Annotated in this window: 55 protein-coding genes; 33 read left to right on the plus strand and 22 right to left on the minus strand. The window is 31.4% G+C overall.

Annotation, left to right across the window (positions count from 1 at the left end; translation table 11 throughout):
* Together Q0050_RS13395 and Q0050_RS13400 are read left to right on the plus strand one after the other, a co-directional pair.
* Nucleotides 1–2,799, plus strand: a 2,799-nt coding sequence (locus Q0050_RS13395) for a T9SS type A sorting domain-containing protein (RefSeq protein WP_298396810.1), incomplete at its 5' end; no start/stop codon positions are given.
* 175 nt (nucleotides 2,800–2,974) lie between these two features.
* Complete coding sequence (locus Q0050_RS13400) at nucleotides 2,975–3,433, plus strand: hypothetical protein (protein WP_298396813.1); 459 nt, start codon at nucleotides 2,975–2,977, stop codon at nucleotides 3,431–3,433.
* 87 nt (nucleotides 3,434–3,520) lie between these two features.
* Here Q0050_RS13400 and Q0050_RS13405 read toward each other — a convergent pair whose 3' ends face one another.
* From Q0050_RS13405 to Q0050_RS13420, 4 genes are all read right to left on the minus strand, one after another.
* A complete protein-coding gene (locus Q0050_RS13405; protein WP_298396815.1) occupies nucleotides 3,521–4,699 on the minus strand; it encodes an AIR synthase related protein in 1,179 nt (392 codons plus the stop codon).
* Nucleotides 4,700–4,801: 102 nt separating this feature from the next.
* Entirely contained in the window at nucleotides 4,802–5,593 is a 792-nt protein-coding gene (locus Q0050_RS13410) for an OmpA family protein (RefSeq protein WP_298396817.1), read from the minus strand.
* Between the two features lie 4 nt (nucleotides 5,594–5,597).
* Nucleotides 5,598–6,452 (minus strand): OmpA family protein, encoded by an 855-nt coding sequence (locus tag Q0050_RS13415; RefSeq protein ID WP_298396819.1) that lies wholly within the window; start codon nucleotides 6,450–6,452, stop codon nucleotides 5,598–5,600.
* A 126-nt stretch (nucleotides 6,453–6,578) separates the two neighbouring features.
* The gene (locus Q0050_RS13420) at nucleotides 6,579–8,768 is read right to left on the minus strand and encodes a glutamine synthetase III (RefSeq protein ID WP_298396823.1); all 2,190 of its coding nucleotides are present in this window, start codon (nucleotides 8,766–8,768) and stop codon (nucleotides 6,579–6,581) included.
* Between the two features lie 239 nt (nucleotides 8,769–9,007).
* On the opposite strand from Q0050_RS13420, the gene Q0050_RS13425 reads away from it, so the two are divergent.
* Nucleotides 9,008–9,976, plus strand: a complete 969-nt coding sequence (locus Q0050_RS13425; RefSeq protein WP_298396826.1) for a TerC family protein — start codon at nucleotides 9,008–9,010, stop codon at nucleotides 9,974–9,976.
* A gap of 67 nt (nucleotides 9,977–10,043) precedes the next feature.
* Here the strand turns inward: Q0050_RS13425 and Q0050_RS13430 are convergent, their stop codons facing one another.
* The gene (locus tag Q0050_RS13430; protein WP_298396829.1) at nucleotides 10,044–10,553 is read right to left on the minus strand and encodes a hypothetical protein; all 510 of its coding nucleotides are present in this window, start codon (nucleotides 10,551–10,553) and stop codon (nucleotides 10,044–10,046) included.
* Nucleotides 10,554–10,642: 89 nt separating this feature from the next.
* Between Q0050_RS13430 and Q0050_RS13435 the strand changes: the two genes are divergently transcribed.
* Genes Q0050_RS13435 through Q0050_RS13445 form a run of 3 tightly spaced genes read left to right on the plus strand, consistent with a single transcriptional unit; the run spans nucleotide 10,643 to nucleotide 11,719 of the window.
* Nucleotides 10,643–11,206, plus strand: a complete 564-nt coding sequence (locus tag Q0050_RS13435) for a DUF1543 domain-containing protein (RefSeq protein WP_298396832.1) — start codon at nucleotides 10,643–10,645, stop codon at nucleotides 11,204–11,206.
* Between the two features lie 2 nt (nucleotides 11,207–11,208).
* Nucleotides 11,209–11,352, plus strand: coding sequence for a hypothetical protein (locus tag Q0050_RS13440; RefSeq protein ID WP_298396835.1), 144 nt, complete (start codon nucleotides 11,209–11,211; stop codon nucleotides 11,350–11,352).
* Complete coding sequence (locus Q0050_RS13445) at nucleotides 11,345–11,719, plus strand: YchJ family metal-binding protein (RefSeq protein WP_298396838.1); 375 nt, start codon at nucleotides 11,345–11,347, stop codon at nucleotides 11,717–11,719. The genes Q0050_RS13440 and Q0050_RS13445 overlap by 8 nt, the downstream gene beginning before the upstream one ends.
* Before the next feature lie 14 nt (nucleotides 11,720–11,733).
* On the opposite strand, the gene Q0050_RS13450 is transcribed toward Q0050_RS13445, so the two are convergent.
* The 3 genes from Q0050_RS13450 to Q0050_RS13460 all read right to left on the minus strand — a co-directional run bounded on the left by Q0050_RS13450 (nucleotide 11,734) and on the right by Q0050_RS13460 (nucleotide 16,447).
* Entirely contained in the window at nucleotides 11,734–12,216 is a 483-nt protein-coding gene (locus Q0050_RS13450) for a GyrI-like domain-containing protein (RefSeq protein ID WP_298396840.1), read from the minus strand.
* Between the two features lies 1 nt (nucleotide 12,217).
* Nucleotides 12,218–12,901, minus strand: coding sequence for a transposase (locus Q0050_RS13455; RefSeq protein ID WP_298396842.1), 684 nt, complete (start codon nucleotides 12,899–12,901; stop codon nucleotides 12,218–12,220).
* 117 nt (nucleotides 12,902–13,018) lie between these two features.
* The gene (locus tag Q0050_RS13460) at nucleotides 13,019–16,447 is read right to left on the minus strand and encodes a methylmalonyl-CoA mutase family protein (RefSeq protein ID WP_298396844.1); all 3,429 of its coding nucleotides are present in this window, start codon (nucleotides 16,445–16,447) and stop codon (nucleotides 13,019–13,021) included.
* Nucleotides 16,448–16,680: 233 nt separating this feature from the next.
* Here Q0050_RS13460 and Q0050_RS13465 point away from each other — a divergent pair, with 233 nt between their 5' ends.
* On the plus strand, nucleotides 16,681–17,391 hold the full coding sequence (locus tag Q0050_RS13465; RefSeq protein WP_298396846.1) for a DUF4197 domain-containing protein: 711 nt from the start codon (nucleotides 16,681–16,683) through the stop codon (nucleotides 17,389–17,391).
* Nucleotides 17,392–17,599: 208 nt separating this feature from the next.
* Here Q0050_RS13465 and Q0050_RS13470 read toward each other — a convergent pair whose 3' ends face one another.
* From Q0050_RS13470 to pyrF, 3 genes are read right to left on the minus strand one after another with little or no spacing between them, the layout of a single operon-like run.
* Entirely contained in the window at nucleotides 17,600–18,382 is a 783-nt protein-coding gene (locus tag Q0050_RS13470; protein ID WP_298396848.1) for an alpha/beta hydrolase, read from the minus strand.
* Complete coding sequence (locus Q0050_RS13475) at nucleotides 18,379–18,882, minus strand: hypothetical protein (protein WP_298396850.1); 504 nt, start codon at nucleotides 18,880–18,882, stop codon at nucleotides 18,379–18,381. Before Q0050_RS13475 ends, Q0050_RS13470 begins: the two co-directional genes overlap by 4 nt.
* The gene (pyrF, locus tag Q0050_RS13480; protein ID WP_298396853.1) at nucleotides 18,882–19,703 is read right to left on the minus strand and encodes an orotidine-5'-phosphate decarboxylase; all 822 of its coding nucleotides are present in this window, start codon (nucleotides 19,701–19,703) and stop codon (nucleotides 18,882–18,884) included. The genes Q0050_RS13475 and pyrF overlap by 1 nt, the downstream gene beginning before the upstream one ends.
* A 207-nt stretch (nucleotides 19,704–19,910) precedes the next feature.
* Here pyrF and Q0050_RS13485 point away from each other — a divergent pair, with 207 nt between their 5' ends.
* The 15 genes from Q0050_RS13485 to Q0050_RS13555 all read left to right on the plus strand — a co-directional run bounded on the left by Q0050_RS13485 (nucleotide 19,911) and on the right by Q0050_RS13555 (nucleotide 29,806).
* Nucleotides 19,911–20,555, plus strand: a complete 645-nt coding sequence (locus Q0050_RS13485; protein WP_298396856.1) for a porin family protein — start codon at nucleotides 19,911–19,913, stop codon at nucleotides 20,553–20,555.
* A gap of 77 nt (nucleotides 20,556–20,632) precedes the next feature.
* The gene (locus tag Q0050_RS13490; protein WP_298396859.1) at nucleotides 20,633–21,070 is read left to right on the plus strand and encodes a hypothetical protein; all 438 of its coding nucleotides are present in this window, start codon (nucleotides 20,633–20,635) and stop codon (nucleotides 21,068–21,070) included.
* Nucleotides 21,071–21,179: 109 nt separating this feature from the next.
* Nucleotides 21,180–21,731 carry an AraC family transcriptional regulator gene (locus Q0050_RS13495; protein WP_298396862.1) on the plus strand — a complete coding sequence of 184 codons (552 nt, stop codon included), beginning with the start codon at nucleotides 21,180–21,182 and terminating at the stop codon, nucleotides 21,729–21,731.
* Nucleotides 21,732–21,752: 21 nt separating this feature from the next.
* Nucleotides 21,753–22,199, plus strand: coding sequence for a response regulator (locus Q0050_RS13500; RefSeq protein ID WP_298396864.1), 447 nt, complete (start codon nucleotides 21,753–21,755; stop codon nucleotides 22,197–22,199).
* Between the two features lie 71 nt (nucleotides 22,200–22,270).
* A complete protein-coding gene (locus Q0050_RS13505; RefSeq protein WP_298396867.1) occupies nucleotides 22,271–23,986 on the plus strand; it encodes a CHASE3 domain-containing protein in 1,716 nt (571 codons plus the stop codon).
* Between the two features lie 24 nt (nucleotides 23,987–24,010).
* Nucleotides 24,011–25,069 (plus strand): endonuclease/exonuclease/phosphatase family protein, encoded by a 1,059-nt coding sequence (locus Q0050_RS13510; RefSeq protein WP_298396871.1) that lies wholly within the window; start codon nucleotides 24,011–24,013, stop codon nucleotides 25,067–25,069.
* 29 nt (nucleotides 25,070–25,098) lie between these two features.
* Entirely contained in the window at nucleotides 25,099–26,082 is a 984-nt protein-coding gene (locus tag Q0050_RS13515) for a YihY/virulence factor BrkB family protein (protein WP_298396874.1), read from the plus strand.
* A gap of 277 nt (nucleotides 26,083–26,359) precedes the next feature.
* Entirely contained in the window at nucleotides 26,360–26,638 is a 279-nt protein-coding gene (locus Q0050_RS13520) for a hypothetical protein (protein WP_298396877.1), read from the plus strand.
* Nucleotides 26,639–26,709: 71 nt separating this feature from the next.
* Nucleotides 26,710–27,366, plus strand: coding sequence for a porin family protein (locus Q0050_RS13525; RefSeq protein ID WP_298396880.1), 657 nt, complete (start codon nucleotides 26,710–26,712; stop codon nucleotides 27,364–27,366).
* Nucleotides 27,367–27,394: 28 nt separating this feature from the next.
* Entirely contained in the window at nucleotides 27,395–27,547 is a 153-nt protein-coding gene (locus Q0050_RS13530; protein ID WP_298396883.1) for a lmo0937 family membrane protein, read from the plus strand.
* 19 nt (nucleotides 27,548–27,566) lie between these two features.
* Nucleotides 27,567–27,863: a YtxH domain-containing protein gene (locus Q0050_RS13535; RefSeq protein WP_298396885.1), complete on the plus strand. Its 297-nt coding sequence runs from the start codon at nucleotides 27,567–27,569 to the stop codon at nucleotides 27,861–27,863.
* A 9-nt stretch (nucleotides 27,864–27,872) separates the two neighbouring features.
* Nucleotides 27,873–28,289, plus strand: coding sequence for a hypothetical protein (locus Q0050_RS13540; protein ID WP_298396888.1), 417 nt, complete (start codon nucleotides 27,873–27,875; stop codon nucleotides 28,287–28,289).
* Entirely contained in the window at nucleotides 28,258–28,581 is a 324-nt protein-coding gene (locus Q0050_RS13545; protein ID WP_298396891.1) for a hypothetical protein, read from the plus strand. The genes Q0050_RS13540 and Q0050_RS13545 overlap by 32 nt, the downstream gene beginning before the upstream one ends.
* A 12-nt stretch (nucleotides 28,582–28,593) precedes the next feature.
* A complete protein-coding gene (locus Q0050_RS13550; RefSeq protein ID WP_298396894.1) occupies nucleotides 28,594–29,130 on the plus strand; it encodes a hypothetical protein in 537 nt (178 codons plus the stop codon).
* A gap of 13 nt (nucleotides 29,131–29,143) precedes the next feature.
* The gene (locus tag Q0050_RS13555) at nucleotides 29,144–29,806 is read left to right on the plus strand and encodes a DUF6565 domain-containing protein (protein WP_298396897.1); all 663 of its coding nucleotides are present in this window, start codon (nucleotides 29,144–29,146) and stop codon (nucleotides 29,804–29,806) included.
* An 87-nt stretch (nucleotides 29,807–29,893) separates the two neighbouring features.
* Here Q0050_RS13555 and prfA read toward each other — a convergent pair whose 3' ends face one another.
* Complete coding sequence (prfA, locus tag Q0050_RS13560; protein ID WP_298396900.1) at nucleotides 29,894–30,967, minus strand: peptide chain release factor 1; 1,074 nt, start codon at nucleotides 30,965–30,967, stop codon at nucleotides 29,894–29,896.
* 100 nt (nucleotides 30,968–31,067) lie between these two features.
* Between prfA and Q0050_RS13565 the strand changes: the two genes are divergently transcribed.
* The 6 genes from Q0050_RS13565 (at nucleotide 31,068) to Q0050_RS13590 (ending at nucleotide 36,200) form a co-directional block, all read left to right on the plus strand.
* Nucleotides 31,068–31,571 (plus strand): DUF6265 family protein, encoded by a 504-nt coding sequence (locus Q0050_RS13565; protein ID WP_298396903.1) that lies wholly within the window; start codon nucleotides 31,068–31,070, stop codon nucleotides 31,569–31,571.
* A 196-nt stretch (nucleotides 31,572–31,767) separates the two neighbouring features.
* A complete protein-coding gene (locus Q0050_RS13570) occupies nucleotides 31,768–33,969 on the plus strand; it encodes a TonB-dependent siderophore receptor (RefSeq protein WP_298396906.1) in 2,202 nt (733 codons plus the stop codon).
* Nucleotides 33,970–33,973: 4 nt separating this feature from the next.
* Nucleotides 33,974–34,522: a PepSY-associated TM helix domain-containing protein gene (locus tag Q0050_RS13575; RefSeq protein ID WP_298396909.1), complete on the plus strand. Its 549-nt coding sequence runs from the start codon at nucleotides 33,974–33,976 to the stop codon at nucleotides 34,520–34,522.
* A gap of 105 nt (nucleotides 34,523–34,627) precedes the next feature.
* The gene (locus Q0050_RS13580) at nucleotides 34,628–35,077 is read left to right on the plus strand and encodes a hypothetical protein (RefSeq protein ID WP_298396912.1); all 450 of its coding nucleotides are present in this window, start codon (nucleotides 34,628–34,630) and stop codon (nucleotides 35,075–35,077) included.
* Between the two features lie 49 nt (nucleotides 35,078–35,126).
* Nucleotides 35,127–35,417 carry a hypothetical protein gene (locus Q0050_RS13585; protein ID WP_298396915.1) on the plus strand — a complete coding sequence of 97 codons (291 nt, stop codon included), beginning with the start codon at nucleotides 35,127–35,129 and terminating at the stop codon, nucleotides 35,415–35,417.
* 9 nt (nucleotides 35,418–35,426) lie between these two features.
* Entirely contained in the window at nucleotides 35,427–36,200 is a 774-nt protein-coding gene (locus Q0050_RS13590; RefSeq protein WP_298396918.1) for a hypothetical protein, read from the plus strand.
* 5 nt (nucleotides 36,201–36,205) lie between these two features.
* Here the strand turns inward: Q0050_RS13590 and Q0050_RS13595 are convergent, their stop codons facing one another.
* Nucleotides 36,206–36,463, minus strand: coding sequence for a DUF983 domain-containing protein (locus Q0050_RS13595; RefSeq protein WP_298396920.1), 258 nt, complete (start codon nucleotides 36,461–36,463; stop codon nucleotides 36,206–36,208).
* Between the two features lie 197 nt (nucleotides 36,464–36,660).
* Here Q0050_RS13595 and Q0050_RS13600 point away from each other — a divergent pair, with 197 nt between their 5' ends.
* Nucleotides 36,661–37,527 (plus strand): AraC family transcriptional regulator, encoded by an 867-nt coding sequence (locus Q0050_RS13600; RefSeq protein ID WP_298396922.1) that lies wholly within the window; start codon nucleotides 36,661–36,663, stop codon nucleotides 37,525–37,527.
* A 35-nt stretch (nucleotides 37,528–37,562) separates the two neighbouring features.
* Here Q0050_RS13600 and Q0050_RS13605 read toward each other — a convergent pair whose 3' ends face one another.
* The 5 genes from Q0050_RS13605 to Q0050_RS13625 form a co-directional block, all read right to left on the minus strand.
* Nucleotides 37,563–39,794, minus strand: a complete 2,232-nt coding sequence (locus Q0050_RS13605) for a hypothetical protein (RefSeq protein ID WP_298396925.1) — start codon at nucleotides 39,792–39,794, stop codon at nucleotides 37,563–37,565.
* Nucleotides 39,754–40,782 carry a hypothetical protein gene (locus Q0050_RS13610; protein ID WP_298396928.1) on the minus strand — a complete coding sequence of 343 codons (1,029 nt, stop codon included), beginning with the start codon at nucleotides 40,780–40,782 and terminating at the stop codon, nucleotides 39,754–39,756. The genes Q0050_RS13605 and Q0050_RS13610 overlap by 41 nt, the downstream gene beginning before the upstream one ends.
* A gap of 124 nt (nucleotides 40,783–40,906) precedes the next feature.
* Nucleotides 40,907–42,370: an aminoacyl-histidine dipeptidase gene (locus Q0050_RS13615; RefSeq protein WP_298396931.1), complete on the minus strand. Its 1,464-nt coding sequence runs from the start codon at nucleotides 42,368–42,370 to the stop codon at nucleotides 40,907–40,909.
* 148 nt (nucleotides 42,371–42,518) lie between these two features.
* Complete coding sequence (locus Q0050_RS13620; protein WP_298396934.1) at nucleotides 42,519–42,812, minus strand: type II toxin-antitoxin system RelE/ParE family toxin; 294 nt, start codon at nucleotides 42,810–42,812, stop codon at nucleotides 42,519–42,521.
* A complete protein-coding gene (locus Q0050_RS13625) occupies nucleotides 42,812–43,021 on the minus strand; it encodes a hypothetical protein (RefSeq protein WP_298396936.1) in 210 nt (69 codons plus the stop codon). Before Q0050_RS13625 ends, Q0050_RS13620 begins: the two co-directional genes overlap by 1 nt.
* A gap of 84 nt (nucleotides 43,022–43,105) precedes the next feature.
* On the opposite strand from Q0050_RS13625, the gene Q0050_RS13630 reads away from it, so the two are divergent.
* On the plus strand, nucleotides 43,106–44,167 hold the full coding sequence (locus Q0050_RS13630) for a DUF3810 domain-containing protein (protein ID WP_298396938.1): 1,062 nt from the start codon (nucleotides 43,106–43,108) through the stop codon (nucleotides 44,165–44,167).
* A 1-nt stretch (nucleotide 44,168) separates the two neighbouring features.
* On the opposite strand, the gene Q0050_RS13635 is transcribed toward Q0050_RS13630, so the two are convergent.
* Together Q0050_RS13635 and Q0050_RS13640 are read right to left on the minus strand one after the other, a co-directional pair.
* Nucleotides 44,169–44,579, minus strand: coding sequence for a hypothetical protein (locus tag Q0050_RS13635; RefSeq protein WP_298396940.1), 411 nt, complete (start codon nucleotides 44,577–44,579; stop codon nucleotides 44,169–44,171).
* A gap of 9 nt (nucleotides 44,580–44,588) precedes the next feature.
* Entirely contained in the window at nucleotides 44,589–45,893 is a 1,305-nt protein-coding gene (locus Q0050_RS13640) for an NAD(P)/FAD-dependent oxidoreductase (RefSeq protein ID WP_298396941.1), read from the minus strand.
* Between the two features lie 363 nt (nucleotides 45,894–46,256).
* On the opposite strand from Q0050_RS13640, the gene Q0050_RS13645 reads away from it, so the two are divergent.
* Nucleotides 46,257–46,751 carry a sigma-70 family RNA polymerase sigma factor gene (locus tag Q0050_RS13645; protein WP_290831486.1) on the plus strand — a complete coding sequence of 165 codons (495 nt, stop codon included), beginning with the start codon at nucleotides 46,257–46,259 and terminating at the stop codon, nucleotides 46,749–46,751.
* A 4-nt stretch (nucleotides 46,752–46,755) separates the two neighbouring features.
* Nucleotides 46,756–47,379: a hypothetical protein gene (locus Q0050_RS13650; protein ID WP_298396949.1), complete on the plus strand. Its 624-nt coding sequence runs from the start codon at nucleotides 46,756–46,758 to the stop codon at nucleotides 47,377–47,379.
* A gap of 33 nt (nucleotides 47,380–47,412) precedes the next feature.
* Here the strand turns inward: Q0050_RS13650 and Q0050_RS13655 are convergent, their stop codons facing one another.
* Both Q0050_RS13655 and Q0050_RS13660 read right to left on the minus strand, forming a co-directional pair.
* On the minus strand, nucleotides 47,413–48,222 hold the full coding sequence (locus Q0050_RS13655; RefSeq protein WP_298396952.1) for a 1-acyl-sn-glycerol-3-phosphate acyltransferase: 810 nt from the start codon (nucleotides 48,220–48,222) through the stop codon (nucleotides 47,413–47,415).
* Between the two features lie 45 nt (nucleotides 48,223–48,267).
* On the minus strand, nucleotides 48,268–48,906 hold the full coding sequence (locus tag Q0050_RS13660; protein WP_298396955.1) for a CoA pyrophosphatase: 639 nt from the start codon (nucleotides 48,904–48,906) through the stop codon (nucleotides 48,268–48,270).
* 68 nt (nucleotides 48,907–48,974) lie between these two features.
* Here Q0050_RS13660 and Q0050_RS13665 point away from each other — a divergent pair, with 68 nt between their 5' ends.
* Nucleotides 48,975–49,418 (plus strand): DUF4268 domain-containing protein, encoded by a 444-nt coding sequence (locus Q0050_RS13665; RefSeq protein ID WP_298396958.1) that lies wholly within the window; start codon nucleotides 48,975–48,977, stop codon nucleotides 49,416–49,418.
* The last annotated feature ends 395 nt before the right edge of the window (nucleotides 49,419–49,813 follow it).

A 49,813-nucleotide genomic window follows, 5' to 3' on the forward strand; every position in this document is an offset into this window, starting at 1 on the left:
AACTTAAAAGGTGGTGGTATCACAAATACAAATGGTACAATCACAATAAATAATAATTCTGCAATCACTTCTAACATTTCACTTGGTGCTGCTGCTCCAACTGATGGTGGTGGTGGTATTTATATCGCTGCAGGAACTGTTAATGTAACTGGTGGTTCTATTGCTTCTAACAAAGCGATCACTGCTGGTGGTTCTGGTGGTGGTGTATTCAACTTTGCTGGGACTTTCTCTGCAAACGGTACATCAATTACACAAAACATTTCAAATAGAGCTGGTGGTGGTATCGAATCTGCTGCAGGTTCAACTACTAATTTAACTAACGTTATTTTAAATGCAAACAATACTGGAGTAATTGCTTCAGGTGCAACTGCTGCTACTCCAGGAAATGGTGGTGGATTCCACATAACTGGTGCAGGTAATGCAACTATCATTGGTGGTACTGCAAATGACAATTTAGCAGCTCAAGAAGGTGGTGCTTTATGGAATGGTTCTGGAACAATGAATGTGTCTAATATCACTGTAAATAACAATTTAGCTTTAGGAAACTTAGCAGATGATGGTGGTGCTGGATTATTCAACAACGCTGGAACATTAAATATCAGCAATGCTATTGTTACAAATAACAGAGCTACTGGAACTTTAGGTTCTGGTGGAGGTATCTTTGGTTTGAACGGAAGTATTTCTGTAACTAATTCATCTTTAGATTCTAACTCAGCAAACAGAGCTGGTGGTGCTATCGAAGTTGTAAATGGTACATTGACTATTTCAAACACCAACATGACTAATAATGATGTTGATGGTGGTGCTGGAACTCCTGCTCCAGGAAATGGTGGTGCATTACATATTACTGGTGTAACAACAACTACAATTACTGGTGGTGTTGTGACTGGAAATGAAGCAAGACGTGAAGGCGGTGGTTTATGGAACCAAACTGGAAGTACAATGACTGTAACTAATGTAAAAATTGATGCTAACATTGCGAGAGGTAATGGTGTTGCTTTTGGTGGTGGTGGTATCTTCGTGAACGGTGGAAACACTATAGTTAATTCATCTTCAATTACAAATAACGTATCTACTGGTGCTGCTGGAAATGGTGGTGGAGTTCACGTTAAAACAGGTTCTGCTACAATAAATACAACAACAATCTCTGGAAACACTTCTGCATCTAATGGTGGTGGTATATTCAGTAATGCTGGTTTGACTTTAAATGCTGTAACTATTGCTAACAACTCAGCTGTTGTGGGTGGTGGAATTGCAAATACAAGTTCTTCTTTACCTGCTTTGAAAAATACAATTGTAGCTTCTAATACAGCTTCAACAGATTCAGATGTTTCTTCTACTACTGGTGCATTTGTATCAAATGGATTTAACTTAATTGGAAGAGCTTCAGCAGCGGCATTCGTTGCTTCTACTGGAGATATCGTTGGAACTAACGCTACACCAGTAAATCCATTATTAGCAAGCTTAGCTAACAATGGCGGAACTACATTGACACATGCATTACTAGCATCAAGTCCTGCAATCAACAAAGGTAATGCTAATGATATGTTTGCTGATCAACTTGGAAATCCAGTTTTCGCTGGACGAAGAGATATAGGTGCATTTGAAAGTCAAAATAGAGGAATTCTATTAGGTTCTTTACCTGCTGCAACTTGTGGTACTACACTTTCTGGATGGTATTCTACAATTACAGCTAATTTTGCTTCTGGTGCAACAAACTATAGATATAGAATTACTAAAGTTGACGCAACTGATGCTCCAATTGGATCACCTGTTGTTATAGAAAGATCTGTAAACAACATTTCTTTAGCTAATGTTCCAGGAACAACTTACAATTCAACTTACAGAATTGAAGTATCTGTTTTCTTTGATAACATGTGGCAACCTTACGGACCATCATGTAATGTGAGCACTCCAAACCCAGTTAGCACAATTGGTAATCAGTGTGGAACTACTTTAACATCATTTAGTCAATTTGTAACGGCTAATCCTGTACCTGTAGTAACTGCTTACAGATTTAGAGTTACAAGACTAAACAACCAATTACAAGCAGTTGGATTGCCACAAGAATACACTAGCTCTAGCAATAAATTTAATATGAACCAATTAGTTGGTATATTATATGCTACAACTTATAGTGTAGAAGTTGCTTTAAGAAATACTGACGGTACTTTCTTGCCTTACAACGTAGCTTGTAACATAGTTACTCCTAATCATCCAACAACTCAAATTTCAGCTAATCAGTGTGGTAACTATTCAGTTCCAAGCAACACAACGCTTATTTTTGCTGATGGTGTAAATGGAGCAACTCAATACAGATTTAGATTATTCAATGCTAATTTTGATACGACATATACTACAAGTAGTAACCGATTTACATTGAATAATTTCCCTACTTTGACGCCAGGTATGTATTCTGTTCAAGTAGCTGTTAAGTTACCAAACGAACCAGAATTTGGTCCTTATGGTGCAACATGTTCACTTAGAACTCCAGGTTTCAGCGGTACTGTTGGTAAAGATGCAAATTTCGCTAGAACTACTGATGCATTTACTGGATTTGAAGTTTCTTCCTACCCTAACCCATTCAACGGATCATTCCAATTGAATGTGAAAGCTAATGCTGATGAAACTATAGCAATCGTAGTATATGACATGGTTGGAAAACTTGTTGAAAACAGAACATTAACATTAACAGATATTGAAAATGTTACTATAGGAGAATCTTATCAAGCTGGTATATACAATGTAATTGTATCTCAAGGCAATAATAGCAAAGCAATTCGCGTTATTAAAAGATAATTTCTTTAAATAGAATACAATGTTACTTAAGAGGCAATCGTAATGATTGCCTCTTTTGTTTATTAACCATTGCGCTTTATGAAAAAAGAGGAACTCTTATTAAAAGAAATTTTGTTATTTTCACAAGTAATTATTCAAATGTTACAGCCTTATAGGATATTCTAAAGATGCTTTTATGAAAATTGTACTTAAAATTGTGTCCCTTTTTCCAATCTTATTTCTATCAGGTTGTAAAAAACACGATACTATTTCATTTGATGGAAAAACATTAATTGGTTTCGAAGCAATAAAAGTTGCTATTGACCCAAAACGACCTCAATATAAATGGTTTTATAAAACCAAAATAACATTCAAAAAAGATAGCGTTTTTATCCAAAAATCCCCAATTTCTGTTTACAAAAAAGATACTTTATATTCAGCCAGTGATGGAGGATTTTATAGTTACAAAGGAATATGGAACGATACAAATGGTAAAATCGAAGTTAATGTAATCGAAACCAATTGCAATTATTGTCCAGAATCAATGCAAGAAATCAGGAAAGGCGTTTACCAAAAAGTAATTCGCAAGAAAGAATATAAAGGCAAAAGAACGAATAAAGGTTTGAATTTAAATGGAATTGAATTTAAATCATAAACTATTATTCGAACAAAATCAGCAAACAATTAAGACTATTTTTTACAAATAAAACCAACCTTACCTTTCAAAATATATCCTAAAAAACTAATACTCAAACTTACCATACTCACTTATTATAGTAAGTTTTTTTGTTTCGCTTGCTTCTACTCTACCTACAATTTGAGCTTCCACACCAAAAGAATTTGAAATAGCAATAATATCATTGGCAATTTCTTGAGGTACATAAACTTCCATTCTATGACCACAATTGAACACTTGGTACATTTCTTTCCAATCGGTTTTAGATTGCACTTGAATTAATTGAAATAAGGGTGGCACAGGAAATAAATTATCTTTAATAACGTGCACATTATCTACAAAATGTAATACTTTAGTTTGTGCTCCACCAGAACAATGTACCATTCCATGAATGTCGTTAGGAGAATATTTATCTAAAATAGCTTTGATTATTGGCGCATAAGTACGCGTTGGCGACAGCACTAATTTTCCGGCATCAATTGGAGCATTTTCAACAGCATCGGTCAATTTTACGTTACCAGAATACACTAAATCTTTTGGTACTGCACTATCAAAACTCTCTGGAAATTTTTCTGCTAAATAATTCGCAAAAACATCGTGTCGTGCTGATGTTAATCCGTTGCTTCCCATTCCGCCATTGTAACTTTTTTCGTAATTGGCTTGACCAAAACTTGCCATTCCTACAATGACATCACCAGGCTTTATATTGGCATTATCGATAACTTTGCTACGTTTCATTCGAGCTGTTACGGTTGAATCAACAATTATGGTTCTAACTAAATCTCCAACATCAGCTGTTTCACCACCAGTAGAATGAATGGTTACACCAAACGATTTTAATTCCTCTATCAATTCTTCAGTTCCGTTGATAATTGCTGAAATTACCTCGGCTGGAATCAAATTTTTATTTCTTCCGATGGTAGATGAAAGCAAAATATTATCGGTTGCACCAACGCACAATAAATCATCAATATTCATTATTAAAGCGTCTTGAGCAATGCCTTTCCAAACCGAAATATCGCCAGTTTCCTTCCAGTACATATAAGCCAAAGACGATTTTGTTCCAGCACCATCGGCGTGCATTATCAAACAATAGTCATCGTCATTAGTTAAATAATCGGGAACAATTTTGCAAAATGCCTTTGGAAATAATCCTTTATCAATATTCTTGATGGCATTATGCACATCTTCTTTAGAGGCAGAAACTCCGCGCAAAGCGTAGCGTTGGCTATTATCAGAACTCATTTGTTGTAGTTAGTTGCCCATCGACAAGCTCAGGGTAAATGTTGTTGCGCAAATATAATTCAAAGATTGTAGAAAGCCGATTTCAGAAGAGCATTTTTATTTTTAATTTTCAACAATTAAAATTTCAACTCTACGATTTTCGTCTTCCTCAAGAGCATTTTTTTCTGGAATAGGATGAATAGGTCTCGAAACACCGTAACCTTTGAAAGTCATTCGCTTTCTATCAATTTTATTTCGAATCAAGTAATTATAAACCGTCTTTGCTCTTGCCGCAGAAATAGGATCATCTTTATCATTTAATTTACAACATATATGTCCTTGAATTTCAATAATCAACTTCGGATTATCTTCCATAATACATAACAATTCATATAAAACAGACTCTGATTTTGGTACAATCTTAGCAGAATTATTGAAAAAATAAATATTATCTAGCTTTATTAAATCTCCTTTTTTAGCAAGTTTTACTTTATCCTTTAAAGGCTCTTTTGAAAGTACTTTATTTTTTTCGCCCAAAATAACTTCCTTTTTTTCTTGAAAAATGATAGTTACTCTCCTATTCTCACTTTGGTTTTTAGATTGTTCAAAATCTTCACCAAATCCACGAATCTCAATATCTTTCCTGACTTCAATGCCGCTTTCTTTTAAAAAATTATAAACTTCATTTACTCTTTTTAAAGCAAGTGTATCATTATAAGAATTCGTTCCTTTCCAATCGCAAAAACCATACAACTTAATTACTTGGTAATTTTTACCTTCTGCAATCCAAGTATTGATTTTTTTTACTGCTTCGTCATTAAGATTGAACTTATCGAAATCAAAATATACGTTAAGTTTCTCTTGTGCTTGTGCAAAAAAGGGAAAGAATATTATAAGAAATAGATACTTTTTCATAATATTATTTGTCTAAAACCATTATCTCAACTCTTCTGTTTCTGGCTGCTTCAAATTCGCTTTTCTCCGGAATGGCGAACTTGGGTTTGGAAACACCAAATCCTTTGACCTTAACCCTAGCATCTGCAATTCCTTCTGATATCAAAATTCTTCTTACTTGCTTAGCTCTATCCAACGAAAGATTTCTTGCATCTTTTTGTACACAACAAATGTGTCCTTGAATTTCAATTTTTAGCTTCGGAAATTTATTCATAACCAAAATCAATTCATCGATAGCTCTTTTAGAAGAAGGAATTATTGCAAACGTATTAACGTGAAAATTAATATCTTCTAGTCGAATCAAAGTTCCTTTTGTAGAAAGATTTATCTTATCTAAAAGCGTTGCACCTTCGGGAAAATTCATCGCTTCTTCCTCAATTGGCACAGTTTCCTCTTCGACCACAACTTTGGGCTTAATTCCTAATATTTCGTTTTCACGAGCTAAATCTTTTTCGAGTATGTAGTGAATTATTGCTTTTCGATTTTCAGCTTTAATTGTAGAAGTGGCGCCTTTTTCACCTAAGCTAATAGTTTTAAAATCTTCTCGAATTTTCAATTTTCCATTAACTTTTGCATAAATAGAATTTACACGTTTTAAAGAAAGCGTGTCATTAAATCCAGACGAACCAACCTCATCAGTGGAACCAGTGATTGAAAGAATTTTTGAGGTTTTATTTTCTAGTATCCATTTATCAAGTTTAGCTTGTTCTGTTTTATTTAGGTCAAATTTATTATTATCAAAATAAACAACAAACTGTTCTTGAGCACTTACCCATTGAAATGAAACTAGCAGTACTGCAAATCGTAAAATTTTAGTCATATTCATATAACGAATTTAAACAAAATTAATTGTAGAATGCAAAAGTTGTTCCACAAAAAAACCTGCTAATTTCTTAACAGGTTTTATCTATTCTCTTTATTCTATTTTCTATTCTCTTAAAAAAAACTATCTCGTAAATAATAACTCTCTGTATTTAGTTAATGTCCAAATTTCGTCATCAACTAAAAGTTCTAATTTATCACAGTGTTCTCTAATTACATCAAAATAAGGTTTCACTTTATCGCAATAAGATTCTGCCATTTTTTGAGCATCAGTTAGTGCATTTGCTTTTTTACGAGCTTCTGTCATAGCATCAACATTAGAATTAATTCCTTCAATATGCGCTGATATTTCTTTGATAATTGTGATTTGCTCTTTTGCAATATTTTCAAACTCTTTTCCAAAAATATCTTTTAATCCACGAACGTTTTCAATTAAAGTATTTTGGTAACGAATAGCTGTTGGAATCACGTGATTACGGGCAATATCGCCTAAAACACGACCTTCAATTTGGATTTTTTTAGTGTATTCTTCTAATTCAATTTCGTAACGTGCTTCTACCTCAACGTGGTTCATCACATTTAAATCTTTGAATAAATCTAACGCTTTTTGAGACACTTTAGCTTTCAAAGCAGCAGGAGTAGTTTTGTGATTACTCAAGCCACGTTTTTTAGCTTCTTTTTCCCAAGCATCACTATATCCATCGCCTTCAAAAAGAATATTTTTAGTTTCTTTGATGTATTCTCTCAATACATTAAAGATTGCTTCGTCTTTCTTTAAATCTTTTTTCTCAATTAAAGAATCTACTTCTTTTTTGAATTCTTTCAATTGTTTTGCAACGATTGAATTTAAAGTTGTCATTGCATTAGCACAATTTGCAGAAGAACCAACGGCTCTAAATTCAAATTTATTTCCTGTGAAAGCAAATGGTGATGTTCTATTTCTATCGGTATTGTCCAACATTACGTCTGGAATTTTACCCACAACATTTAGTTTTAAATCGGTTTTTTCTTCTGGTGATAATTTTCCATTAGAAACACCTTCTAATTCTGCTAAAACTTTGGTCAATTGTTCTCCAATGAAAACAGAGATAATTGCTGGTGGCGCTTCATTTGCACCCAATCTATGGTCATTACTTGCCGTTGCAATAGCTGCACGAAGTAATTCTTCATATTCATTTACCGCTTTAATTGTATTAATAAAGAAAGACAAGAATTGTAAATTGCTCATTGGCGTTTTACTTGGTGAAAGTAAATTTACTCCAGTATCTGTAGCCAATGACCAGTTGTTATGTTTTCCAGAACCATTTACTCCTTTAAAAGGTTTTTCGTGAAATAGCACTTTAAAATCGTGACGTTCTCCTACTTTAGACATTACATCCATTAATAAAGAGTTGTGGTCTACGGCTAAATTAGTTTCTTCAAAAATTGGTGCTAACTCAAATTGATTTGGAGCTACTTCATTATGACGTGTTTTTACCGGAATTCCCAATAACATACATTCTTCTTCTAATTCTCTCATATAATTAAGAGCACGAGAAGGAATAGAACCAAAATAATGATCGTCTAATTGTTGTCCTTTTGCAGAAGTATGACCAAGTAATGTTCTTCCAGTCATCACTAAATCGGGACGTGAATTTGCTAAAGAAGAATCAATCAAGAAATATTCTTGTTCCCAACCTAAAGTAGCGGTTACTTTTTTAACATTCTTATCAAAATATTTACATACTTCAGTTGCTGCTTCATCAACTGCATTTAAAGCACGTAAAAGTGGTGTTTTATAATCTAAAGCTTCACCTGTATAAGAAATGAATACTGTTGGAATACATAAAGTTGTACCGAAAATAAATGCTGGAGAAGTTGGATCCCAAGCAGTATATCCACGAGCTTCGAAGGTGTTTCTAATTCCACCATTTGGGAAAGAAGAAGCGTCTGGTTCTTGTTGTACTAATTGACCTCCACCAAATTTTTCTACTGCATCTGAACCATCATAAGAAGTTTCAAAAAAGGCATCGTGTTTCTCAGCTGTTGTACCAGTTAAAGGTTGAAACCAGTGAGTATAATGAGTCACACCTTTAGAAAGTGCCCACTCTTTCATACCCATTGCGATATAATCGGCTAATTTTCTATCAATTTTCGTTCCGTGTTGGACTGCATCTTTCACTCCTTTATAAGCATCTGAAGTTAAATACTGCTTCATTGCTTTATCATTAAAAACATTTGAACCAAAAAGATCTGATTTTCTTCCTGCTTCTTCAAATTTTACTGGCTTTCTGCCTGATGCATCTTTTAATGCTTGGAAACGTAAAGTTGACATAAAAATAGTTTTAAAAAGTTATACCCTATTATTTTGATGCAAATATAACAATATTTTGATTCAAAAATAATTATACCCTATTTTTTTAGGGGTAAAATTAATAAATTGCAAATTTTGTAATCCAAATTCGAATTAAATAGATAAAAAACCGTCTTGCTATTAGAATTAACTTTTTGGAATTCGTTTTTTGTTATTTGGAATTTTATAATGTTATCTTTGCAACACTTAAAACAAGTACAATGGTTTGGATATTATTTTTCGCGTTAGTTTTTATAATTTTAGCTTTAGACTTGGGTGTTTTTAATAAAACGCCACATATTATTAGTACAAAAGAAGCTAGCAAATGGACTGCCATTTGGGTAACTGTTTCTTTTTTATTCTCGGGCGTAATTTATTGGCTTTACGGAACAGATTACATCAAAAACCCAACCGAATTAACCCAAACTGGCGCTGCACTAAAATTCATAACCGGATATTTAATAGAATTATCTTTAAGTGTAGATAACATCTTTGTAATTGCGGTAATCTTTGCTTCCTTTAAAATTCCACAAAAATACCAACATAGAGTTTTGTTTTGGGGAATTCTTGGCGCCATCATCTTTCGAGGATTAATGATTTCGTTTGGTGTAATCATCATCAATAAATTTACTTGGACAACGTATCTGTTTGGTGCGTTTTTGATATTTACCGCTGCAAAAATGCTGTTCTCAAAAGAGGAAGATGATTTTGAACCAAAAGATTCTTTTGTCTATAAAACTTTAGGAAAAATTATTCCGATTACCTCTGAACACGATAAAGAGAAATTTTTTATCAAAACTAATAAAGGAAAGGCTGCAACACCATTATTTGTGGCACTTATAATTATTGAAGTGATGGATGTACTCTTTGCAGTAGACAGCGTTCCTGCAATTTTAGCCATTACATCTGATCCGTTTATTGTTTTTAGTTCAAATATTTTTGCGATTCTTGGATTGCGTTCGATGTATTTTTTCTTAGCCAATATGTTGGAGAAATTCAGCTATTTAGAATATAGTTTAATAGCCATTTTAAGTTTTGTAGGTGTAAAAATGTTAGCACACGATTATATTCACATACCAGAATGGGGTTCGCTTTTATTCATTGCGATATCACTTTTGGCTGGTGTTTTATATTCATTGCACAAAGCGAAAGATATTGAAGAACACAAACCATCAAGAGATGAGGAATAAAAAAAGAGGCTGCAATTTCTCACAACCTCTGTCCAAACAAACAAACTATAGACTAACCAAATCTATTTTATTTTAATACTGTTACTTTAGAATCATCGATATTATAAGCTTTTATCACAGCATTGTAATCGTTTAAATCAACAGTATTTGAAGCACTTTTTCCAAAAAAACCAGGAACAATAACTATTCTGAATATTTGGTTTATTCTAAAATTACTTGGTACTGAACCCAAGTCGTTTCCGCGCATAAATAATTGTATATCCTCTTGAGTAAAATCAAAATCGTAACCAAAATCTAAAGTTCCGTCATTAAAGAAGTACGTTTCTGGCTGTATTTTCCAAACATCAGGTCCAGAAGTACTTGTTAATCTATACATCAAGATCATATCTGAACTGAAAATACTATGAGGCAATTGAATAAAATTATTATAATTATTTGAAGCTGTAAACGAACGATTGATTTCAAAAACTTCGCTTATAGTATCATTATCAACTGGTGTATCTCTTACCTCGTTAACGGTACAACTGCTTAGACTTATCATCCCGATAAATGCTAATAATAAAGTAATTTTTCTCATGATTTCTATTTTTTAATGATTAATGATATTTAACCTTATTCAATTGTTGTGCCAAACTTTTATTTTATAAAAAATTGTACCTTTGAACAATGGAAAATAACAAACTATATATGATTATGCTTGGCTGTAGACCAGAAGGTAGATTTACCGAGCAACACGATATTTTTTTTGGAATTGGTCAATCACTGAAAGAATTGATTCCGAGTATGAAAGCATTTTGGCCCGAAGCTAAAGGCAGAATTCATATTGATGCTTGGCGAGAAGTTACTAAAGTCGATGATTTTGTAATTGAAATTCTACCAAAAGGAAAAGCAATCTTTTCTGCTGAAAATTTATTTTTTATCAATCTTGGAGGTTATAAAGAAAATGAATTTGAAGAATATCATTATAAAGTTTTAGCTGTTGGCGAAACCTTAGCAGAAGCATCTAAAATTGCAAAAAAGACAACTTTCTATAAACATTGTACTTTTAAAGGAGCAACTTCTCACATTGATGATAAATTCGGAATTGATGTAGATGATGCTTTTAATGTAAAAGAAATTTTAGCTCCCATTTTTAAAGATAATTTTGATATTGCCATTAGAAAAAACGAAACTGAATTAGAAGATGATGTTCTACATATTGGTTATTTAAAAATTGATAAAATAGTATAATTATGAGCAGAAATAACGAAAGAAACATCAAAAAACATAACGATAAATTACACAAAGAACAAGACAAAGCCAAGGCTAAAAAAGTAGCTCGTGAAGAAAAACTAAAGGCTATGGTTCGAAAATTTAATGAATCAAAAAATGACTAGTTGTTATTGCAACAGCACTATAACTTTTGAAAATTGTTGTCAACCTTTTTTAAAAGGAACTAACAAACCAAAAACTGCCGAAGCTTTAATGCGTTCAAGATACTCGGCATATGTCACTCAAAATGCAGATTATTTAGTTGCTACAACGCATCTTTCTACAAGAAAATTTCACAAAAAATCTGATATTCTAGCTTGGAGTAAAAGCAACCAATGGCTAAAGTTGGAAGTATTATTCTCAACGGAAACTACAGTAACCTTCAAAGCCTATTATTTAGATCATCATTTAAAAGCACAAATACATCACGAACATTCAAGATTTATTTTCGAAAACGATACTTGGTATTATGTTGATGGCGAATTTCTATAAAAAAACCGAAGTTATCAAACTTCGGTTTTTCTTTTAATTGGTATCCAAATTTCTTCTTCAGATTCTGGACTATTATTTTTATACTTCTCACCTAGAATTTCAAATTGCGGATGCGTTCCCAGTTCATAATCTGCATTTGGAAGCCATTCTGTATAAATTGATTTGAAAAAAGATGCCACATTATTTTGATCGCCTTTGTAGTTAAAAACGGCGTACAGTCCTTCTGGAATCTCTAAGGTTTGCATTTCATCAGGAATATTTTCAAATGTTGAAACGGCAACTGCTGCCCATTTTACAAAAGGCGTAGTAGGTTGAAAATCGAAATCCTCAGGATTGATTTGAATATTATATAATTCAGAACCAATTGCATTTTGAATTTCATTGCGTCGTGGCATAAAACTACTCCATAATTCAAATACACGATAATCTGCATATGTAAAGGAAAGGCATTTACCTATGAATTTTGTGGCTGGAAAGGTTTTTATAGTTGCGTTCATATTATTTATAAAATTTATCGTTCTTCCATTTTAATGGATTTTCAAAGATATAATTTTGAATAATATCAAATGATTTTGAATTGCGAATTATATGGTCATAGAATAGGGATTGCCATCCGAAATTGGAATTTATTTTTCTACATTCAAAAGAACAACGTCCTTTGTACCAACGAATTATTTTGGAAATATTTCCGTTCAACATTGGATTTTTTTCACCAGAAAATCCACCACGGTTTTCCTGTAGAGACGCGATTAATCGCGTCTCATTGTTTTCATTGTTTCCATTGTTTTCATTATTTTCATTGATGTTAGACGCGATTAATCGCGTCTCATTGTTTTCGTTATTTTCGTGACAATTGTTAGACGCGATAAATCGCGTCTCTACGGATTTGGACAATAATAAATCGTCAATTTTATTTATTATCAATATCCCATGAACATGGTTCGGCATTACAACAAAATTTCCCAATTCAATAAACGGAAAATGGTTGGGTATTTCCATCCAATATTGTTTCGCCAATATACCAATTTCTGATAATTGCATAATTCCGTTTTGAATATTACCGAAAAAATGTTCTCTGTTTTTTGTGCAGATAGTAATGAAATAGGCACCATTACTGGAATAATCCCAGGTTTGCAATCGCGTAGAAGGAATGCGGTATTTGTTTTTAAATTTATTTTGCATGGCGTTGAATGTTATATTGTTATGCTAAATAATGAATAAATTTTTATAAATGAAAATTTATTGTAAAAAAAAGAGACGCGATAAATCGCGTCTCTACCGAATATAATATTAAAAATATTACATATTCCTTCTGTATTGTCCGCCAACTTCAAATAACGCACTTGTTATTTGTCCTAACGAACAAACTTTGGTGGCTTCCATTAATTTTTCAAAAATATTTTGATTATTTATGGCAGCATCTTGAATGATGTTGATTTGTTCTGCCACTTTACCTCCACTTGTTTTGTGTAAATTAGACAACATATCTATTTGATATTGTTTTTCTTCTTCGGTAGCGCGAATTACTTCTGCTGGAATCACTGTTGGCGAACCTTTTGAACTCAAAAACGTATTCACACCTATAATTGGAAATTCACCTGTGTGTTTCAAAGTTTCATAATACAAACTTTCTTCTTGGATTTTACTTCTTTGATACATTGTTTCCATTGCGCCAAGAACTCCACCACGTTCTGTGATTCTATCAAATTCTAATAAAACAGCTTCTTCTACTAAATCGGTTAATTCTTCAATGATGAACGAACCTTGAATTGGATTTTCGTTTTTAGCTAAACCTAACTCTTTATTAATAATCAACTGAATTGCCATTGCTCTACGAACTGATTCTTCTGTTGGTGTCGTAATTGCTTCGTCATAGGCATTAGTATGCAACGAATTACAATTATCATAAATAGCATACAAAGCTTGCAATGTTGTACGAATATCATTGAAATCAATTTCTTGCGCGTGAAGCGAACGACCCGATGTTTGAATATGATATTTTAACATCTGAGCTCTTTCGTTGGCGCCATATTTTAATTTCAATGCTTTTGCCCATATTTTACGAGCAACACGACCAATAACTGCATATTCTGGATCAATTCCGTTAGAGAAGAAGAAGGATAAATTTGGTCCAAAATCGTTGATGTTCATTCCCCGACTTAAGTAATATTCCACATAAGTAAAACCATTTGCTAATGTAAAAGCCAATTGCGAAATCGGATTTGCACCAGCTTCAGCAATGTGATATCCTGAAATGGAAACCGAATAAAAATTACGAACATTTTGTTTGATGAAATATTCTTGAACGTCACCCATCAATCGCAATGCAAATTCTGTGGAGAAAATACAAGTATTTTGCGCTTGATCTTCTTTTAAAATATCAGCTTGAACCGTTCCACGAACTTGAGCTAATGTTTTAATTTTGATATCATTATAAACATCCAAAGGCAACACTTGATCACCTGTAACACCAAGTAACATCAATCCTAAACCATTATTTCCTTCTGGTAATTCACCTTGATATTTTGGTCTAATGGTTCCTTTTTTCTTATAAATTTCATTGATTCGTGCTTCAACTTCTGTTTGAAGATTATTTTCAATAATATACTTTTCACAATTTTGATCGATAGCTGCATTCATAAAGAATCCAAGCAACATTGGTGCTGGACCATTTATCGTCATCGAAACTGAAGTTAAAGGATGACTTAAATCGAAACCTGAATATAATTTTTTAGCGTCATCTAAACAACAAATCGAAACTCCGGCATTTCCTATTTTTCCATAAATATCTGGACGAACGTGTGGATCATTTCCGTATAATGTTACAGAATCGAATGCCGTTGAAAGACGTTTTGCTGGTAATCCTGCAGATACATAATGAAAACGCTTGTTAGTACGTTCTGGTCCACCTTCACCTGCAAACATTCGACTTGGATCTTCACCTTCACGTTTAAATGGATATAATCCTGAGGTAAAAGGAAATTCGCCAGGCACATTTTCTTGTAAATTCCATTTTAAAATATCACCCCAAGCTTGGTATTTAGGCAAGGCAACTTTCGGAATTTGAGAATGTGATAAACTTTCGCTATGTGTTTTAATTTCAATGACTTTATCACGAACTTTAAAACTATAAATCGGATTTTTATATTTGTTTACTTTTTCGTCCCAAGTTAAAACGATTTCCCAATTGTATGGGTCAAGATTCATTTTTACTCGGTCGAATTCTTTTACTAATAGATTTAAAAACTCATTTCTACTTTCATCTTTTGAATGTAAAATGGTCTCTTCGATTCCAGCTTTTGTTAAAGTTGGCTTACTTCCAAAAACAGTTTCTATTGTTTTGTATATTCCATATAATTTTTGAGCCACTTCAACTTGAGTCAAAGCAGTTTCATCGTATTTTCTATTGTTTTCAGCAATTTCAGATAAATAACGCGTTCTGTGTGGTGGAATTACGAAAATTTTCTCGCTCATTTCACGCGTAATTTCAAAAGTCGATTGCAAATCGGCTCCAGTTTTTTCAACAATTTTATCCATTATTGATTTGTAGAGCGTGTTCATTCCAGGATCGTTGAATTGAGAAGCAATTGTTCCGAAAATCGGCATTGTTTCTGTGTCAACATCCCATAAATTATGATTGCGTTGGTATTGTTTTTTAACATCACGGATGGCATCTAAAGCTCCACGTTTGTCAAATTTATTTAAAGCCACCAAATCGGCAAAATCCAACATATCGATTTTTTCTAACTGTGTTGCAGCACCAAATTCTGGCGTCATTACGTAAAGCGAAACATCAGAGTGGTCCATAATTTCAGTATCACTTTGACCAATTCCAGAAGTTTCTAAAATAATGATGTCATATTTTGCAGCTTTCAAAACTTCGATAGCTTCATTCACATATTTAGATAAAGCCAAATTAGACTGACGAGTTGCCAACGAACGCATATAAACTCTAGGATTGTTAATAGCATTCATACGAATTCTATCGCCTAAAAGTGCGCCACCAGTTTTACGTTTTGATGGATCAACCGAAATTAATCCGATCGTTTTTTCTGGAAAATCGATTAAAAATCTTCTCACTAATTCATCAACTAACGATGATTTTCCAGCACCACCAGTTCCTGTGATTCCTAATACTGGAATTTTATTAGTTTCGTTTTTCTTATGGATTTCATCAAATGCTGCTTTTGCAATTTCAGGAAAATTTTCTGCAGCCGAAATTAATCGTGCAATAGCTGTTGGATTTTTATCTTCAATATGCGAAAGTTCATCGGCTAATTTGTCGCCAACAGGATAATCAGAACGCTGTACTAAATCGTTAATCATTCCTTGCAAACCCATTGCGCGACCATCATCTGGAGAATAAATTCGTTCGATACCATATTCGTGCAGCTCCGAAATTTCTGAAGGAAGAATTACTCCGCCACCACCGCCAAATATTCTAATGTGACCTGCTCCTTTTTCTTTCAGCAAATCATACATATACTTAAAATACTCATTGTGACCACCTTGATAAGACGTCATTGCTATGGCATTAGCATCTTCTTGAATGGCAGTATTTACAACTTCTTCAACACTACGATCGTGACCAAGATGTATTACCTCAACACCTGTTGCTTGGATAATTCTTCGCATGATGTTTATGGCAGCATCGTGACCATCAAAAAGTGATGCAGCAGTTACAATTCTTACTTTATTTTTAGGAATATAAGGCGTTTGTAGTTCCATTTGTAATTTTTATTCAAATTTAGGAGTGCAATTTACGAATTTAATAATTTTTATACGATTTAATTACACAGAAATTATTGAAGGATAATCAAGTAGAAAGTAAGCTACAACTTAAAATATAACACACTGAATTTCAGTATATTTTAGAAATATAAAATCAATCTTATCATTTATTTATGATTATTTAGTTTGTGAGGCATTATATTTGATGAAATTAGAAAAAACATCTATTTATGAAAAAAATAATCTTACTAACTTTTACAGCATTTACTTTTTCTAGTTGTGCTGAAATGCAACAAATTGCAAATCAATTACCTGGAGTTTTAGAGCAAGGAAATATAGATATTGCTGGCGGTTTGAAAGAAGCTTTGAACAACGGAATCACAAAACAAGTAACAAAGCTTACTGCTGTAGATGGATTCTATAAAAATGAAATGGTAAAAATATTGCTGCCAGAAGAATTAAAAAAAGTAGATTCAGGATTGCGAAAAATTGGGCTTGGAAGTCTCGCAGATGAAGGATTAAAAGCCATTAACCGAACTGCAGAAGATGCTGTAAAAACAGCTACTCCAATATTTGTTGACGCTATAAAAGGAATGACTTTTACCGATGCCAAAAATATTTTAATGGGAAATGAAAGCGCAGCAACAACTTATTTACAAAGTTCCACCTCAACAGCTTTGTACTCAAAATTTAATCCTGTGATTAAAAATTCATTTGCTAAAGTTGGTGCCGATAAAGTTTGGGCCAACATCATCAATAAATACAATGCGATTCCGTTAGTAAAAAAAGTTAATCCTGATTTGACCGATTATACAACCAACAAAGCAATGGAAGGCGTTTTCAAAATGGTTGCAGTCGAAGAGAAAAACATCAGAACTGATTTAAGTTCAAGATCATCTGATTTATTGAAAAAAGTATTTGCTTTGCAAGATAAAAAATAGTTTAAACACTTATTTTTAAACTATTAGACTGAACCACAAGTAAAGTTAAAAATTTAGTTTTCAATAAGATAGATATAACATTAACTTAACATTTACCAGTCTAAAATTTTAGATATTTGCATCGTAATAAATGAAGATTTATTATTTTGTTTGGTTTAGGTTAGTTAAAAAAATTGCCAATGTTTGAGAAAGCGTTGGCTTTTTCTTTTTAATTGTTTTGGATAAAAGAGATTACTTCTTTATTAAAAATGATAGGTTGCTCAACATTTACCACGTGTCCGCAGTTTTCGATTACAAATAATTTAGATGATTTGTAATGTTTTTCAACCACTTTTTTCACTGAAGGCAAAAACATATAATCTTCTTGACCCATTACATAAAAGGTAGGAATATTTAGCTCTTGTTGACGGAACCATTTTAAAACCGGATTTATTTCGGCCGTTAATTTAAACCATCTTATGAACTCTTTTTGATATAATTTTTTGGCTTCATTTATAAACAATAATCGTGATTGTTTGTGGTTTTTATTTGGCATTATCACGAAAGCAAAAAACTTGTAAAGCACCAAATAAGGCAAAACATACTTGAATATATTTCCTAATCGCATTAAAATTTGAGAACGAAAATTCATTTTAAGAATTGCGCCACCCATAATCATACTCTTCACTCTTTTGGGATGCATTTCTGCCAATTGTCGAATTACAATTGTTCCAAGAGAAATCCCTACAAAATGGGAAGATTTTATTTGTAAATGATCTAAAACTTCGAGAACATCATTAGCAATTGATTGGAACGTATATTTTTGTTTGAAAGCCTTTTTAAACTTAGTTGAAGAATCGCCGTGACCTCTTAAATCTAATAGTAAAACATTAAAATGCTTTTGAAACTCTCTGATTTGCTTGAACCATATAGAAGAACTTCCTCCTGCGCCATGCACAAAAGTTACCCATTTTTCGCTGGTTTCATTTTTATATATAGTGTAGGAGATCAATTTTTAGTATCTATAATTTTAGATAGCATTTTATAATTTGTTACCAACAAAAATCCTATTATTATATTTATTGCTTCCAATGACAAATGAAAATAACTAACGCTACTTCCTTCAATAGTAGAAAAATTTACTTTGTATTTGAATACATTTATAACATCTAGTAAAAACCTTGGTGTGTAATCAATAATTAAAAAGCCGCCTATGATTACTATAGCAAGTTTTAAAATGTTTACTGAATTGAAATTGGATAAATTTATAAATTCATCATCAAAACCTTGATCTAATTTTAATAGGTTGATAATTGCATCGGTCTTAAAAAGTAATAGTAAAAATAATCCGCAAGAAATAATTACAGATGCAGTTATCATTAATAGCATTGTAACATCAAAACTGAATAGGACGTTAGAAATATTTTGTGGTATAACACTAAAAATGGAAAGTACAAGGCTATACAATCCGAAGATTTTAATTATTATTCTAAAAAAATCACGTTTTGACATTAATATTTATTCTTTAAAATTACTTCCATCTCAGTTTGCATTTTTAATGCTTCTACTCTAGCCTTTTCAGCAAAATCAATGTCGTTAGAAGCATATAGGATTCCTCGGGATGAATTTATTAAAAGTCCGATATTTTCACTCATTCCGTACTTGCAAACTTCACTTAAACTGCCACCTTGAGCACCAACTCCTGGCACAAGTAGAAAACTGTTTGGAATTATTTTTCTTATTTCGGCAAAATATTCTGCTTTGGTTGCGCCAACAACATACATAAGATTTTCAGCATTTTTCCAAGTAGTCGATGTTTTTATTACGGTTTTATATAAAGCTTCACCATCAACATTTTTTGTTTGAAAATCAAAAGCACCTTCATTTGACGTCAAGGCTAACATAATAGTATGTCTGTTTTCAAAAGCCAAAAACGGTTCCACGGAATCTTTCCCCATATAAGGAGCAACCGTAACCGAATCAAAATTTAAATCTTCAAAAAAAGCTTTAGCATACATTGAAGAAGTGTTTCCGATGTCGCCACGCTTGGCATCGGCAATGGTGAAGATTTCAGGATACTTCTCATTGATATAATTTATGGTCTTTTGCAAAGAGTGCCAACCTTTAATTCCGTAGGCTTCATAAAAAGCCGTATTAGGTTTGTAGGAAACGCATAAATCGTGAGTAGCATCAATTATTGCTTTATTAAATTCAAAAATTGGATCTTCAAGTGCCAATAAATGCTGTGGAATTTTAGTTAAATCAACATCTAAACCAATACATAGAAAGGATTTTTTTAGATGAATTTGTTCAAGGAGTTGTTGTGTTGTCATTTATAAAGTTGTTGTACAAAGATACAAACATCCTAAATTAAATACCTAAAATCTGTAATAATTTAGGTCTTTACCGCTATTTGAAAGGCTTTTATGGCATTCAAATCCAAATCTTCATAAAATCTTGTAATAATATTGAAAATTCTTGTAACGCGTCGCGAAGGATACTATCGCATCTTTGTACCATAACATTTAAATATATAAACTATGAAAATTCAAGTAAAAAAAGCAGCATTAATTTTAACTATGCTAACAGCAACAATTGGTTTTAGTCAGGAGACAGTTTCAGTAGATACTAGAGACTCTTTTAAATTTGGTGTGAAAGCCGGTGTAAACTTTGCAAATGTCTATGATGAAGAAGGACAAGATTTTGTAGCTGAAGGAAAAACTGGTTTTGCAGCTGGTGGTTTCTTGTCTATTCCATTCGGAAAAGTATTAGGATTTCAACCTGAGGTAATGTATTCTCAAAAAGGATTTAAAGCAACAGGTAATTTACTAGGTTTTGGCTATGATTACAATAGAACAAGTACGTTCTTAGACATTCCGTTGTTATTGCAAGTAAAACCTGCACCAATGTTAACCTTAGTTGCTGGTCCACAATTTTCTTATTTATTAGAAACTAAAAATGAGTTTAACAATTCATCATCGAGTACACAAGAAGATGCCATCAACAGCCAAAACTACAAAAAGAACATCTTTGGTTTTGTGGTTGGAGCCGATTTAAACTTTAACAAATTAGTACTTTCTGGAAGAGCAGGTTGGGATATTAATCAATCTGATAGTGACGGAAATTCTACTGACCCAAGATATAAAAATCAAGTAATTCAGTTTACATTAGGTTATACTTTCTAGAATTTTAAATTCTTCTGTAAGAATTATAGTTAACCTAGCACAAACGGTACTTTATCATTATTAAAAAAATAGAAGTTATGAAAAAGATTATAATGTTATCCGTATTAGTAATGATTGCGGCGAGTATAAAAGCACAAACAACAGTCACTGTAAACTTGGGAACGCCACCAGTTTGGGCTGCAGAAGATCGAGTTGCTGTTCAATATTATTACTTGCCAGAAATCGATGTGTACTATGATGTACCGAAGCAGCAGTACATTTATCTATCCAATAGTAATTGGGTTAGAGCTAAAGTGTTGCCAGCGCGATGCAGAAATTATAATTTAAGAGCAGCAAGAGTTGTTTATCTCACAGATTATCGTGGAAATACTCCTTATGTCTATCACAAAAAACATAAAATGAAACACTACCGTCCGGTAAGAAGAAACAGAGTTATTTATGTTAACAATGATGACAATCATCACAAAAAAAGTGAACATAAGGGGAAAAACAAAAAGAAACATAATCGAGATTAATGTAATCACAATAATCGGTATTGATAGCCGTTCAAATAAAATTATTTGAACGGTTTTTTTTTGTAAAAGTTTGTTTAACTTTACCACTATTTAAAACGATGAACTGCCTATGAAACTCTATTTAAAATTTGATTTCAATACTATTGCAAAAATACATTTAGAACAACTTTTGACAAAAAACCAAGTAAAATACAAAACCATTGGATTTGGTGAAATTGAATTATTAGAAACCTTTTCAGAGGAACGAATGACGGAAATCAATGCGCAACTAAATGAAAATGGTATTGAGATTGTAGAAAATCAAAAGAGTATTTTTGTTCAAAAAATTAAGGATGCCATAATTGAAATGATTAATAATAGAGATAATGTTACTGTAAAAAGTTCGATTTATTTATCTGAAAAATTAAACTATAATTACAGTTATATTTCCAACATTTTCTCAGAAGTAACCTATACCTCTATCGAGAATTACATAATCATACAAAAAATTGAGTTAGCCAAACAGTTGATTATTTCAAATGACTTAACTTTAACCGAAATTGCCTATAATTTGAATTATTCAAGTGTTGCCCATTTAAGTACACAATTTAAAAACACAACCGGAATAACACCATCAGCATTTCAAAGAATTATATTAAAAAGAAGAGAAAAAAACCTATAATTAAACCAATATTTACAACCAATGGAAAAAGAATATATCCGTATAATCCTTGCAGATGATGATGAAGATGATAGATTGTTTTTTAGTGATGCCTTTGAAGAACTAAAAATTAATACCAAAGTGCAAACCTATAATGACGGTGTTGAATTGATGAATTACTTAAATACGGAAGATGCTATTCTGCCAAATGTTCTTTTTTTGGATTTAAATATGCCTAAAAAAAACGGTATCGAGTGCCTTCACGAAATTAAGGCTGATAAGAAATTTGAAAACATTGCCATAGCAATTTATTCGACATCATCATCAGAAGAACATATTGAAGAAACATTTGTTAATGGTGCCAATATTTATATTAAAAAACCAAACGACTTCAATACTTTAAAAAAAGTATTATCTGATGTGGTAACACTGAATTGGCAATATCATACTTCGGGCTTAAATAAAGATAATTTTATACTTAGAATGTAGTGGTTAAAATCTTAAACATACATAAAAATCCTCTTTTTCTCAGAATTGTATTTGTTTTAGCAATTTTCATAATGCTATTTGTCTCTGCGTTGACCTATCGCCATGTAGAATCTATTACAAAATCATCTGATATGGTTGCTCATTCCTATAAAGTTACCTTAGAAATCGAGCAATTGTATACCAACATCAAAGATTTAGAAATCGAAAGGAGAAATTTTTTATTAACTCAAAATAAGAAACTTCCTTCGCAAATTGGTTTTTCAAAGGTTATAATAAAACATAATATTGAAAACATCAAACAGCTGACTACAGATAATCCTAGACAAAAATATCTAATAAAAAAAATTGAGGAATTAAGTTTTGAAAAATTCAAAATAGTTGATAATGCTGTTGCTAATTACAAAGAACTTTCCCGAAATAATATAAAAGAAAATTTACTTCAGGGAAAACAAATAATGGATCGCATTTCAAAGTTAATTAATGAAATGCTTTCTACAGAAAAAAAACTTTTAGTGGTTAGAGATGATAAGAATGATCGTTTGACCGATAGCACTCCAACATTAATATACATCACTTTATTTACAACAATGGCAATCATAAGTTTAGCTTTTGTTAAAATTAATAGAGACTTAGAAGAAACCAGATTAAACAATGAACTACTAGCCTTAAATAATGAGTCTAATAATTTGGCCGAACAAGTTGGTGAATATGGTACGTGGTTTTTGAATTTAGAAACAAACGAATATACTTTTTCTGAAAACGAATACCGATTGCTTGGTGTAGAGCCTAATTCATTTAAAGCTTCACTTGAAGAGTTTTTAAAATATATTCATCCAGAAGATTTAGAGTATGTGCAACAAATTGCAGCCGAAATGGTCAAACAAGATAAGTTGATTCCATTCACTTACAGAGTAATTCGCGCTGACGGTCAATTGAGACACCTACGAGGAAATGGCAAAACCGTAACAAATAAATCGGGCGAAAAAGTCTTAATCGGAACCACAAGTGATGTTACCGACGAAGTTGTAGCAAATAAAGCTATTGAAGAACGCAACAGAGAACTCGAAGCAAACAACAAAGAACTACAAGCCTTTAACTATGTTGCCAGCCATGATTTGCAAGAACCTTTACGAAAAATTCAAACTTTCATTTCGCGATTAATTGATAAAGAAATGAATTCTATATCTGAAAGCGGACAACAATATCTTCAAAAAATTCAAGATTCATCAGAAAGGATGCGACTATTAATTGATGATTTATTACAGTTTTCAAGAACTAATAAATCTGAAAAAGCAACTGAACTAACTTGCTTAAACGAATTATTAGAAAATTCTAAACTAGAATTAACGCAAATTATTGAAGAAAAAAATGCCGTAATTACAAGTGAAACATTGCCTAAATTAAATGTTATACCTTTTCAAATTCAGCAATTATTCACTAACCTAATCAACAACTCTCTAAAATACAGCAAAGAAAATGATCCTCCTGTAATTGATATTAAAGTTAGCGAGATAAGAGCAGCTGATGAACCTGAAATTCCGATGGACGATTTAACGAAATTCTATAAAATTGTATTTTCTGATAATGGCATTGGATTCGATCCGCAATATTCAAAAAAAATATTTGTGCTTTTTAACCGACTTCACAATAAAGATGAATACAGCGGCACTGGAATTGGTTTAGCTATTTGCAAAAAAATTGTTGATAATCACTATGGCTTTATTTTTGCCAAAGGTGAACCAAATGTTGGTGCTACATTTAGCATTTATCTACCTATTCAAGAATAAAATGTAAAGTATTTTTTGTAAAAAATGATTGTATACTACAGCCTAGTTTTATTGGTAGTAATCCTAACTATTTTACCATTGTTTAATAATCAACATTGGATTTTTAGATTAGGCGACTTTTTAAAAGTGCATGTTTTCTACTTAACTCTTATTTTAAGTAGTATTGGTCTTGTTCTATATGACCAAATTGATATTGTTTTTCATACACTTTTATTGATCATAGTACTATTTCACGGAATAACAGTTTTAAAATACACCCGATTGTATCGATTACCCATTAAAACAAAATCTAGCGATTCGTCATCAACAATAAGTATTTTATCAGCAAACATCTATCAATACAACAAAAATTATGATAAGTTTCAAAATCTAATTTCTAAACATAATCCCGATATTTTTATTACACTCGAAAGTAATTCAGATTGGGAAATTGCAAACAGAGTTTTAGAACACAACTATCCATTTTCTCACAAGGTTACACTTGAGAACACTTATGGAATGCATTTGTATTCTAAATTTCCTTTAAGTGGTATCAAAGAACATTACTTCGTTGCAGATGATATTCCGAGCCTCGAAGTACATTTTCATTTAAAAGAAGGCTATCATTTTGTTGTTTTTGTAGTTCATCCTCCACCGCCAAGTCCAACAGAAGAAGTAAATTCTAAAGAACGTGATGGCGAATTACTTAGTGTGGCTTTAAGATTAAATGAAATCAACAAACCAACCGTAGTTATTGGTGATTTAAACAATGTTGGTTGGGCAAAAAGTACCTCACTTTTTATGAAAAAAGGAAATCTCATCGATCCGAGAATTGGAAGAGGTTTGATTTCAACTTTTCACGCAAAATATTTCTTTCTGCGAATTCCAATTGATCATATTTTTCATACTGCCGAAATATTTGTTCAAAGTATAAAAAAATTAGAAGCATTTGGTTCGGACCATTTTGCAATCTGGGCTGAGTTTTGGATAGACCATAAAAATGACATTCAAGAAGATGAAATTATTGAAATTGCTGAACACGAAGAACAAATCATCAACGACTATATTAAAGAAGGAATCGAACACGAAGGCAACCGAGATTAAATTAATTTCAAAAATATAGCATTACAATAATGTCAAAAATAAAATCGCTTTTTGAAGTAATTAGAGAGACGTTTAAAGGATTTGTTGAGCATAAAATCCTTAAAATGAGTGCTGCTTTAGCCTATACAACAGTGTTTTCGATGGCGCCACTTTTGCTTGTAATACTCTATTCTTTTGATTTCTTTTTTAGTAGAGAAGCAATTGAAGGTGCATTATATAATGAAACTAAAGATTTTATTGGTGAAAACGCTGCAGCTCAATTGCAAACAATGGTACAAGGATTGAGTCTTTCTAACAAAAGTAATTTTGCCGCTATTACCGGAATAATAACATTAATAATTGGAGCAACATCGGTATTTGCTGAAATTCAAGATTCAATAAATACCATTTGGGGAATTCGACCAAAACCAACAACATCTGGACTATGGTTGTATTTAAAATCTAGATTACTATCCTTTGGAGTAATTGGCAGTTTAGGATTTATTCTTCTTGTTTCAATGGGTTTTTCTGTGGTTATGGAGTACATTAAAAACACTCTCTTTGATGATTTAACTTCCATTAATTTTTACTTAGTAACCATTTTAGATTTTACAATTACTACAATAATTATTACCTTTTTGTTTGGTTCTATATTTTCAATTCTACCCGATGCAAAAATTTCCTGGCGTCAAGTTAGAGTTGCTTCCTTTACAACGGCACTACTATTTATGCTTGGTAAATTTATTATATCTTATTACATCTCACAATCTAATGTCTCCAGTTTATATGGAGCTGCAGGTTCTTTTGTGGTTTTAATGCTTTGGGTTTATTATTCATCGGTGATTCTATATTTTGGTGCCGAATTTTCTAAATGTTATGCCGTCAAATTTGCATCTCCAATTGAACCATCAGAATTTGCAGAAATTATTCAAACTATTAAAATAACTTCTGAAACCGAAACTATTCAAGAAGCTGAAAAAGAATCAATTGAATTAAAAACAACTGAAAAACTAGATAGTAAGGACCAAAAATAGAACAAAACTATCAAATGAAACGAAACCCTTAAACATGATCAATGTTTAAGGGTTTTGTTATTTATTGAATTAAAATACTATAACAATAATTCAAAATGATATAACGAATATAATCTCCAATCGTCTGAACTTTGTAATGTAAAAAATAAATAGTGGCATTTAGTAGTTGAATTGCTGTAAGCCGAAAATTATATAACAAGAAAAAAAAATGATATAACAAATGGAATTTAAATTAATAAGTCCTTTGCAATATCAAAATAAAACAAAATTAGAAGCTATGAAAAAAATTATTTTAAGCGCATCATTATTAATAACCTCTTTTGCATTTGCAGAAAACAATACTAAAGAAATTGATAAAGATCCTACTAAAATTAGTGAGAAAAAAAGGTTAGAAATTGTCAACCGTGTAAATCAACCCATCTTTTTTTGGGAAGTAAAATCTGCTTATGGTGTTGCAAGTGGCTACACTAACTCTGAAGAAAGTGCTAAAAGAACAATCAAACTTATGTCTCAAAATGATGTAGTTAGTTCTAAAATCATAGAAAAATACAATTAAAACATAGTTAAAAGAAAAAAGAAATTACAAAAAGTATCAAGTAAAATAACAAACAAACTAAATTAAAATTTATGAAAAATTTAAAGAAAATCGCAGCAGTAGTAATTTTAGCATTAGGAACATCAATGTCAGTTAATGCTCAGGACACAAAAACATCAACTAGCACAGGTGCTTCATTTGGATTTAAAGGTGGTTTAAACATTTCGAATATGTATACCAAAGATGTTGATGATGAAAACGCTTTAGTAGGTTTTAATGCTGGTATATTTTTAGAATTGCCAATCTCTTCTAGCTTGTCATTGCAACCCGAATTGCTATATTCAACTAAAGGCGCTGAAGTAACTTATGATAATGCTTTTGCTTCTGGTACAGGAAAATTCAGATTGAACTATATTGAAGCTCCACTTTTATTAAGAGCTAACGTAACTGAAAATTTCAATATTCATTTTGGACCTTACTTTGCTTACTTAGTGGATGCTAAAATTTCAAATGAAACTAATGGTGGTACTTTCAATTTTGAGGAAGAAATCAATAATGATGATTTAAACAAGTTTGATTACGGATTGGCTGCAGGTTTGGGTTTTGACTTTGATGGTTTCGGAATTGGAGCAAGATATAACTATGGTCTTCAAACTATCGGAAAAGAAAGAACATTTTTAGGTCAAACTTATACCTTCCCAGAAGGAAAAAATAGTTCATTAAGTGTTTATGCAACTATCAAATTTTAATCATTAATCAAATTAAAAAAATATCATCATGCAAAATTTACTTTACACAGTCGCAGTAATTCTTGTAATACTTTGGGCACTTGGCTTCTTTGTATACAGTGCAGGAAACATCATTCATATCTTATTGGTTATTGCAGTAATTGCAATTCTATTGAGATTAATTAAAGGAAAAGGAATATAAATTATTAAATATCGAAATCATGAAAAATAGCAATGTATTATTAGGTGTCCTTGGTGGCGTTGCAGTTGGTGCTGCTTTAGGAATTTTATTTGCTCCTGCTAAAGGTAGCGAAACAAGAAAAAAAATTGCAGATAAAGGAAGTGACTTAAAAGACAATTTTAAAGATTCACTTACTAAATTATCTGAGAAAATTTCAAGTTCTGTTGACGGATTCAAAGATGAAGCTCAAGAACTTCTTGCTGACGCAGAACAAAAAATCAAAGAAGAAAAAGCAAATTTTGAAAATTTAAAAGACATTAATAAGTCAATTTTATAAAAACAAATTATGGAAACTTTTGCAAAAAATAAAGATTTACTTTTTGATAAAATAGAAAAATATACTGATACAAGTATTGATCTTATCAAGTTAAATGCTGTAGAAAAATCGGCCGATGTACTTTCATCGTTAACTTCAAGTATAGTTGTTTTTATAATTTTTGCAATGTTTACTCTCTTTGTAAATATTGGAGTCAGTCTTTTTATTGGTAAATTACTAAATGAAAATTATTTAGGATTTCTAATAGTTTCAACCTTTTATTTAGTAGTAGGAATATTAGTTTATTACAACAGACATAAGTTGATAAAAACGCCTCTTAGTAATATGATTATTATAAAACTATTAACCAAAATAGATTTAGATGAAGTTTTAGAACACAATAAATACGTTACAGATGAAAATACTGACTCCAACTCAAAAGCTTAACAACGCCATCGCACTTCTTGAAAAAAGACAAAAAACAGAATTTCAAGATGTAAAAAATCAACTTGATGCGCTTGTTGAAACTGTAAAGCCAGTTAATCTGTTAAATTCTACTCTAAAAGATTTTAACACACCCGATACAAGATCGAATATTCTTACTACCGTGACTAGTTTCGCTTCTGGATATATCTCAAGAAAATTCCTCATAGGTGATTCGTCCAATCTATTTAAGAAAGTAGCTGGATATGCTTTGCAGTATGCAGTGACCAATTTTGTGTCAAAAAAAATAAACTAAAATAAAAAATACATGAAAAATTTATTCAGCCTTAAATCATTTATAGCAACACTAGCAGTAGCATTAATTTCTTCTTTCGCTGTAGCACAAGAAAAAGAAAACTACGACCAAGGATTTCGTTTAGGAATCGGAATTAATGCCGGATTACCAACAAATGATCCTTATGATTTTAATTTAGGAGCAGATGCAAGATTACAATATGATTTATCAAAAAAATATTCCTTAACTTTAACAACTGGTTTTAGTAATATGTTTGTTTCTGGAGATGATAATGACCTTGGATATATTCCTGCTAAAGCTGGTTTCAAAGCGTTTGTTTTAAAAGATAAGTTATATTTAATGGGAGAAGTTGGTGCCGCTTTTGCAGTAACTAATAATTATGATAAAACTTCATTATTATTAAGTCCATCTATTGGTTTTGCAACAAACAAAATAGATATCTCTTTAAGATATGATCATTTTAATGACTTTCCAGTTTTGAAAGATAATACGGTTGATAAAGGTTTAGGATTAGTTTCCTTGAGATTAGCCTACGGTTTTAAACTATAAACTATAAATAAAAATGAAAAAATTTATTAAACCATTTGCTGCACTTGCTGTTATAGCACTTTTGACTTCGTGTAAAAATGAAGAACAAGAAAAGGTAGAAAAACTAACAGATAGTTATGTTAAATATGTAGATTCATTAGCTGCAATAACATCTGATGAAGTGGTAACTAAGTGGAGCGAAATCGACGACGAGTTCAACGCAAAAACCGCTTCGTTAAAAACCGAAATCAACAAACTTACTGATACTACTGAATTAAATAAAAGAATTGCGTCAGTAACAGTAAAATATGAAGCTTTTAAAAAAGGTGTTTTAGCAAAAAAAGTTGAATTAGATGCAAAAAACCTAGAATTAAACAGAAAAAAAGATCTTTTTGGAAGTCAATTCATTTATGATGATATGAAATTTGAATGGGTAAATAAAGACAATATTCTTTCGGTTTATCAACAATTTGTTACAACCGTTCAAAAGAATAAAGATAGCTACTCAAGAGAAGATTGGGATGAAATTAAATTGCTTTATGAAGCGCTAGATTCAAGAAAAAATACAGTTGAAAAACAAGGATTATCAAGTAAAGATAATTTAAAAATCGCTGGATTAAAATTGAAGTTTGCTCCAATGTATACGGTAAACCGAATGGGAGCAAAATCAGAAGAAAATGCTAATTCTAAAAAATAATTTTTAGTTAGTACATTTGTTTAAAATTAAAAAGCAGCCAAGTATATTTACTTACTAGGCTGCTTTTTTTATTTGTTTCAAGAAAAATTAAAAAACTTCTGATTCTTTTAATTTTTCCATATTGTTGACTAACTGTAACTCGTCTACAAATTTTTGAATTTTTCCGTTCATAACACCATCCATATCGAAAACGTCTAAACCAATTCTATGATCAGTAACACGTCCTTGTGAGTAGTTATAAGTTCTAATTTTAGCCGAACGGTCGCCCGAACTTACTTGAGAAGAACGTTTTGTAGCGTCTTCTGCTTGTTTCTTAGCTAATTCTTGTTCGTATAAACGTGAACGTAAAACCTCAAGAGCTTTATCTTTATTTTTATGCTGTGATTTTTGATCTTGACATTGTGCCACCAATCCAGTTGGAATGTGAGTCAAACGAACCGCTGATTTAGTAGTATTTACCGATTGACCTCCAGGACCAGATGAACAAAAGAAATCAACTCGCACATCATTCATATCGATTTGAACGTCAAATTCTTCAGCTTCAGGTAAAACCATAACTGTTGCAGCAGATGTATGCACACGACCTTGAGTTTCTGTTTGTGGTACACGTTGAACGCGGTGAACACCAGCCTCAAATTTTAAAGTACCATAAACATCTTCACCCGTAACTTCAAAGATTACCTCTTTAAACCCGCCAGAAGTTCCTTCATTCATATCAACTACAGAAGTTCTCCAACCGCGCGTTTCACAATATTTAGTGTACATTCTGAATAAATCTCCAGCAAAAATAGAAGCTTCATCGCCACCGGTTCCGGCGCGAATTTCCACCATCACGTTTTTAGCATCTTCGGCGTCTTTAGGAATCAACATGAATTTGATTTCTTCTTCAAGTTGTGGCAAACGCTCTTTAGCTTCATCCAGTTGCATTTTGGCCATTTCAACCATTTCAGCATCCGAACCATCGGCAATAATTTCGTTAGCTTCTTCTATATTTCCTGTAACATTAATCAATTCTTCACGCTTTTCCATCAAATCTTTAAGTCCTTTATACTCTTGATTTAATTGCACATAGCGTTTTTGATCGGAAATAACATCAGGTTGTATGATCAAATCTGATATTTCGTCGAAACGTTGTTTTACGTATTGAAGTCTTTCTAACATTATAATCTATATTTTGGAGTGCAAAAATAGTAAATAGTGTTCAGTTGGCAGTGTTCAGTTGGTAGTTTTTTTATAATATTGTAGTATTAAATTTTATAGGATGAAAAAAATCTGTTTTTCTGTAGTAGTTGCAATGTTAATTGTTTCGGTGTCATGCAATAAATATGACGCCAAAGGAAACATAATTAAAGACTATGAAGAACTAGAAAAAGCCAATTGGATGCTTGGCGAATGGGAGAAAAAAGACAGTTTAGGAACTCTTAGAGAAATTTGGGAACGTTTGGACGACAGCACATTTATAGGACTATCCTACTACATTCAGAACGAAAAAGACACCATTCATAATGAACAAGTAGAGTTAATGCAAAACGGCGAACATTTAATCTACACTGCAACGGTTAAAGGAGAAAACAACAATTTACCAATACCATTTCAAATGACAAAGGATGAAGATAGTCTACTTGTTTTTGAAAATCCAAAGCACGACTTTCCTCAAAAAATTGAATATAAGTTAACCAAAAATAATACTTTAACCGCAAAAATATCAGGAAAACAAAACGGAAAAATCTCCTCAGAAAGTTATCCTTTGAAAAAGATAAAGTAATCTGTTAGTAATTCCAAATGCTTTAAAACTTGCTCCACAGCAAGTTTTTTTTTTGTATCTATTTTTAAGCATATCAACGACTTAAATCACATCAAATGTTAATTATTTATATTTAGTCTAAATAAGTTTTGTGTATTTAAAAAACGTAATTATATTTGCCGCATCAAAAAATATTATTTTTATTAAATCTAAATAAATGAAAAAACACAAACTACTTTCGATCTTCATACTACTAATTAGTATCACAAGTTTCTCACAAGAAACAGTTACTAATGAAGAATATTATGCCTTGAATGATACTGTAAAAGGCAAAAAACGTGAGTTATTACAAGAAGTAATTATTTCTAACAAACAACAAAAAACTCCATCAGTAGCTCGTTCAGGTATTAAGCCAATGGATTTACCACAAAGTTTTCAAGTTATTAGTAATACAATAATTGAGCAACAACAATCGGTTAGATTGAGTGATGTTATTAGAAATGCGAATGGAGTTTATGTAGGTTCTACTCGTGGTGGTGCTCAAGAATCATTATTCTCAAGAGGATATGATATGTCGGCAAACAATATTTTTAAAAATGGTTTTCGACTAAATAGTGGTTCGATTCCTGAGGTTTCTTCCTTAGAAAAAGTAGAAATTTTAAAAGGTGGATCAGCGCTACTATTCGGTAATGTTGCGCCAGGTGGAATTTTAAATATGGTAACCAAAGCGCCGTCATTTACAAAAGGAGGCGAAATTGCAATGCAAGCCGGCAGCTATAATTTTTACAAACCATCGGTTGATTTTTATGGTCCGCTTAATAAATCAATTGCATATAGATTCAATGGATCATATGAAAACTCTGAAAGTTTTAGAAATGTAGTCAAAAAAGAACGTTACTATTTTAATCCATCTTTCTTATTTGTTATCAATAAAAAAACAGAACTTCTTTTGCAAGGTGATTATTTAAATGATGATTGGACACCCGATTTTGGAACCGCTATTATCGGAAAAAACATTATCAATTTGCCACGTGACCTATATATGGGAGCAACTTGGTCAAACGGACAAACCAAACAAACAACGGTTTCGTCATTATTAAAACACGAATTCAATACCAATTGGAAATTAAACTTCAATAGTTCTTTTCAAGATTATACGAGAAAATCTAAAGGAACGGAGCGCATTCAACCTGCTGCTAATGGCAATTGGAATCGTCCGTTAGCGCAAAATAGAAATGAAGAAACCATTGTTGCAGAACAACTAAGTTTACAAGGAAATTTCAATACAGGTAAAATAAAACACCAATTGTTTACAGGAATTGATTATGAAAATTCGTTTGCAAAAGCATTTACTTATGTCTTCAATCCTACAACTTATGGAAGCGGCAATATTTATGATTTTGACAATTTCAATCAAGGCAGCGGAATTCCTGAAAGTACTGCAACTAGAATTGTTGAAACAACCACTAACCGATTAGGAATATATGCTCAAGATTTAATCTCATTGACTTCAAAATTTAAAATACTAGCGGGAATTCGTTGGTCTTGGCAAGAATCACAACCGGTAACTACCAATTTAGCAGTGTCACCAAATACAACCACAGATGGCGTTAAACAAAAAGATGTTGCCTTTTCACCTAAAGTAGGTGTAGTTTATCAACCAACAAGAAATACGTCGTTATTTGCAAGTTATTCTGATTCGTTCACACCAAATACTGGTACTACAGTTACTGGTTCGGTTTTAGATCCATCGATTATTGCCCAATATGAATTCGGAATAAAAAATGATTTCTGGAAAGGATTACTTAGTGCGAATGTTACTTTCTATCAAATAACAAATGATAATTTAGCACAAACAGCCGAATTTAAGGCCGATGGTTCTATCAATACCGATACCACAATTAAAATTTTGAGCGGTGAAACTAAAAGTAAAGGAATTGAAATTGACATTACAGCAAGACCAATTGAAGGATTGAACATCAACGCAGGTTACAGCTACAACGATATGCGCTATACAAAAACCTCTGGCACAAACGGAAGTTTTATAGTTGGCGATAGATTGGTAAGAACACCGGCAAATACGGCTAATTTAAGTTTTTTCTATACGGTACCAAATGGAAAAATAAAAGGTGTTTCTTTTGGAGCAATTGCTAATTACATCGGAAAACGTGTTGGCGGTTGGAACAATCAAGTAGTTGTCAATCCAACAACATTTGTTACAACAATAAACGACAGAGAAATACCATTGACAGATTATACGACAATTGATTTATCTGTAGGATATAATTGGAACCAATTTTCGTTATTATGCAAATTATCGAACATAACAAATGAATTGAATTATACTGTACACGAAAATTACAGTGTTAATCCAATTGCACCACGACAAATATTAACTTCATTAAGATATAAATTTTAAAACTATGATTTCACCATTAAAAGCAAGAAACTTACACCGCGATTTAGGCTATTTTTACATCGGATTAATTATTTCCTTTGCCTTTTCAGGAATATTGATGAACCATCGAGAAGTATGGCATCCTGAAAAATATACCGTTCAAACTAAAGCGATATCTGTATCTATTCCTAAAGAGACCGAAATCACCGAGAAATATGCAGAAGAATTAGGAAAAAAATTAGGCATTGAAGATAAAATAAGACGACACAAAGTAAAGGATGATGTATTGAAAATATCATTTGAAAAAAATGATGTCGAACTAGATTTGAAGTCAGGCAAAGGTGAAATCGTAACTTTTATGAAAACACCAATCATTAGTCAAACAATGAAATTGCACAAATCAACCTCTAATTGGTGGATTTATTACAGCGATATTTTTGGATTATCATTAATAACAATTGCTTTCACAGGAGCCATTATGATTCCTGCAGGAAAATTCACCTTCAAGAAACGAGGTTGGAAACTAGCATTAGCTGGATTAATTGTACCATTATTGATATTAATTTTTGTTTAAAGTTGAAAAGCTCCGATTTAAATTGGAGCTTTTTTTTGGTATATTTGTTGACAATACTTCTAACAAATCCAACTTACATTTTTTTGAAATAATATAGTTATCATTATGAAATTCGTCACTTTATGCCTTTTCTGCCTTGTTTTAGCATCTTGCGAGGATAAAAATAATAACAAACTGCTCTATTATCAATTAGAAACCTATGAAAAGAACTTAGAGGAAGTGAACAAAGCAATTGATGCTAGTGCTGCTTACAAATCAACTAAAGCAGAATATTTAAAAAAGAATTATGACTCGATGAGTAAAATAGCCACTGTAATAAAAAACTTCCCTCATCAAATTGGCGATAAAAACAGAATAAAACTTATAAAAACTCGTGATTCCATTAATACCAAATTTAAACTTTATCTCAAGTTTATAAATTCAAATACTTATGAAAATGTTGACGATAGCATTTTTAATAAAACAATTATTGTAGATTTTTTAAGACTAACAGAAGCGTTTCAATTAAGGTATGTTCTTCCAAGAAAAGGTTGTTTCACGGATGATGATCTGTAAAAATTTTTAGTCTTAGTTTAAAATTAATATTAAAAACACATCAATTTATATGATCCCAAAACCAAAAACCATTCTTCTTCTACTTTCCATAGTATTGCTACTATTACTAATTCCATTGGTAGCGATGCAATTCACTAATGAAGTCAATTGGTCGGTTATGGATTTTGTTTTGGCTGGCCTATTACTTTTTGGAACGAGTTTAGTAATTGAACTGGTTTTACAAAAAGTAAAAACTACAAAGCATCAACTACTTATTTCTGGAATTATTTTAATTTTGTTATTCTTACTGTGGGCAGAACTTGCTGTTGGACTTTTTGGTAGCCCGATTGCTGGAAATTAAAACTGATTTATGAAAAAACATCTTTTTACTTTTCTTAGTTTTTTGGTTTTTAATGCTTCCTTTGGACAACCTAAAAGTCTAAAAGTAAACTACTTCTACCCTAAAGATTCTTTGCAATTCAATCAGCAATTTGAAGAATTAGAATACAATTATGATTATAAAACGTTCGGCAAAACAACGATGATTGTACATTGCGAAAGTGCTTATGGTACTTTTGATTTTATTTTTAAAAAACAAATTTTCAAACTTTCAAGGATTCTTGAGTATGAAAACACCAGTGTTTCTGAAGTATTTGATTTTAAAACAAAAACTTGGAAATTAACTGACGATTCTAATCCATATCAAATTGCAACAATGAAAGTTGTTGATACTATAAACTATAGCGAGCACAATTCATTTGCATTAATTGTAGCACACGATCACGGCGGAATTATTCAAAAAGCTAAATTCCAAGATTTCGGAAATGTGGTGTATTGGCCTGAATTTGATTATCCAAATTGCTCTATTTCAGATGAAAATAAAGACGGAATTCCTGAATTTTATTTGTCCTATTTTGGAAATAGCGATGGTTTAGACGCCAAACCTTACAAACAAATTGTGTACACTTTTAACAATAAAAACATCGAAAAAAGCAAAGCAACCTCTTATTATCCATCAGGAAATGAAGGAGATAAATATTACATTGAAAATGATGAAAATTGGAAAAAACTTCCCATTTCTATCCAAAAGAAAAGTCAAAACCTGATTAAAAATCATCAATTGATTTTTGAAAAAAAGAATTAAAAATGCTACTTTGAATAATTCTTAAAGGCATAAATCCAAATCATTCGCGATAATCTAATATTAAAAAAACTTAAGGCCAAAATTACAAATCCGATGATGAATAAAATTCGTGCGTCAAAAAATTTATCAAAAAACCGCGAAGCAATAAAAAAAGTAATCAAGGCTTGTCCGACAGTTATCGCATAATTAACGAACATTGCGCCAAAAAAATAACCTGGTTCCTTTTCAAATTTGTAATTACAATGACTACAATAAGTATTCATTTTTGGAAATCCTACACTAAAAAAGAAACTTTTATCGGCAAAAACTTTTCCCTTTTTACAGTTGGGACATCTATTTTTAAAAATGTTTAACAGCGTTGAAAACATAACTTCTATTTTTTTGTAAAGGTACTAAAGATTTGGTCTGTATATATTTTGTAAATTCGCAATGACTAACACAAAAAGGACATTTTATAAAAATGAGCAAACTTCCTATTTATGGCATTTCTAATTTCAATTACAACATTGCTAATAGTAATTTGTACATCAACTCTTTTAAAAATCATTTAAAAGAGCATAATTTTATTGAAAAACCGCACCGCCATAACTTTTATTTGTTAGTATTATTCACTCACGGAACAGGAATTCACGAAATAGATTTTGATTCTTACGAAGTAAAAAGAGGCAGCCTTTTTATGTTGCAACCAGGACAAATTCATAATTGGAAATTATCTGGTGACAGTGACGGATACATTGTTTTTTTCTCGCAAGAAACCTATAATTTATATTTTGGAAACAAGAAAATTGAAGACTACTCCTTTTACCAATCAGCAAAGTCAAATCCTGAATTGTTTTACAACGAAGAAGAACTCAAAGAAATAGAAGTTTATTTTAACTTGATGAAAAAAGAAAGTGAAACGGTTAATTCTAAACAGAAGGAAGCAATTTTAAATTTGCTAGACCTTATAAACATTCAAATTTCGAGAAAATATTCACCCGAAAACAATCACAAAACACCGATTTATAATCACAAAATAAATCAATTTGAAAAGTTAATTGATACTAATTTCAAATCTGAAAAATCGCCTTCTTTTTATGCTTCTAAAATGAGCATTACTTTGAAACATCTGAACAGAATTTGCAAAACCATTCTCAATAAAACGGCTACACAACTAATTACAGAACGTATTATTCTAGAAGCCAAACGCCTATTGATCGACCAAAACAAAGCGATTAGCCAAATTGCCGACGAACTTAATTTCGAAAACTACTCCTATTTCGCCAAACTTTTCAAAAAAGAAACTGGTATTTCTCCGAGTGATTTCAGAAGAAATTTGATTTTATAAAAAAACCTCGTCAATTTCTAAACGAGGTAAAATTTTTATCTTCTTGCATTGAAATACTCTTCGAATGCATTACAATTTTTATTAGACAAATCGTAATATTCACTTTCTTGAAGGCGCTTTAGCTTTTTATAATCTTCAGCGAGCCACAAGCAAAGCGCTTTAAACTTTTTAGTTTTAGAATATTTATAGGCTAATCGATAGAACTTTTTAGATAAATAACCGTTTTGAAATTCAGCTTCATCTTCCGGAAACGGTTCAACATCATAGCTAGAAACACTGTAGCGACGCATCATCCACGAATTTCCGTTAATGGTCATATTTTTATAACCGTTGGCGATTATAAAATAATAATAATCTCTATTTTTTTCCTTAGGATTTTTAGCTTTATTTAAATATTCAATCAACTTTTGAGTGTATGAAACTTTGGTTACATAAAAAGTCTCTTTATTTTTTATAAAATCGGGTGTGTAGTTAAATGCAAAAAATGGATTTTTATCAAAACTATTACTTCCACTGCTATTGATATTCCAATTAGAATAATAGTCATTCCAGTATTTTTCATCAACTTTTTTGAAAGATTCTAATGCTTTATAGAGCTTATTCCTACGAATGTATTTTGTTCCTAATAAGTCATATAGAGAAGATTTTTCACGAATCATTCTGGCTTTTAACCATTTATCAAATTCGGAATCATCCTTTTCTACTTTTGACTTATTAATTATACTTTCTAATTGTTTAGGCGTGTAAAGCACATCTACATAACCAAAATAGTCATAAAAATAATCGCGGTAGGAACCACGTTTGTGCTTGCGCGATTTCCACGATATATTTGGTCCGTAATCATCATAATAACCATTTTTATCTACATCATTTACTTTAGAAAATAAAAATGCTGCATCTGTAGTGTTTCCGAGATATTCTAACTCACGAGCTATTGCAAATAAAAACCTGTTATGATTCTTATTTTTCAATAAAATGGATTTCACTTCATTGGTAATAACTGCCTTATTTTTTGCTTGTCTTGCGGTAAGATTCAATGCTTTAATAATTTGAACATCATGTAATAAGCTGTCTTTTTCGCTAAGTTTTTTTTCTAAATTATTTATTATAATTAAACTGCTTTCATACTTTTGAGCAATAAATGATAATTGGGCTTTGCAAACCTCAATTTTATCATTTTTCAAACTTATAGAGTTCAGAAAATTTAATAACTCATCGGCATATTTTCTATCACTATTAATTCGTTTTTCGAGTGCCTTGTATGAAAAAACGTTATCATTATTCCAATAATCTTCTTCCGAAATTGAAGGATTGAAATTGGTATAATAAGGGGTAAAAACCCAATCTTCAATTTTATTGATTTCTCTCAAAAGAATAAAAATATTAAAATCAGATTTCGGGTTTAATTCAAATGCTTTTTTAAGATAATTCAGTGCCTTATCATACTTTTTGGTTGCGGCAAATGCATAAATATTGGCTTTTTCACTATTCGTTTTAGCGTATTTTAAAACATCATTTAGAGGAATCTCTCTATCATAATAAGAATAAATAGGAAATCTTTTATCGCTAGCATTCGCAAAAACCTGAGCAGTATAAAAGTTTTGCAACGATTTGTCTTGTTCGACCATCGCTCTAAAATGCATGCACCAATAATTAATGCTATTTGGGTTTTTATTAGAAATCGTGTTATAAATTGCAATCACATCTTGTTTCAAACCTCCATAAAATGCCAATCGAATTGCTAAAAATTTATAACGCAGTTTTAATTCTCCATTTTTAGTTTTCTCTGCAAGTTTTAAAGCCTCACTTACTTTATTTCTAACTATTTTAATTTCAATAGTTTCTGCTCGTTCCCAAGGATCACTATAAAACATGTTTGCAACTTCACAAGATTTTGCAAATTTTAAATAATTAATGGCTTCAAAATCATTTTGTTGGTATAAAAACTGAATCAATTTATTAGCATTATTTTTGCTAAACTTTTGACTTTCAATTTTGTAAACGGCTTCGATAATAGCATCAAGAGATACTTTTCCTTTGCAGTATTCAAACCAAAGTTTATCATTGGGTTGGATAGCCTTTTCCTCGTTTAAAGAAGATGCATCATAATAATAATTAGAGGAATAATGAAAACCATCAAACGATTGACAATTAAAATGATTGCTGTCTAAAAATCGCATTCTAATATCTTCACCGTAAGGGTAAAACCCGCAAGCAAATGATAAACTATTTACTAAAAGAAGTATAAATACTATTAATTTCTTCATTGGTATATTGTTGAAGCGGTGCTTCGTCTAAATGAAATAAAGTTACTGTTGTTGTTGCCTCAAAATCTATATTTTTCTTTAATAAAGATATGGCTTTATCAATGGTTCCTTTGGTTACTTGTTCGTACTTAATTTTGTCACCAACTCTAATGTAGTTATCATCTACCTGTACATCTTCAGTAACTTCATACCATAAATCATCTATCTTTTTCATCTTCTTTATTAGATACTCGTGATTACTATACATTACGTTTTGAAACTGATTGTTTTGGTATAATTGCATCCAAGAATATATTGGAAGCGCAACATCAACATGCAAAGGATATTTAGAAACATCGGTCAAATATTTGGACAATTCCTCAACATCTAAAATTGAATTTTGCTCCGGACTTTCTAACGGATTTAATAGGTTATAACACATTAAAGTGACCTTATCAACTGGTGGAATGCCCATTTTATCGCGATACTTATATGGATACAAACGCAAAGTGCAACTAATCTCTTTAGAAGAAATTGTTTTTAGCTTTTTTAAAAAATAAAAATAATTGTCTTTAGATTTAATAGTCCAATCACAATCCATCTGAAATTCTTTAACCACAACCCTTTTTTCAAAGTCTTCTGTTTTGTATTTATTGATTAGAAAATTAATATTGTCGGCAAGTAAATCTAAATCTTTAAAACTGCTTTTCAAAAAAACTTCATTTTTGATAAAAACTGTGGGAATAATTTCAACAACAGTATCATAAATACGCATTCTATTTTTTGAAAACGGAATATTACCCATCAATTCGTTGTGCTCTACTTCAAAAAATTTGACATATAATTTTTTAGCATTAGTAGATTTCAAAATAGAATCTGATTTTTGCTCTAGTCGCCAATCACTTGCCTTCCAATAATAAAAAGCCCGCTCTACATTTTCAATTTTATTTTCATTTTTACACGAAAATAGAAGTATCGAAAGCATTCCTAAAAGCAGCATTTTTTTCATTGGATCAGTGATTTTTGATATAACGTAAATTCGTATTAAAATTATATACTATTTGACTAATTTTCATAAAAAAACCTCGTTTATTTTTAAACGAGGTTGATTATTTTATAAAAAGATTTACTACTTATTTTCTTTCTGGTATATTCTTCAAAATTTCAATTACAAAATTCCAAAATTTCTGTGAAGACGAAATACTTGCTCTTTCATCTGGACTGTGTGCACCAAGAATTGTCGGACCAAAAGAAATCATATCCATATCAGGATAGTTGGTTCCTAAAATTCCACATTCTAAACCTGCGTGACAAGCGGCAACTTTAGGTTTTGCAGCATTTTGTTTTTCATAAATATTGACTAACAAATCTAAGATTTCTGAATTAACATTAGGTGTCCAACCTGGATAACTTCCTCCAAGTGTTACCTCACAACCAAATAACTCATAAGTAGAACGCAAAGCATTTGCTAAATCATATTTAGAACTTTCAACTGAGGAACGCGTTAAATTTTGAATCGTAATTTCACCATCTTTAACTATGACACGAGCAATATTATTAGAAGTTTCAACCAAATCAGGAATATCAGCACTCATTCGATAAACGCCATTATGAGCAGCATAAATTCCGCGAATGAATCCTTCTTGAACTCCCAAATCCATAACTTTAGTAGGCAAATCACTTTTCACGATTTCTATAGTCAAGTTAGGTTCCATTGTTTTAAACTCGGCTTTGATATCACCAATAATTTCTTGCATGTCAAAAACAAAAGCCTCATCATACATCGACGCAACGATCACTTTGGCATTACTTTCACGCGGAATTGCATTGCGCAAACTTCCGCCAGAGATTTCAGCAATTTGAAGACCAAAATTTTCAAATCCGTCAAATAATAAACGGTTCATAATTTTGTTGGCGTTGCCCAAACCTTTGTGGATATCCATTCCAGAATGACCACCATTTAAACCTTTTACAGTGATTGTATATCCAACAGAACCATCAGGAGTTTCTTCTTCATTATAACTTCTATTAGCAGTAACATCTATTCCTCCAGCACAACCAATACCGATTTCATCGTCTTCTTCGGTATCCATATTTAAAAGAATTTCTCCTTTTAAAATGCCTCCTTTAAGATTTAAAGCTCCTGTCATTCCGGTTTCTTCATCAATAGTAAAAAGCGCTTCAATTGCCGGATGAGCAATATCTTTACTTTCTAAAATTGCCATAATCATAGCTACACCTAGACCATTATCGGCACCAAGTGTTGTGCCACGTGCACGTACCCAATCACCATCAACATACATATCGATTCCTTGAGTATCAAAGTCAAAAACGGTATCATTATTTTTTTGATGCACCATATCTAAATGACCTTGAAGGACAACGGTTTTGCGGTTTTCCATTCCTGGAGTTGCAGGTTTACGGATGATTACATTGCGGATTTCATCTTCAAAAGTTTCTAATCCTAAACTGGTTCCGAAGTTTTTCATAAACTCAATTACACGCTCTTCTTTTTTAGATGGACGTGGTACTGCGTTTAGGTCGGCAAACTTGTTCCAAAGTGCTTTTGGTTCAAGGTTTCTAATTTCTTGGCTCATTATATTTTAGTTTGTTTAGACACGAATTGCACGAATTTTCACGAATTACTTTAATACGGAAATTTCACGAAATTACGGATTGCATTATTTATTATTAAAAAAACAAAGTTACAAAGTTTAATTTCTTTGATCGTTTTATTTTAGCTTGTTATTTTGGATATTTATTTGGATTTAAAAAAGTATTAAAAACCGAGATTTTATAAACAGTCTTGATTTTTTCATCGACAAAATAGAAAATTATAAAAGGAAACTTCTTGATTGGATAACCGTGGTAATCTTTATATCGAACTTGAAACAAAGGATTTATTTTTAAAACTTCGATATGCTCTTCTAAAGTAGTATAAAAATATTCTCCTAAACCAATTTGCTTATAATCGTAGTAATCAACTGCATCTTGAATATCAAGCAATGCTCTAGGTTCAATAACAATTTTATAATTCATTATTTCGAACTAAAACGAATTTGCTTTTTAACTTCTTCCCAAGCAAGGTAATCCTCTTTTTCAGATGAGTTTCTTCTTTCGTCCAACAAATCTTTCATTTCTTGATTAACAGAAAAGTCATTAATTAACGGCTCATAATTAAATTTTTCTATTAGCTTCAAAAAGAAACCTAATTCGTTATCAGGAATATTTAGGGTGATTTGTGTCATAAATAATAAAATTGATTCACAAATTTACAAAAAAAGAATTAGGAGTTCTTTAATTATAAGTATTTTTATGCCAAATTTAATAATGTGCAACGCAAATACATTCTCCCAATATTTCTTCTATTTCAGATTTTATTTCTGAAGATAATTGCTTTTTTTCCTGAAACGGTTGAACGTATTTATAGTAATAGTTTGTATGTTTATATTTCTAGAATTTCACAATCGCTTTTAGGAAAAATTCCTTTTTCTGTTGGAGATGTAATTTATGGACTATTGATTGTTTATTTACTGATTCAACTTTGGAAAACTAGAAAATCGTGGCGATTGCAATGGAAAAATAATCTATTGAAAATTATTAATGTTTTGTCAGTGGCTTATTTTCTGTTTCATTTTTTATGGGCTTTTAATTATTACAGAGTTCCATTGTTTGAAAAAATGAGTATTCAACGCGAATATTCTGATGATGATTTGTATCGTTTTACAGAGAAGTTAATTGCTAAAACCAATGAAGTTCATTTTAAAATTACGAAGGATAAAAACCTAAAAGTTAGTGTTCCGTATTCACAAGATTCGATTTTTAATATGAGCCAAAATGGATATGATCATTTGGGAAATCAATATTCTTTTTTCAAATATGAAACTCCGAGTAAAAAAAAATCGTTGTTTAGTTTGCCTTTGACTTATATGGGATTTGGTGGTTATTTAAATCCGTTTACAAATGAAGCACAAGTGAATGATAGAATTCCGATGGTTGGATTTCCGATGACGATTAATCACGAAATGGCACATCAAATGGGTTTTGCGAGTGAAAGTGAATGTAATTTTATAGGATTTTTAGCAAGTATTAAAAACGACGATTTGTATTTTCAATATTCGGCTTATCAATATGCTTTGCGTTCTTGCTTAAATATTATTGGCATAAAAAGTGAATCTAAATTTGAGTACTTCAAAAACAAAATCAATCCGGGAATTATAGAAAATTACAAGGAAAGTGAAGTTTTTTGGAAAAGTTATGACACTATAATTGATAAAGGTTTTCACGCTTTTTATAATCAATTTTTAAAAATGAATCAGCAAAAAGACGGTTTAGAAAGTTATAGTAAATATGTGGATTTGCTGATTAATTATTATGCGAAAAAAGAATTGTAATTTATTTTTTCAAATACTTTAATCTTAAAAATTGTCCAATTAAAACTATAGGAATTAAAAATAACCAATAGTAATAATCAAATTTAAAAGATAATAGGATTGCAAATAATGCAATAATAATTGATTCATATAAAAAAAGCTTTTTACAATCATAAATCGAAACTTCTTTTCTTAATCCTAAGAATTCAATTATAATATTAAAAATCATTAAAACTGGCCAAACAAGAATTCCATAAGTAAAAAAACTAAAAATAGATCCTAATATTCCAATTTGAATTACACTTAAAAATTCTTTTTCTAATCCTGATAAATATTCAATTAATTTTGAAAAAAAACCTAAAAATATTGTTCCGAATAAAAGACTAAGAAAAATTACAAAGTTGCTAATTATTATATCTAATCTAGTTTTCATAATATATACTTATACTTCATCACTCGTGAAAGTCACAAAACTTCTCTTTTTAAAAGGTCTAACGATTAGTCTTCCTTCTCTGTCAAAACGAACATAGTTATACACCCAATTTAGGAAAACTACAGCTTTATTTTTGAATCCGATTAGTGAAAATAAGTGTACAAACATCCACACAAACCAAGCAAAAAGTCCGTTGAAATGGTATTTTGGTAAATCTACAACCGCCAGATTTCTTCCGATGGTTGCCATTGAACCTTTGTCGTTGTATTCGAAAGGTTTCATTGGTTTGTTAGCTATGAATTTCACCAAATTTTCTCCTAATAAATCACCTTGTTGTAAAGCTGGTTGTGCCATCATTGGATGACCTTGTGGATAGTTCTCACTTTCCATTGAGGCAATATCACCAATGGCAAAAATATTATTGTAACCTACTACTTGATTGAATTGATTTACTCGAATGCGTTCTACTCGTTCTACTAGAGATTTTGAATCCAATCCGTGAATGGCTGCACCTTGAACGCCTGCTGTCCAGATAACTGTTGCTGTTTCAAAAGTTAAATTGGAATTGGTTATGATGGTTCTTCCGTCGTAATTGGTTACTCGAACATTTTTGTGCACAATTACACCTAAATCAACCAAGAATTTTTCGGCTGCGGCAGATGATTTTTCGGACATTGTGTTTAAAACTCTGTCGCCACTTTGAATCAAGTTGATTTCCATTTTAGAAATATCTAAATCGGGATAATCTTTTTGTAGAATGGCTCTTTTCATTTCGGCAAGTGCGCCTGCAAGCTCTACTCCTGTTGGTCCTGCGCCTACTAAAACAAAATTTATTAGCGCATTTTTATCTGCTTCATTCGTTGTAAGAACTGCTTGCTCAAAATTTTCTAGGATCAAACTACGAATATTCAGTGATTGCGGAATGGTTTTCATTGACATTGAATTGCGTTCGATTTCTTTGTTGCCAAAATAATTGGTTTTGGAGCCGGTTGCAATAACTAAGTAATCATAATGCAAATCGCCAATTTCTGAAATTATCTTTTGGTTTGGCGTATCGATTTCTTTTACGGATGTTAATCGAAAATAGAAATCTTTATATTCTTGGATTACTTTACGAATTGGATAGGCAATGGAACCTGCTTCTAATCCGCCGGTTGCTACTTGATAAAGAAGTGGTTGGAAGGTGTGGTAATTATGTTTGTCGAGCAAAACCACTTGTAGGTTTTTGTTTCTAAGCTTTTTAGCTATTGATAGACCTGCAAATCCGCCACCGATGATGACTACTCGTTTTTTATCTGATTGTGGAATGTTCATTGTAAAGTGAATTTTTCTAATATACAAATTTGGTGCTTTTTACACGAATTTCACGAATTTACACGAATTATTTTTGTTAGGAAATTACACGAATTTTGATGTTTTGAAAATAGTGTTTTGAAAATCTGATTTTAGGTAAGACAATTACTGTTTAGCCCTGATTGCAATGGAAATCCTTTAATTAATTGCCTTGGGTTAAAACCCAAGGCAATTAATTAAAGATTGGAATGGAAAGCAGGAATAGGGTTTATAGAAATGCGCAAGCGATTCGCTCCTTACCCTTCGACAAGCTCAGGATGACAAAGTTGAATTATATTTTTTGTATCTTGTAACAAAATCTAGTAAAGGTTTACTAACGTATATATGAGCGAGAATTTGGAACAAACGTTTGTGCAGCAATTGCGTGAAAATCAGAATATAATCCACAAGATTTGTAGGTTGTATACTTCTGATGGTGATGCGCATAAGGATTTGTTTCAGGAGATTACGATTCAATTATGGAAGGCTTTTCCGAAGTTTCGTGGTGATGCCAAATTTTCGACTTGGGCGTATCGAGTCGCTCTAAATACTGCCATTACTTTGTATCGAAAGAGTACTCGAAGTGTTTCTACAGTGGAGTATGAAAAGCATAGTTTTTTTATTAGTCAAGACGAATACAATAGCGAGGAAGAAGACCAAATTAAGTTGATGTATCAAGCTGTGCATCAGTTGAATGATATTGAAAAGGCGTTGGTTTTTATGTATCTGGAAGATAAAGATTATACAGAAATTGCCGAAACACTGGGTATTAGTGAGGTTAACGCAAGAGTTAAAATGAATAGAATTAAAGGGAAATTGAAAAAAATATTAAATCCGTAAGATTATGATGGAAGAATTGGATTTATTAAAAAAAGACTGGAAAAAGAACGAAAATTCTTTTGAACAGGTATCGGAAGTGGATATTTATAAAATGCTGCATAAGAAGTCGTCTTCAATTGTGAAGTGGATATTGATTATAAGCATTTTAGAGGTATTGCTTTGGACAGCAATTAGTTTGCTTTATAACTCAGATGAGTATTTTATTAAAACTCATAGTGAGTATTTAATTGAATATTTTAAATATTTAACGTTTTTTAATTATGCAGTAATTGCAGTATTTATCTATTTGTTTTACAAAAATTATAAAGCTATTTCTACGATAACTTCTACTAAACAATTGATGAAGGATATTTTAAAAACACGAAAAATAGTTCAATATTATGTTTGGTATAATCTAGGAATGATAGTGGTAAGTATGATTATTGGTTTTGTTTTAGTTTTTAACGTTGATCCCAAATTACACGAACTAACTTCAAAAGGAAATGCTATGATCTTTATGATTGCGTTTTGTACCGTTTGTATTGTTGTATTTGTTGGTTTATTTTGGTTATTCTACCGATTGATTTATGGAATTTTACTTCGTAAGTTATTTAGAAATTACAACGAATTAAAGAAAATTGATTTATAAAAGAAAAGTCTCGTTAATAACGAGACTTTTTTATTAATATTCCCACTGACGTAGGCGATTTAGTTTTTCTTGTTCTTCAATTTCTTCTATAGGAATTACTTTAAGATACGATGGATGTTGTTCGATTGCATACTCTACTTTTTCAACAATTTGCTCGATAGTTTCATTTTCGTAGTCAATTTCGAGTGGCTCTTTTATAGTGAATGATTGAAGTATATTTTTCTTTTTAAGACGTAATCCTTTCTTATCAAAAGAACGTCGAAAACCGTCGATAACTATTGGAACGACAATTGGTTTGTGTTGCTTGATGATGTGAGCGGTTCCTTTTCTTACGGGTTTAAAAGACTTTGTAGTTCCTTGCGGAAAGGTAATTACCCAACCGTCTGCCAAAGCGATTTTGATGTTTTCGGTGTCGTTTGGATTTACTTCTCTTTTTTCAGTAACATCTTTTCCTCCTGCTCTCCAAGTTCTTTCAACAGTAATTGCTCCTACGTATGCCATAATCCTTGGAAGTAAACCTGCTTTCATAGTTTCGCTAGCAGCAACGTAATAAACATTCATTTTTGGTTGCCACAGATAACCAACATTTTTGATGTTATCTTCTCTACCAGAAAGGCTTGCGTTAAACACGTGAAACATTGCTACCACATCGGCAAAATAGGTTTGGTGATTGGATATAAAAAGCACGTTTTTATCTGGTAAACTTCTAATAATTTCAGAACCATCAATTTGCAATTCATTAAATCCACGATAACGTCTATGAGTTATCACGCCAAAAATTCGGATAAGCCATTTCTTGATAAAAAGTATATGTCCAAAAGGATTTCGTTTAAATAATCCCATAAAATTCAGTAGAAAATTGAAATACAAACTTACAAAAATTAAACTTTATAGTACCATTTTCAATACATCTTTTAACTCACTTAACATCATAGCAGTAGCACCCCAAACGCTATACTCTTCAATTTGAAAAACAGGAACTTCAATGAATTTAGAGTAAGAAGTCTCTAAATTTTTATTACTAATAATAGAATCGTCTAAAAGAGTTGCTAACGGTAACTCTATAATTCCTGCAACTTCCTCTTCTTGAGGAGTAAACGTTAATTCTGCTTGAGAGACACCCAAAAAAGGATACACCAAAAAATTACTGGGAGGAATATAAATTGAGGAGAAATCTCTAATTACATTAATATCATTTGGATGAATACCTATTTCCTCATAAGTTTCTCGCAAAGCAGTTTGTTTTAAGTCAAAATCAAACTCTTCAACCTTACCACCTGGAAATGCAATCTGAGAAGAATGAACTCCAGGATATGAATTTCTTACAATTAATACTAAATGCGTAACCTCATTTTTAGGATAAAACAACATCATTACAGCAGCTTTTCTTACCGAGCTAGGATCATAACTATTTTCCTCCATCATTTTAACCCTTTCCAAAGGCGCCATTTTAATATGTGAAGAAATAGAAGGTAATTCTACATTCAAAACATTTGTGATAGCATTAAAAAACAAGTCAAAATTCATAGTTAATAGTTCTAATTATTTATAAATTTACCAAAAAAATAGAACAAACCCAAAAAATAAAATTCTATATGTATAGTAAAGAAGAAAGTTTAAAGATTAAAAAAGAATTTTGGGTACAATTTGCAGAAACATATCCCAGAAAATGGCTTTTATACGATACAAAGATAAAAGATGTTACTTTCAAATTCTATGTAGATAACAAAAAAGCACAAGTTTTATTAGACATAGAACCAAAAGAAGAAGATAAAAGAAAAATATATTTTGAAAAAATTGAGTCTCTTAAGACTATTTTGCTAGAAGAATATTTACCAAATTCAATTCTTGAACGAAACCATTACTTAGAAAATGGCAAAATTATAAGTAGAATATGGATTGAAAAACTAAATGTCAGTCTAAATAACAAGAACACTTGGAACGAAATATTCGATTTTTTTAGTGAAACTATGACTCAATTTGAAACTTTCTTTTTCGAATACGAAGAATACATTAAAGACCTAGAAACCAATACTTAGTATAATATTTATGGCGTGCCCCAAGGGTCGTGCTATCCGCTCTATCTTTTCTTTTTTAAGAAAAAAAGAAAAGGATGCCGCTACTATCACTCACGCAACCTCGTAAAAAAAACATCATTTTCAATAAATAAACTTCTAAACTGTCCATTTGGGATGGGTTTTCGAAAAGATTAAATCAATTCCTTATTTTAGTGTACTAGTATTTACGCAATAAATAGTAAACTTAAGTACTGATATTTCTGTTCAGATAGTTTTTACTCAATTTTTCTAAAATGATATAAAACAAAAAACCCTATCCGATATGGATAGGGTTTTCAAAAAGAAGGCGGCGACATACTCTCCCACAGTTATGCAGTACCATCTGCGCAATCGGGCTTAACTTCTCTGTTCGGAAT

Source organism: Flavobacterium sp., from assembly GCF_027483985.1.
Lineage (GTDB): Bacteria > Bacteroidota > Bacteroidia > Flavobacteriales > Flavobacteriaceae > Flavobacterium.

What these genes read in the sequence shown, in the direction of transcription:
- Q0050_RS13400 (WP_298396813.1), top strand. Translation starts at nt 2,975, where the DNA reads ATGAAAATTGTACTTAAAATTGTGTCCCTTTTTCCAATCTTATTTCTA.
- Q0050_RS13405 (WP_298396815.1), bottom strand. Translation starts at nt 4,699, where the DNA reads ATGAGTTCTGATAATAGCCAACGCTACGCTTTGCGCGGAGTTTCTGCC.
- Q0050_RS13410 (WP_298396817.1), bottom strand. Translation starts at nt 5,593, where the DNA reads ATGAAAAAGTATCTATTTCTTATAATATTCTTTCCCTTTTTTGCACAA.
- Q0050_RS13415 (WP_298396819.1), bottom strand. Translation starts at nt 6,452, where the DNA reads ATGACTAAAATTTTACGATTTGCAGTACTGCTAGTTTCATTTCAATGG.
- Q0050_RS13420 (WP_298396823.1), bottom strand. Translation starts at nt 8,768, where the DNA reads ATGTCAACTTTACGTTTCCAAGCATTAAAAGATGCATCAGGCAGAAAG.
- Q0050_RS13425 (WP_298396826.1), top strand. Translation starts at nt 9,008, where the DNA reads ATGGTTTGGATATTATTTTTCGCGTTAGTTTTTATAATTTTAGCTTTA.
- Q0050_RS13430 (WP_298396829.1), bottom strand. Translation starts at nt 10,553, where the DNA reads ATGAGAAAAATTACTTTATTATTAGCATTTATCGGGATGATAAGTCTA.
- Q0050_RS13435 (WP_298396832.1), top strand. Translation starts at nt 10,643, where the DNA reads ATGGAAAATAACAAACTATATATGATTATGCTTGGCTGTAGACCAGAA.
- Q0050_RS13440 (WP_298396835.1), top strand. Translation starts at nt 11,209, where the DNA reads ATGAGCAGAAATAACGAAAGAAACATCAAAAAACATAACGATAAATTA.
- Q0050_RS13445 (WP_298396838.1), top strand. Translation starts at nt 11,345, where the DNA reads ATGACTAGTTGTTATTGCAACAGCACTATAACTTTTGAAAATTGTTGT.
- Q0050_RS13450 (WP_298396840.1), bottom strand. Translation starts at nt 12,216, where the DNA reads ATGAACGCAACTATAAAAACCTTTCCAGCCACAAAATTCATAGGTAAA.
- Q0050_RS13455 (WP_298396842.1), bottom strand. Translation starts at nt 12,901, where the DNA reads ATGCAAAATAAATTTAAAAACAAATACCGCATTCCTTCTACGCGATTG.
- Q0050_RS13460 (WP_298396844.1), bottom strand. Translation starts at nt 16,447, where the DNA reads ATGGAACTACAAACGCCTTATATTCCTAAAAATAAAGTAAGAATTGTA.
- Q0050_RS13465 (WP_298396846.1), top strand. Translation starts at nt 16,681, where the DNA reads ATGAAAAAAATAATCTTACTAACTTTTACAGCATTTACTTTTTCTAGT.
- Q0050_RS13475 (WP_298396850.1), bottom strand. Translation starts at nt 18,882, where the DNA reads ATGTCAAAACGTGATTTTTTTAGAATAATAATTAAAATCTTCGGATTG.
- pyrF (WP_298396853.1), bottom strand. Translation starts at nt 19,703, where the DNA reads ATGACAACACAACAACTCCTTGAACAAATTCATCTAAAAAAATCCTTT.
- Q0050_RS13485 (WP_298396856.1), top strand. Translation starts at nt 19,911, where the DNA reads ATGAAAATTCAAGTAAAAAAAGCAGCATTAATTTTAACTATGCTAACA.
- Q0050_RS13490 (WP_298396859.1), top strand. Translation starts at nt 20,633, where the DNA reads ATGAAAAAGATTATAATGTTATCCGTATTAGTAATGATTGCGGCGAGT.
- Q0050_RS13495 (WP_298396862.1), top strand. Translation starts at nt 21,180, where the DNA reads ATGAAACTCTATTTAAAATTTGATTTCAATACTATTGCAAAAATACAT.
- Q0050_RS13500 (WP_298396864.1), top strand. Translation starts at nt 21,753, where the DNA reads ATGGAAAAAGAATATATCCGTATAATCCTTGCAGATGATGATGAAGAT.
- Q0050_RS13505 (WP_298396867.1), top strand. Translation starts at nt 22,271, where the DNA reads ATGCTATTTGTCTCTGCGTTGACCTATCGCCATGTAGAATCTATTACA.
- Q0050_RS13510 (WP_298396871.1), top strand. Translation starts at nt 24,011, where the DNA reads ATGATTGTATACTACAGCCTAGTTTTATTGGTAGTAATCCTAACTATT.
- Q0050_RS13515 (WP_298396874.1), top strand. Translation starts at nt 25,099, where the DNA reads ATGTCAAAAATAAAATCGCTTTTTGAAGTAATTAGAGAGACGTTTAAA.
- Q0050_RS13520 (WP_298396877.1), top strand. Translation starts at nt 26,360, where the DNA reads ATGAAAAAAATTATTTTAAGCGCATCATTATTAATAACCTCTTTTGCA.
- Q0050_RS13525 (WP_298396880.1), top strand. Translation starts at nt 26,710, where the DNA reads ATGAAAAATTTAAAGAAAATCGCAGCAGTAGTAATTTTAGCATTAGGA.
- Q0050_RS13530 (WP_298396883.1), top strand. Translation starts at nt 27,395, where the DNA reads ATGCAAAATTTACTTTACACAGTCGCAGTAATTCTTGTAATACTTTGG.
- Q0050_RS13535 (WP_298396885.1), top strand. Translation starts at nt 27,567, where the DNA reads ATGAAAAATAGCAATGTATTATTAGGTGTCCTTGGTGGCGTTGCAGTT.
- Q0050_RS13540 (WP_298396888.1), top strand. Translation starts at nt 27,873, where the DNA reads ATGGAAACTTTTGCAAAAAATAAAGATTTACTTTTTGATAAAATAGAA.
- Q0050_RS13545 (WP_298396891.1), top strand. Translation starts at nt 28,258, where the DNA reads ATGAAAATACTGACTCCAACTCAAAAGCTTAACAACGCCATCGCACTT.
- Q0050_RS13550 (WP_298396894.1), top strand. Translation starts at nt 28,594, where the DNA reads ATGAAAAATTTATTCAGCCTTAAATCATTTATAGCAACACTAGCAGTA.
- Q0050_RS13555 (WP_298396897.1), top strand. Translation starts at nt 29,144, where the DNA reads ATGAAAAAATTTATTAAACCATTTGCTGCACTTGCTGTTATAGCACTT.
- prfA (WP_298396900.1), bottom strand. Translation starts at nt 30,967, where the DNA reads ATGTTAGAAAGACTTCAATACGTAAAACAACGTTTCGACGAAATATCA.
- Q0050_RS13565 (WP_298396903.1), top strand. Translation starts at nt 31,068, where the DNA reads ATGAAAAAAATCTGTTTTTCTGTAGTAGTTGCAATGTTAATTGTTTCG.
- Q0050_RS13570 (WP_298396906.1), top strand. Translation starts at nt 31,768, where the DNA reads ATGAAAAAACACAAACTACTTTCGATCTTCATACTACTAATTAGTATC.
- Q0050_RS13575 (WP_298396909.1), top strand. Translation starts at nt 33,974, where the DNA reads ATGATTTCACCATTAAAAGCAAGAAACTTACACCGCGATTTAGGCTAT.
- Q0050_RS13580 (WP_298396912.1), top strand. Translation starts at nt 34,628, where the DNA reads ATGAAATTCGTCACTTTATGCCTTTTCTGCCTTGTTTTAGCATCTTGC.
- Q0050_RS13585 (WP_298396915.1), top strand. Translation starts at nt 35,127, where the DNA reads ATGATCCCAAAACCAAAAACCATTCTTCTTCTACTTTCCATAGTATTG.
- Q0050_RS13590 (WP_298396918.1), top strand. Translation starts at nt 35,427, where the DNA reads ATGAAAAAACATCTTTTTACTTTTCTTAGTTTTTTGGTTTTTAATGCT.
- Q0050_RS13595 (WP_298396920.1), bottom strand. Translation starts at nt 36,463, where the DNA reads ATGAATACTTATTGTAGTCATTGTAATTACAAATTTGAAAAGGAACCA.
- Q0050_RS13600 (WP_298396922.1), top strand. Translation starts at nt 36,661, where the DNA reads ATGAGCAAACTTCCTATTTATGGCATTTCTAATTTCAATTACAACATT.
- Q0050_RS13605 (WP_298396925.1), bottom strand. Translation starts at nt 39,794, where the DNA reads ATGAAGAAATTAATAGTATTTATACTTCTTTTAGTAAATAGTTTATCA.
- Q0050_RS13610 (WP_298396928.1), bottom strand. Translation starts at nt 40,782, where the DNA reads ATGAAAAAAATGCTGCTTTTAGGAATGCTTTCGATACTTCTATTTTCG.
- Q0050_RS13615 (WP_298396931.1), bottom strand. Translation starts at nt 42,370, where the DNA reads ATGAGCCAAGAAATTAGAAACCTTGAACCAAAAGCACTTTGGAACAAG.
- Q0050_RS13620 (WP_298396934.1), bottom strand. Translation starts at nt 42,812, where the DNA reads ATGAATTATAAAATTGTTATTGAACCTAGAGCATTGCTTGATATTCAA.
- Q0050_RS13625 (WP_298396936.1), bottom strand. Translation starts at nt 43,021, where the DNA reads ATGACACAAATCACCCTAAATATTCCTGATAACGAATTAGGTTTCTTT.
- Q0050_RS13635 (WP_298396940.1), bottom strand. Translation starts at nt 44,579, where the DNA reads ATGAAAACTAGATTAGATATAATAATTAGCAACTTTGTAATTTTTCTT.
- Q0050_RS13640 (WP_298396941.1), bottom strand. Translation starts at nt 45,893, where the DNA reads ATGAACATTCCACAATCAGATAAAAAACGAGTAGTCATCATCGGTGGC.
- Q0050_RS13645 (WP_290831486.1), top strand. Translation starts at nt 46,257, where the DNA reads ATGAGCGAGAATTTGGAACAAACGTTTGTGCAGCAATTGCGTGAAAAT.
- Q0050_RS13650 (WP_298396949.1), top strand. Translation starts at nt 46,756, where the DNA reads ATGATGGAAGAATTGGATTTATTAAAAAAAGACTGGAAAAAGAACGAA.
- Q0050_RS13655 (WP_298396952.1), bottom strand. Translation starts at nt 48,222, where the DNA reads ATGGGATTATTTAAACGAAATCCTTTTGGACATATACTTTTTATCAAG.
- Q0050_RS13660 (WP_298396955.1), bottom strand. Translation starts at nt 48,906, where the DNA reads ATGAATTTTGACTTGTTTTTTAATGCTATCACAAATGTTTTGAATGTA.
- Q0050_RS13665 (WP_298396958.1), top strand. Translation starts at nt 48,975, where the DNA reads ATGTATAGTAAAGAAGAAAGTTTAAAGATTAAAAAAGAATTTTGGGTA.